Raw genomic sequence first — 57,671 nt, forward strand, 5'->3', positions numbered from 1 at the left:
CGTAGAAATCTGCCGAGACGTTGTGGTCCGAGAGTGCGTCCTTCACGGCTGCTTTGACGATGAGGTCAGACATTCCATCGCGGACTTCTCTTGTCCACCAGATAAAGGTTCGAAGTTCTCACGTAGTCTTCCTGGCCAGTCACGCCGAATTCGCCTCTGAGTACCAGAGAGAACATATGCCACCCCTCAAAAATAGGGAACAGGCAGATGCACGATCTAACTGGGTTCCAGCGGGATATCTTGTACGTAACCACCGGGCTCGAGGAACCACATGGGCTCGCAATCAAGGACGAACTCGACGACTACTACGAGCAGGAGATCAATCATGGCCGCCTCTATCCGAATCTCGACGATCTCGTCAATAAAGGACTGCTGGAGAAGGGTGAACTCGACAAGCGGACGAACGTGTATACGGTCACGCAACGGGGATTACGGGAAATCGAGGCGCGACGTGAGTGGGAAAGTCAGTATTTAGAAGATGTGAACGCACCCACTCCGTCGTAGAATCATTATAAAAACGGGACTGCTTTACCCACTTCCCACGAATCCACAGTAAGATGGCTTGGCTCGTCTTCTATCACCACCCCCAGGCCGAGAATTTCTCACTCAAATATAGCTCGGCATCGGTGGCAGAAATCCTGTCTCAGCGAGAGCAATCCGGCGAGTCGACAAAGCTCATCGGGTACCCCTTCGAAGCTCCAGTCTATGTGCTCTACGAAGGCGATTCAGAGATCGAATCAGCCCAAGATATCGACTTCGATCAGGAATGGCTGAGCGACCGTATTCGTGACCTCCCCCGTGCTGGGCAGGTTGTCGCATTCCGATTAGTAGAGTTGCTCGAAGCCGCGGTCGATGTTCGAGATGAGGATGAGTTCCGGCTCTACAAGGAGTTCGAACCGCAAAAGATCCAGCAGGCACTCGATCACGTCTCCTGGGGAGCACCACTTCCGACCGTCGCTGGAGAGGTGATGGCGAATTTGATCCTCCGACATTCCCTCCCGAATGCGAATCATCGAACTAGCATCGCGATGCTGCAGTTCTGTATTGAGAGTGTGGACCCGGATTTTGAGATGCCACGAACGCACGTCGACGACGATACCTGGCGAGAGTGGGTTGATCCCTATATCGTCGATTCCAAGCGGCTCATCACGGTCCGCCGGAACAATCTCCGTTTCAAGCAGCTCGAAGAGTTGGACGTCGACCTCGTCGAACGGAAAGACGGGATTCAAATCCGATTAGCCGAGTTCGAGCTTGATATGCACTGGCGAGAAGCCCTCTCAGAATACGCTGAGCAGCACGAATCCCACTGTACGGACTTCGCGCAGGCGGTTCTCGAACGAGCAGAACGGGACGATCTGCTCGACCGTCAAGGACCCACGAAACAAGAGTTCATCACGTATCTGGAGGCCGGGCTCGTCGAACGGGACTTCAGAGAAATGTTCTGATCAGTCGCGAAGCTCGGCGACCGACTGTCCGACCTCGCGAACGTGTTCACTTCGCTCGAGGTCGAGTTCCTCGGCGAGGTAGTCAACCGTCTCTTCGAGGCTCATATCGGAATGAAGTCCGTCTAACGGTATAAACCTAGTGCTGGCGCAACAATGTCGCCCATCAGAGGAAGCGTCTGTGTATACCAAACTTCGCACCCCTCGGGATAACTGTGGAATCGGTGACCGCATAGCGATACCCACCGAAATCACGCAGTGTCGCCATTTGCTGTCCATTAACCGAACTCAATTGAAAGAAGCTCCGAAGCGATCGGGAGCGTTTCAGTCTGCAGGTTGTGCGTCAGTCGCTGGTGTCCCGCTTGGAAGCTCGGGGATGGACAGGTCCACGCGGCGGAGCAGCTGAGCGTTGATCGCGACGATTACTGTACTCAACGACATCAGAAGTGCACCCACAGCGGGGGACAGCAGAATCCCAATCGGTGCCAACACGCCTGCTGCGAGCGGAATCGCGAAGACGTTGTAGCCGGCGGCCCAGACGATGTTCTCCTGCATCTTCCGGTAGCTCGCCTTACTGAGCTTCACCAGCCGAACGACGTCCATCGGGTTGTTCTGCACGAGAATAACGTCGGCCGACTGGACCGCGACGTCGGTGCCACTCCCGATCGCAATGCCGACGTCGGCTCGCGTCAGCGCCGGCGCGTCGTTGACGCCGTCGCCGACCATCCCCACGAGTTTGCCCTGGTCCTGGAGTTCCTGGACTTTCTCGTCCTTGTCTTGGGGTAGGACCTCCGCGAACACCGTGTCGATGCCCAGTTCGTCGGCGACAGCGTTGGCGACGTCCTGGGAGTCCCCAGTCAGCATCGCCACCTCGATGCCCAGATCGTGGAGGGCGTCGACGACGCGGAAACTCTCCTCGCGGATCACGTCGGCCATCGCGAAGGCGGCGATCAGCTCTCCGTCACGAACGAGATACACCACAGTCTGGGCGTTCTGACCGGCCTCGTCAGCGAAGTGCTGGAGATGGTCGGGAATTTCGCTATCGAGTTGGGCCAACAGGTTCGGGCCACCGACGTACACCTCGTTTCCGTCGACATTCGCCCGGACACCCTTGCCTTTAATCGCCTCGAAGGCTGTCGCGTCAGGAGTAGTTACATCTCGCTCGTCGGCGGCCTCACGGATCGCTCGGGCGATCATGTGTTCGGAGTCACTCTCGACGGCTGCCGCCAGCCCGAGCGCGTCGTCCTCGTCAACGCCGTCGACGGTCGCCATATCCACGACGCCGTGTTCACCCTCAGTAAGCGTCCCTGTCTTGTCGAAGATGATGGCATCCAAGTTCCGCGCGTCCTCCATCGCAATTCGGTCGCGGACGAGCATCCCGTTGCGCGCTGCAAGTGAGGTGTTGATCGCGACGACCAGCGGGATGGCGAGCCCGAGGGCGTGTGGGCAGGCGATGACGAGCACCGTCACGACTCGCTCGATGACCGTCGCGTCGAACGAGACTGCGACCGTCCACGCAATCGCGGTCACGACTGCCGCCCCGAGCGCGACGTAGAACAGCCAGCCGGCCGCCCGGTCGGCCAACACTTGCGTCTTGGACTTGCTCTGTTGAGCTTCCTCGACGAGGCGCATGATGCCCGCGAGTGTTGTCTCCTCGCCCGTCGCACCGACGCGAACACGGAGACTCCCGTCGCCGTTGATGGTGCCGCCGATGACCTCGTCGCCAGGCTCTTTCGAGACGGGCTTGGACTCGCCGGTGATCATCGACTCGTTGACGTCGGAGTCACCCTCCTCGACGGTGCCGTCAGCAGGGACACTCGCGCCCGGCCGGACGAGCACGAGATCGCCTTCCGAGAGCTCACTGACGGGAACTTCTTCGGTCTCCCCGTCGTCGGTGATACGCTCGGCGGTGTCTGGCATCAGTTTCGCCAGTTCGTCGAGCGCGCTGGAGGCCCGCCGGACCGACCGCATCTCGATCCAGTGGCCCAGCAGCATGATGTCGATCAGCGTGACGAGCTCCCAGAAGAACGCCGACTGTGTGGGGAAAATCACGCTCGCGAGGCTGTAGACAAACGCGACGGTGATCGCCATCGAGATCAACGTCATCATCCCCGGCGACCGGTCTTTCAGCTCCGGGAGTGCCATCTGGAGGAATGGAACGCCACCGTACGCGAAGACGATGACCGCGAAGACGGGGTTGATCCACTCGCTGCCCGGGAATACAGGGACGGAGAAGCCGAGCCACTCCTGTAGCATTTCGCTGTACAGGAGAACGGGAATCGACAGGAGCGTCGAAACGAAGAAACGCCGCCGGAACATCTGCTCGTGGCCCTCGTGCATCCCGCCATGGCCCTCACCGTGTCCCTCGTGGGAACCGTGGCCGTGCCCGTCGCCCTCGTGTCCGGCGTGTTCGTGCTGCTCGTGGGACGCCATCTCACCTGCCGCAGCAGGGTGAGCTTCCTCCTCTAGTAGCTCCTGTTCTACCCCTTCCTCGTCAGATTCCGCGACCGCTTCATCGTGCTCACCGTGTTCGTGCTGGTGACTGGTGGTGTCCGGCTGGTCCTCTCCTCCCGGGGAATTCTCAGTTGTATCTTTGTGGTCGTCCATGAGTCATGTTCTCTATTGAGGTGGTTCCGCCGGCTTCCTGAATCTTCGGCCCTGAAACCGTACAGCAGGACCAGCGTAGACGAGCTCCGAAGACAACAGTTAGTCGTCGTCTCGAAGCGACTTGTGCTATCCGCAGCGCACGATACTCAGGCGTGAGCGGTGTATCCCGCGTCTTCGACGGCCGCCACGAGGGCCGTGACCTCTGCCTCACCGTCGACACTTGCCTGTTCACTCTCCCTGTCGACGGTCACGGAAGTTACGCCAGTGACCTCTTCAAGGGCCTCTTCGACCGTCTGCTCACAGTGACCGCACGACATTCCTTCCACGGTGATGGTCGTCGTCATACAGAGGTACATACGGCTCCCTCTCTTTAGCGGATTTCCCCTTCGATTATACTGGTCTCTTGGGGGTCAAACTTTAGATTCCAAGTGATACGTGCAGCCGCAACGAACCAAATCTCAGATTCAGCAACTGATGATGGCGGGAAGACTCAGGTATCGTTGTGGCGCTCCAGATACGTCTTCGCCGCTAAAAAGACGTATAGTGCGCCGATAGCCCGAATACCTGAGCGGAATCGCTCGTTCCATTCGATCGACTCCGGACGCTCGTACAGGAACGCGGTGGCAAATCTTCGATACAGATCGGGAAACAGGAAGACGATAGCGCCGAACACACCGGTAAGATTCATCAGCCACGCGTATGCTCGCCCATTGAGGAGGGAAATCGCAGCTATCAGAACGCCCTCAGACCGGATAGCTGGGCCGACCCACCCTCTCACCGTTCCCTCGCTTGGATTCGCAATCGCGAGTTTCTCGAAGAGTTTGACGATTTTGTCCGGGAACAGCGCTGAGAGAGCGCCAAGGACACCCACGAGTGTTCGAATCATACGATACTGTACGACCGGTACGGACATAATTCCCGCTGCGACCCTACACTGGCGAGAATAAGGGGAATCCGTACAATAGCGACTTCGAATGAGGAACAACGCCCAGAGGCCGCTTCTCGAATGAACGTCCCGAATCCTCAGGGGTTCGGGGCATACAGGGCGTAGAGGATCGACAGCATCCCGGCGGCGGTGACGAGTGCTGCGACGAATCCCGCTTCGAAAATCGACACTTGGAGGAGTTCGAAGAGGACGCCTTCAAGGAGGCCGCCAAGCCCGACCAATGCGAAGCCGGCGGCGACGTACAGGAGTAACTGCGTGTGATGCCGTTGGTATCCGCGATAGGCCTGGTAGGCGATCACCAGCGCCAGGGCGGTCGTGAACAGCTTGCCGATGACGAATAACGTGTGTTCCATGAGTCAGTCTCCCCGCATTTCCTCGAAGATGGACGTAATCCGGTCGGCGGGGTCCGGCCGAACATCGATCTGCACGTCGAAGCCCTCTGCTTGGAGGAGTACTTCGACACGCTCGAGTCGCGCCTCGTACTCGCTGTAGTGCCGTCCGCCGGGGTCGACGTGCGTGTACTCCTCGAGGAGGCCCTGCTCGACGAGGCGGGTGACACGCCGCGAGACGGTTGGGCGTGACATGTCGCATTCCTCGCTGAGCTCCTTCGCAGACAGGCGGTCGGTCTTCGTCGCCACGAGGATGTCGCGGGCGTACTCGTCGTCGAGTGTCGCGAAGACCTCCGACGGGTCGGCCTCCTCAGTCACACTCCTCTAATCGCCACAGGAGGGTAATATAGCCCGCCGGTTTTCTGACTCAGAACGCCGGCTCGCTATTATATCGTCTCTACCCGCCTACTGATAGTTGAAGGTGCAATAATTATGTCCACATTCGACTCCGGCATGAACCAGCTCGAGAGCAGAGTCGGGGGTCTGACCGTCGGCGGGAAAGTCCACAGCCTCAGCGCGTGGTTCGTGCTGGCGCTCCGCCTTATGATGGGCTACGCGTTTGCGTACTCCGGGTTCACGAAGATCACCGGCGAATTCGCTGCGGGCGGCTACCTGTCGAACGTCGCCGCGACGAACGGCAACCCGCTCGCGGGCCTGTTCGCGTGGATGGGTTCGACGCCGTGGTTCGTCGAGTTCGCGAACGTCGCCGTCCCGTGGGGCGAGCTGTTCATCGGCCTCGGCCTGCTCGTCGGCGCGTTCGTCCGCCTCGCGGCGTTCTTCGGCGCGCTGATGATGCTCATGTTCTACTTCGGCAACTGGGAGGTCGCCCACGGCGTCATCAACGGGGACTTCGCGTACATGCTCGTGTTCCTCGCGGTTGCCGCGTTCGCCGCGGGCCGCATCCTGGGCCTCGACCAGTACATCGAGAACTACGACGTCGGTGGCGAGACGCTCGTCGAGCGCTACCCCGCCCTCGAATACATCCTCGGCTAACCACGCCGAGACCTTTGGGAGTACAACAATGCAAGATCCAATTCAAGCACGCGGAATTCGTTCTCTGGGACTCATCGTCGTCGGAGCGCTGGCTCTGGCCGTCGTCGCCGGAATGGCGCTAACACACGCGACTGTCCCAGATGCAATGATGTGGGGCTGGCACGACGGCATGTGGAACGACGGCCACATGGCCGGATGGGGTAGCTGGGGCTGGGGGATGATGTTGTTCGGTCTCCTGTGGATGGCACTCCTCGTCGCCGTCCCCCTCGGTTTCATCTACTGGTTGGGGACGCGGTCGCAATCGAACGGCCACGCCGATGATAGCGCACTCGCCGTCCTCCAAGAGCGGTACGCCCGTGGCGAGATCGACGACGAGGAGTTCGACCGCCGTCGCGCCCGTCTCACACCAGATGATGGACAGTAGCGGCCGGTCGTTCTCTACTCGCTGACTTCGGTTTTCACGACGGTTGCCGGACGCGTCGTCAGCCGAAGGACACGGTCAGTGACACTTCCGAGCAACGCACGATATTCGTCCGGCCGGCGTTTGGTACCGAGCACGAGGAGATCGGCGTCACAGTTGTCTGCGTGATTCACGATGGTCTCAGCGGGGCGGCCATGTTGCATCGACATCTCGACGTCGACATCGGTCTCTGCGGCTCGATGTCGGAGTTCCGAAAGCGTCTGCTCGCCGTGTTCTTCGAGACCGTGTTCGGGGCCTTCGGCCTCGTCGACGTATTCGTCCCCGCTATACGCAGTCACGACATCCTCGTCAACGACGTAGAGCACGTGAAGGACTGCGTTGTGAGCGGCTGCGAGCTCGAGTGCGTGCGTTTCAGCCTCTTCAGACGCGACAGTTCCTTCGGTCGACAGGAGAATTCGGTCGTACATTCAGTCGGAATTCAAAGGCGGGTATCATAAATTCGGCTTCCAATTCCCTCCGCTCAAGAGTCACGGGAGCATGTTCAGTATGGTCACGTCAGCGGATGTGCCCAAGAACGACCGACGGACTCAATCGATACTGTGAACCCTCGACGAACTGTCCGTTAGTGGTCGTGTCCCTCCATCACCATCGGATGCCCGGTGGCGTATTCGTCGGGGTCCTCCTCGAAGGTCTCCTTACAGGTCTGCGAGCAGAAGTAGTATGTCTCACCGTCGTGGGTCGCCGATGGCTCGCTGTCGTCAGTTCGCATCCCACAGACGGGATCACGGTACTGGCCAGGCGCACCGAGGCCGCGACGATACACGTACAGGAGAAAGCCGGAAAGCGCGAACGCAATGAGGTTGAGGTAGAATGTGTAGTTGAGCTCGAAGTACGTTTGCTCGGTCGCCGTCTCGCCGCCCGCCAGATCAGGGACGATGTTGAGGGCGTCGAACAGCAGCTCCATGAGGAAGCCGGTGAACGCCATCGTCACGAAGAAGACGCCGAGAATGTACAGCATAATCTTCCAGCCGTAGTATTTCCGGTAGACGTTCAGCACGGGAATCGTGATGAGGTCGGCGTAGACGAACGCGATGATCCCGGCGAAGCTGACTCCACCGCCCCACAACGCGACCGCGAACGGGACGTTACCCATACTGCCAACGAAACTGAGGACGGCGATGGTGACACCCATAATCGCGTTTTCGGCGGTCACGAGCAGCCCGTCGCCCTGGATGAACAGGGTGTTCCAGACCCACTGGGGCACGAAGACGATGACGAACCCGGAAATAAGGAAGCCGGCGATGACGTCCTTCCAGATCATCGACCACTCCTTGCGGTACTGGTTCCCAACTTTGTACCAGCCACCCCACGACAGTAACTCGTCACGCCACCCACCGCGGCTCGACATCTCCTGGCGGTAGGTCTCCATACAGCCCTCCGAGCAGAACTTGAGCGTCTCACCGCCGTCAGTCGTAAGCGTGTACTCGTCTTTGCCTTCCATCCCGCAGGTTGGATCCTCGGTGACGCCCGCCTCGTGATCGCGCTCGTTGAGCGTCTCTCGCACCTCATCGAAGAGGTTCTCCGGAAGCGTAAGATGAACGATGACGGCCATCACGGCGATGAGGATGAGGCCGCCAAGTAACTCTGCGACCAGGAACTCCCAGCCGAGCAGAATCAGAATCATCAATCCGAGTTCGACGATGAGGTTCGTCGACGCGAACATGAACGCGAGGAAGTTCACCGCGTGCGCTCCCTTCTTGAACAGGCCCTTCCCGATAGCGACGGCGCCGAAACTACAGCCACTACTGGCCGCGCCGAACGCAGTCGCCTTGGTGAGCCCGCTCAGATCGCCATCGCCGAGGACCTGCGCCATCCGCTCCTTGGAGACGTAGACCTGGACGAGACTCGTGATCGTGAGGCCCATGATGATCGCCCACGCTGCCGTCCAGAGGAAGCCCACTCCGATACGTAGAGCTTCGGAGATGCCATCAATCATCGTCGCTACCATAGGTATCAGTTCGAAGGGATCATCTATTGCAGTTTTCCTTCAGATAGTTCGGGTCAGAGCCGTGGTGAGTAGGTATTCAAAAGAATTGTGGCAGGTGGAACACGTAGGTCAAAGGCACAACCGCATTGAATAGTTAGTGCGTAGTATAATCTGAGAACCCCAACTCACGGAGGGATCACAATATGCCGACAAATTCAGACGATACGCGACTTGTTACGCTCCTCCTCGTTATCATCGGTGCCGTCTTCATCGTCCCGTTGTTCTTCATGGGCTTCGGGATGATGGGGTTCGGTCCGATGATGGGCGGGATGTGGAGCGGTCACATGTGGGGCGACGGGACGATGCCCGGCTGGATGTTCATCGTCGGTATTGTGATGCAGCTGCTGTTCCTCGCTGCCCTCGTCGGTGGTGGGTACCTCATCTATCGCGCAGTCACGGGAGATGCGAGTGACTCGGACCAAGCACTCGAAGAGCTTCGGCTTGCCTACGCTCGCGGGGAGCTGACTGACGAGGAATACGAACAGCGACGCGAAGCACTCGAACGAGATACCTGATTACGACGAGACATCAAAGCTGAAGGATGACCGGCTACCCCGACCACCGTCAACAGTCTCCCCGTCCGCAACTTCCAGCGTGGCTTGACCGATACACGACGGTGGGGTTATACGGGCTCCTCATCGGGACTGGACTCTGTCTGGTCGCGTTCCTCACGAATCCCGTTCCCGATCCCTCGTTCCCGTGGGCGACGCTGCCCGAGTCTCTACGATTACCGATTGCACAGCCCCGGATCGAACACTGGCCGGTGACCTACACTATCGGTATCTGGCTGTGGATTATCGGCTTTCCCGCGCTGTTCCTCGCTGGCTATAGACGATTCGGAGACTGGATGCCGTTCGGAACACCGATGTGGCTTGCTGGACTTCCGGCGCTCGCGATGCTCAGCTGGACGACATACTGCCGGTTTTTCTGGCCGAAGCTTCATCCGCCGACCTGGAACGCTCCCTCCTACACGGTCGTCTGCTGGCTATACTGCTCCTCGTACAACGTGCTCTGGAGTAATCTTGCCTATCTGATTGCGTTCGTCGGCGTCGCCGCGACAGTTCTAGCTGTGCGACGCCGGCACGTAGCCGGATACATCCTACTCGGGTTCGGAGTCTTCGCACTTCCCCTCGGATTGCCAGCTGTGTATGAGGGATATCGCCGGATAACTAAAACACACGGTGAAGTGAGGCCTTGACAGCGGTACAGGGCGCAAGCTCAAGAATCTCGGTGCGCACGAACGAACGCCCGGCGGAGGACAGTTAGGAGCACGTAGGTTTCGTACTTCTGGGTCTGACAGTGCTCACACGGCTGCATATCTGCGACGATCTCCGCTATCGCGTCGTCGTGGTCTTCTGTGAGAGTATCGAGTGAGTCCCTGATCTGGGGTTGAACGGCCTCGATCATCTCCTCAACAGCGTCATCAGCTGACTCTGGCAGCGAGTACGAGAGGACGATCGTATTCGCGTGGTAGTACTTCGTCGTCCCACCGCGCCCTTCCTCGAAGCGGACGACGTCGACGAGACCGGCATCCCGTAACTCGTTGATGTGATGACGAACCGTGTTCTCCGTGCGGTCGACGCCGCGGTCCTCCAAACGGCCGTGGACCTCAGTTGCGGTCAGCGCCTCCTCGGAGAGGATATCGAGGATCATCGCCCGCATCGGTTCGTCGATGGCGTCCGAAACCCGGGTGTCTCGCACCGCGATGTCCTCAAGCCGGTGGTCGGTACCGGAACTACTCATACGAGAACTGAGTATGAGCAGGCGGGAAAAGCTAGCGGGACGCTGCTTTGAACTCAGGTTGCTGGGTTCGTGATACCGAAAGCCCTAGACGACCTGTTTAACTGTTCCAATCACCTATATCCATATTCAAACATATCATCTAAAAAATACTTATTGGGGTACGGGCACTACCTCAAACTGTAATGAGCGACACAACCCAGTTCCGCGTCCTCGACTTCGACTGCCCGACCTGTGCGAGCACCGTCGAACGCGCCCTGTCGAACGTCGACGGTGTCCAGCACGTCGAGGTTCACTACGCGACCGGCCGCGTCGAAATCGAGTACGACGACAGCGTCGCTGACCCCGACGCCTTCGCACAGACCATCGAAAACCAGGGGTACACGCCGCAGCCCGCCTAACACCATGACCAAACAATCGATCACGCAGTACTACCAAAAACACCGGAAGGCAATCGTCACGGCGACGAGCGGCCTGCTGTACGGCAGTGGCTGGAGTCTGGGCTACCTCACGAGTTTCGAGATGGCAAGCGCCGCCATCCTCGTCCTGGCGACAATCGTGGGTGGCTACGACATCGCCAAGACCGCCTACCACGAGGTCACCAGCCGGACGCTCGGTATCAAGACGCTGGTGACGCTGGCCGCTATCGGTGCCATCGTCATCGGCGAGTACTGGGAGGCTGCCGCCGTCGTCTTCCTGTTCAGCCTCGGCAGCTACCTCGAGGGCCGGACCATGCGGAAGACCCGGACGGCCCTCCAGGAGCTGCTGGAGATGACGCCCGACACGGCCACCGTCCGTCGCGACGGGGAACTCCAAGAGGTTCCCGCCCGAGAGGTCGAAGCGGGCGAGGTCGTCGTCGTGAAGCCGGGCGGGAAGATTCCGGTCGATGGCGAGGTCGTCGACGGCGAAAGCGCCGTCAACCAGGCGCCGGTCACAGGCGAGAGCGCGCCCGTCCACAAGGCCGACGGCGACGAAGTCTACGCCGGGACGGTCAACCAGGAGGGCGCGCTAGAAATCCGGACGACGGGTGCGGGCTCGGACACGACTCTCGAACGTATCATCCGTCGCGTCGAGGAGGCCCAAGAGGCCCAGTCGCCCACGGAGAGTCTCATCGACCGGTTCGCGAAGTACTACACGCCGGCCGTCATCGTGCTGGCCATCGGTGCGTATGCAGTCACGCAGAATGCGATCCTGTCGCTGACGCTGTTGGTCATCGGCTGTCCGGGCGCGCTGGTCATCGGGCCACCGGTCAGCATCGTCTCGGCCATCGGCAACGCCGCCCGATCGGGCGTGCTGATGAAGGGCGGCGAACACCTCGAACGCGCCGGCAAAATCGACCTCGTCGCCTTCGACAAGACCGGGACCCTCACGAAAGGCGAAACCACCGTGGCCGATATCGAAGGTTTCGGTATCGCCGCCGACGACGTCCTCACGCTCGCGGCGACCGCCGAGAAGAAGAGCGAACACCACCTCGCCGACGCCATCGTCGACGCAGCCCGCGAGCGCCCGACTGCTGCGACGGACGGTGGGGCGACGGTCGCCCAGGCGGACGAGACGGACGCGGGGAGCAGGTCGATTCCCGGTCCGGACGATTTCGACGTGGTCGCTGGTAAGGGCGTTATCGCCCATACCAAGGGCACCGAAGTTGTTGTCGGCAATCGCGCACTGCTGGAGGACCGCGACATTAACGTCCCCAGTCGGATCGCCGACTACGTCCGCGAGCGTGAGGAGCGCGGCGAAACTGTCGTCCACGTCGTCCGGGACGGGGACATCATCGGCGCAATCGCACTGCGGGACGAGCTCCGGAAGGCAGCTCCTGGGGTCGTCACGGCGCTTCAGGACGTCGGCATCGAGACGGTGATGCTCACCGGCGACAACGAGCGGACGGCCGCCGCCGTCGCCGAGGAGGTCGGCATCGACGAGTACCGCGCCGAACTCCTCCCCGAGGACAAGCAGACAGTCATCGAGGCCTACCAAGCCGACGGCCACGTGGTCGCGATGGTCGGCGACGGCATCAACGACGCGCCGTCGCTGGCGACCGCCGACGTTGGCATCGCGATGGGTGCCGCCGGGACGGACACCGCCATCGAAACGGCAGACATGGCGTTGATGGCCGACGACCTCGACCGCATCCCCTACGCGGTCAAACTCAGCAAGGCGACGCGCTGGAACGTCCTCGAGAACGTCGGGCTCGCAGTGCTGACCGTGACCGTCCTGCTCGCGGGCGTGCTCACCAGCTACGTCACCCTCGCCGCGGGAATGTTGGTCCACGAGGCCAGCGTCCTCGCGGTCATCCTCAACGGGATGCGACTGCTTCGCCACTGACCACTAGATACGATCATCACCACCACTCATGACATCAAACTCGACTGCGACCGCCGAGACCCAGACTAGAACCAATTGGAAGGTAGACTACGACGTCGATCCGATCGAAATTCGCGACCCTGTCGCGGAGGCCCTCGGCGTTCTCGAACCGGGTGACCCGTTCGTCATCACCTATAGAGACGCGGTGAAAGAGGCGGGACATTCCTGTCCGACTGCCTCGGGCGCCTACCGGATCGTCCAGTTGGGGCTCGACGCCCTGTATCCCGACGACTATCCAGTTCGGAGCGAAATCGAGGTGCAGGCGGCCGGCCCGCAGGACGATGCTGCGTATGGCGTGATGAGCCGCATCATCTCGTACGTTACTGGCGCGACCGAAGACGACGGATTCAGCGGGCTCGCCGGCGGCTACGGCGGCCGCCGCGACCTCCTCGTCTTCGACGCGTTCGACCCGGACACGGCAGAGCCGACGTTCCGGTTCCGGCGAACCGACACGGACGAGACCGTCGAAGTGACCTACCACGTCAGCGACGTTCCTGACGGTGGACCCGCAATCGGGAACCTCCAAGGGATTCTCGACGAATCGGCAACTGAACAGCAACGAGAGGCTTTCGCTGACGCCTGGCACCGCCGGATACAGGTCGTCCTCAGTGACGACTCGCTATTCACTGTCAAAGCGGTTTGACGCGACGGTCTACCCCTCTCACTCGAAATAAGTTACTGCGGTACACTATCGATCTCCTCGAGGGCCTCAGTAGCGACATCACCTAACTCACCAGCCTCGATGTGAGAGTACCGCTCTCGAACCATCTCTTCGGAATTATCAAGATATCGAGCCGCAACTGTATACCCGAATGCACGGACGAGGACTTCACCCATCCCTCGGCGACCGCCGTGCGGAGCAAGATAATCGTGTTTCGGATGGTCGATGTCGATCCCTGCGGCCTCCGAGAGCCGTTGAAGAATCGACCGTGCGCCGTCCGTCGTGATCGACGGCGGCCGAATATTCTCATCGAGCGCCAGCAAGAGGTCCCGGGCGCATGCCTCACGTCGCTCGTCGATTCCTTCTGGGCGTTCCCCTCGTTCGGCTAGCTCTTCCCGGACGAGCTCTGCGAGCGTCCGTTGGTCGAACGTCGGAAACACCGGCCAGCGGTCCGTCGGCGGGTCCACCAGCTGACGGTAGCTCCGCAACGGAGAAATCACCGGATCGGGAAGGCTCGCGGCGTCCCACTGCTGTTTCTTCCGGTAGACGTCCATACTCCCGTCGTCGAGGGAAAGGTCCTCCCAGCGAACGCCGCGCCGGCGTGGGTCGTTCGGATCTCGGAGGAGTTCCCCGACACGGACAGCTGTGTACGCGAGGACGAACACCAGCGCCCGGTCACGAGCCGCCTTCAGCGCCGCGTAGCGCGCTCGCTGCTTATCGATGGGGTCAGTATCCTCTGGGAGTGTCCTGTACGCCTCGACGGCGTCGCGGGCCCGTTCGTCGACGTGGCGGGTGAGGGCGTGGCGCTGTTCAGACGTCCAGGCCTGTTGGTCGCCGGGCTTGCGACCGTCGTCCTCCGGTAACGGCGCCATCGCACTCGCCCGCTGCGCGTAATGCGCCTCGAGATACCCTTCGTTGACGCACCAGCCACACCAGGCAGAGATATAGCGGTAATAAGTTTGTACCGTGTTCTGCTTGAGTCCCCGATCTCCACCGAGATGCCGGGCATACTCCCGGAACACGCGTTCGTCGAGATCGTCGAATGTCGGCTCCCGGTCGACGTCGTCGGGGACGATCCCGGTCCAGTCGTCGTCGCCGCGGTCGCCGGCGGCCCACTCGGCGAACCGCTCGAGCTCGCGTGCAGCGTTTCGTCGATAGTTTCCACCATCCCCACCGCGGCCTTTCCCCTTGTCCTGGAGGTAGCGCTCGAAGCTGTCGTCGAGCGGCGTGGAAAGCGCTCGATTAGGCATCCACCGGCCCTCCACCGTCCTGCGGGCCCGGTCTCTGTGCCTCTACCCCGGGGGAAGCGCCGTCGTGAGGCGGTTGCAGCATTCGTGCTTCACCGACGGCGGCGGGGTACTTCAAAGTGGTCGTGATTACGAGCATAATCAGGACCACCGGTGACAGAAGTCTCATAACCATTTTTCCTATGATAGAAGGGCTCTATCCCCCGAAATTCGAGTTTGCCCAACGGTATAAATCATATGCCGCTATACCAAAACCGCGACCGTGGAAGTTGAGACTACACCGGGTTTAGTGGGGCTGTGGTGCGTGGTTTCGACCGAATCCGGTAGCAGAAACTACTTCAGATCGCGTTCTGAACGGGCGTTCTTATTGGATGAGCAACTAATTTGGGGTGTTTCCGAAACCGCGGGTAGTGTAGCCACTCAGACGCCGCGCTACTACCGGCAGAGATTCTCGCTATCCGATTCCGGTTTCCTTCTTCAACAGCGTCAGCGTGTTGTCGGCCGTCACAATCGGCGAATGTTCATATTCACCGGTCAACTCGACCTGTACCAACAAATCGACTGCTCGCCAAATCGAGTACAGCAGACACGCGAACGCGAAGTAGAAGAATCGAAGCCCGAAATTCTTCGACGTGGTGGTGGCCATGAAACGCTTTATCGACCTGTAGCCACTCTCAATTTCCCACCGGTAGCCGTACTCCGTGAGGTGGCCACTGGCCCTATTCGTCATGAACACCGAGTACTGCCGATGATCGTCGTATTTAGATTTCTCTTTCCGGCGGTAGATCAGCGTCGCTTCGTGCCACTCGTTCTTCCCAAGGTGGAGCTTCCGGTCGGTCTCGTACCGAACTTGACCGCGCTGGAGTAACCGCTTGGCCTGGGCTTTCTCGCTGGTCTGCATCCGCTTCGGCACGACATAGGAAAGCCCGCGCTGGCTGATCATCTCCAAGACGTGCTGGCTATCGAATTCTCGGTCCATCAGCACGTTATCGACATGGACGAGCTCTTCAGCCGAATCCAGCAAGTCCTCGACGATCTTTTTTCGTGACTCGCCTTTCCGCACGGGGCGAGCATCAAGGACAAGCGGGACCGCGTTCCCGACCAACTGGACGGTTGCCCACTGGTAAGCGTACTCGTCAGTATTCTCCTTCGTACCGATAATCTCGTCCTCATGGCCCGTCCTATCGCCCGTGAAGGGAGCAGCCTCAGTGATGTCGATGGCAGCTATCCCTGCCCGGAAAAACTCCTCCGTCCCTGCGACCTCGTCGATGAGTTGTCGAATTGACTGTCGATACATCTCTCGAACCTCCGGTATCGAGAGATTGCGAATATGATCGCGGTGGGCGTGACCGAGTGGTGTCCGCTCCCGCGTTGACTCGTAGATGAAGCTCCGAGCACCCTCGTTGGCGGCCAAGTTTTCACGGAGCCCGAGATAGGTCTGCAACCCCCAGTAGGCGTTCTCGTGGATTTCACAGCCTTCGCCACGGTTCAACGAGAACGCTGGGAAAACTATCCTGCTGACGTGGTCAGTAATCGTCTCTACCTGCTTCAAGATCGTCCGGTCGTCTGGATCTTCACTGGCAATACCGTCGTCTTGGTATTGCAGTTTCCGTTCCGGTTCACGCGGAATTTCGACACCCGTGTTCTGCGCTTTGATGAGAATCGTCCGGGCGGCCGTCTCAGTGGTTTCGCGAAGCTCCAGGGTAAAACGCTCGTGCCAGCTACGCCACAGCGTGGACTGGTCTGGAACCGCCCCTAGTCCCAGCTGATCGCAGAGTTCAGGACAGGCACTGAGGTAGTCGACGAGGGCAGTCTCGTGATTCCATTCGTGGCATTCTTGCAGGACGAATACCCGGAAGAGGGTATCCATCTGATAGCGTGTCGAACCCTCATACCGGTCATGGGCGCTGAACCGGAAGTAGGCTAGCGGAAGTGCACAGACGAACTCCTCAACCGAGTCGTGGCTATTGTGTCTGAACCACGTCTTCGAGACTGTTCGGACATCTGATTCCAGTCCGGCAAGCGACGTTCGATCGAACAGCGGTGTCGAATCATACGCCGGCCACTCGGCGTATGATCGTCGGGCGATCCGTCGAAAAACCGTTTGTCGAGAGTCGTGGGTTGGTGGCATTAGTTCAGTCGGAACGCGATCTACTCAAAACACATCTGAACGTCTGCGACAGATAACTGTCATCTGTTTTAAGCGGTCTCTCAATCACTCATGTTCGCATAGTGAATCTACTACTCGGGCGCATTCCGAACCGTCAACATCGGTTGTTCGGCGTTCCGCACGACACTCGTTGCAACACTCCCCATCACGAGCCGGCCGAGACCCCTTCGCTCGTGGGTCCCGAGAACAACGAATCCATTTCTCGCTTGTTCGCCTACTGGACGATCTCACGTTTGGGTATTCCCTCCAGAGTAACGGGAACGAAATCGATGACCGGCGTGTTGTTTATGAATCCCTACGTAGGACCCGTCACACCTATAGTGGCGAGCAGCTGACTATTGAGGCTCTCGCCGGCGAATGCAGAGATCTTCCGGCCGACGATTTGCACGATGCCAGTCTGGCTGATCCCTGCACTTAGGATGAGCATCGCGAGGACGGTAATCGTCGCGAAACTGGAGAATTCGGAGATGCCTTCTGCTGGCCAGATGTCTGTCCAAGGTTTGAAGAGGATGAGCGTGACCATGATGGCTATCGCGATCACGTCGATGGGCAGCTACTCAGTGATGAACAGTACGATTGCCCCGATAATGATGAGGAAGAGTTCGTTTGTCGTCACCAGCGGTTTTCTTTGGCTCGGAAACCCACAGTTGGGTGAGACACAGCACAAAATGCGCTTCTCGCTGGATCCTTGTTTATCGCTGTCGCGCTTGGAAATCTCCTCGTGGGAGTTGCGTATCTGGAGGCGCTACAGTACACAGCATCGGTATTAGAAGACGACGAACTCTTGGAATAACGTGCCATCGGAGGTCTTTGCTGGAGAACACGGTATTCGATTGTCGTAGCGGTCGTTTACGTTATTGGGAGGACGACGAACGAGAGATATGACAGGCCAGTCGCGACCGAGGGGCCAATAATCCAAAACGAGACAAACCGCACCACTGCTGACGGGTCAAACAACTCGCCAGCATCCTGCAGGTCTTCGGCGCTTTCTTCACCGATCTCCGGCACCTCCTTGTCCGTTTCCACCGTTACAGCGTTAACTGAGACACTCCCTTCGATCTCACCGCGTGCGAGGTCAGGTACTGTCGTGGTGCGTGTCGCCCGCCCCCACCCAAGACCGACGATGGTCATGACGGTCGAGAGAGCGAGGCTGATTGGGATACCAAGCCACGAAGCGACCGTCGTGATGGTCGCAGCGACGACCATTACGATCGTTGCAGCCATCAATGGCAGATCAGTGAGCCCGTTCCCAACGGATTCCATCGTTCGTCGAGCGATCGTGAAGGCCCCAATCCCGATCGCGATGGTTCCGAGACCAACTGCCCAGTCAGGACCGAGGAGATCGCCACCGACCAGCGGTGCAACAGCGTTCGCGATGTTGCTCGCGCCTGCGCTGAACGACATATAACAGGCGATGAGAAAGACGAGGGTCGTACTGACGAGTTCACGCGGCGTCGTTCCTGGACCGAGTACGGGCCGTGGAACCATTCCTGACGAGTCGTACGTGATGAGCGGCCCCTCGGTCTGCTGGATCGCGAAGAGGCGATCTAAATGTGGGTAAAGGTAGCGCCCGATCACAGCACCACACCAAAAGCCGATGATTGGTGCAATAATCCACCAAACGACGATCTCGCCCATCACAGCCCAGTTCAACGAGTTCGTCGCGAGCCCAAGTCCCGCAATCGCACCGACCGCTGTCATCGAGGTCGACACAGGGACGCCATAGATATTGGCGAACAACATCCCCAAGCCGATGAATGAGAGGACGACGATACTCGCCTCGATAGAGAACGCGGTTTCAGGAACGATCTCACTCCCGAGCGTATCGATCACGTTGCGACCCACAGTCCACCCACCGAAAAAGACGAAAAAGGTCATCAGGGCCGCAGCAGCGGTCTTGTTGATGACTTTCGCACCGACCGACGGCCCCCACGCGACACCGGTCGACGAGCCACCGATGTTGAAGCCAACGAATACCGCTGCCAACAGGCCAATGAGGAAAAGAACGGAAACCATACTAAAAGTCACTCGTTAAACATATGTATAAGTTGCGAACCCTACTTCGAATATTGAGATAAGTTATCCACAGTATTTATTGGGCGGTCGGCCCTACGTAGTGTATAATTTCACGCATTCTCGTTCCGATAGATGACTCAGAGATGGCTACACGGGCGCTCAGGTACGCCTTAGAGGTCCACCCGAGCGCTGAAGTCACCGTGTTACACGTGGCCGGCGATCCGTCAGGGATGATGGGCAAGGTGGTGGGAATAGCTCTTGAAGACGATATCCAACAGGCAGCTGAGGACGCCGCAGAGGTCGTTCTCGCTCAGGCCCGGGAGATTGCGAAAGAATACGATACAGATATCGAAACCGATGTTGGGTGGGGAAGCCCGGCAAAAGTGATTGTCAAACGGGCGGGAAGCGTCGATGCAGTCGTTCTGGGAAGCCATGCAGGGTCGCTAGCGGATAGATTATTCGTGGGAGATATTGCGAAAAACAGTGTTTCGTCGATCTCCAGTCCCGGTAACCGTCGTCCGATAATCGTATCTGGGCTATTGTTCTTGGAGTGGCATTGAAGATAAGTTTTTGGCGAACAGAGAGAGTCACCGGGTCACAGATAGTTACTCTTCATGAAGGACTACCCGGTGAGGAAAGGCTATGCATTGGACCGACCAGTCTCAACTTCTGCGCGACCGCCGTTCGGACCCGGTTCCGAGAATAATCGCGAGACTGCAAGCAGATGGCTTGCTACACAATCTGCATAATGTACAATGCGCACGAAATCTGAATGATGAGGGAAATCACCCAAATCCAATGTTATTCGTTCGTAGCTTGCTCGCTCAGCATCTCCACAACTTCCTGAACACGTTCCTCATCGGCTTCGATACCACGCTCCCGGAGGATCTGGAGGGCGACCTCATCACCGTGGTCCGCAATTACCCGGAGACACGCATCTTGAAACTCTCTTCCCTCAAATTCGGGAACATCAAACATAGAGCACGCAGCAGTTACCGATGATCGCATCCGGGTGACGCCATTCCACGTGTCCTCCCGGACATAGAAGCCGTGCATATCGGTCTCATCAAAGGAGAAGGCCGGTCCACCGGTGGATTCGTCCACATCCTCCTCATCCTGCTCAGGAATGGACTCAGTCTCCGACTCTGTGTCCTCGGGAATTATCTCTTCATCCGGTTGCGGTTCATCCTGAGTGTCAGTACGTTCGTCGTCATCCGATTCGGCTCCTTCCTCCGTTTGTTTGAGCTGTTCAGCGACGTCCCCGAAACGGTCGTCCTCATTAGGCATGGCTGTGTTCCTCCACGAGGTCCGCTAAGTGGTCGAAATTCGGGATTTGGTCGCAATCTTCGTCGAACTCCGAGACCGGCATTCCTTGCTTGAACGCGCGAGAAATCGCGGTCCGTTCGCGAATCCCTGGCTTCGGAATACTATCGATGGTGCGTCCCGAATCATCGAGGGCATCGAAGATCTCCGGGTCCACACGAGCGTACTCGGGGACGAATGAACCGAACTCCCGGTTGAGATTTTCAACGAGAGTCCGATGCTCGTTGCGTTGTCCCATTGTTTCGCGAATCATATTCGGAGTGACTGCGAGGATATCCAACCCGATATTCTGCCGGATTGGGGAGATCTGGCGTTCAATCATCTTATTGAGGCCGTTGATCGAGCCAGCACGCGGGATTAGCGGGATTATGACGCGCTGGACGGCGATGAGGGCGTTGTCGGAGAGTTTCCCACGGCCGCCTGCGGCATCAATTATCACGTAGTCGTATCCGTTTTGAATGAGCGGATCGACAACGTTCCGTCGAAGCTTCACGTCTGCGAACCGTTCGTCCTTCAGCCTCGTCTCGACGTTCTCGAGCTCGTTACTCGACGGGAGTAGGTGAACGCCGAAGTCCGTCTCGATAAGCAGGTCTTCGGGGTCCTCACCATCGATAAGGGCGTCACCGAGGTTCGCATCTCGGTCGTACGCATCGTCGTATCCCAACTGGGTCGTCATGTGCCCGTCCTTATCCAGATCCAATAGTACCGTCTCATGGCCACGAGCAGCGAGTCGATCAGCGATGTTGAGCGCGATCGTGGATTTCCCTACCCCTCCCTTAAGCAACGAGACAGCTGCTCCGGGGAGCCCTTCAAACTCGTCAGCACTCATAGCTCAGCACCCCCGTGAGAAGCGGATTTTGTACATTTTGTAGGTAATGTACATTGGGTAGATGTTGAAGGTTGCGCAAGTTTTGTCGATAATGTAAGTTTCGCACTGGTCATACGCGGTCAATGAAGCTCGTCCACCTTAATTCTGTGTCAGACAGATTGCGTACGCCATCTACACAATTTACATTTTGTACATTACGTAGATTGTTGGCACAACCTCAATTGTCATAATCACCGTCGACCCTACGCAATCTACATAATTTAGATTATTAGCATTTCATACGTATTCATCACAATCTTTGCCACTCACACGAACCAATTGAAGAAGCCCAATTTGCATTATCTACATTATCCACATTATGTAGATTGGCTATGAGATTTACATTCTTCAGTCATTCAATAGGAGAGTCCTGAGTGATAGAACTCAGACAGGGCCCATGGCTTTCGTAAAATAATTCTTGAGGGCCTGAATCGACCAAATTCGACATTTTATCCATTATGGTATTGGCTGGTCTGACAGGCTCATCCAAAATTTGCGGGGTTCTGAGCCAGCTATTTTCGAAGGGATGACGCGAATGAGATTGTCACCGGTGATGATGAAGTAAGAATTATTGGACATATGATAGATAACACTCTTTATAAGTACTGCCAAGACAGTGACTACCGCTGAATCCGACCATGGACTACAACTATTTGAATTTCTCACCAAAGACGTTCCTAAATCAAATGTAACCAGTTACGTTTCGTCCTCCAAACGCTTGCGACGTTCCTCGAACTCTTCGTCCGAGATCTCACCACGAGCGTATGCAACTCGCAAGTCTTCGATCGCAGTATCTCGATCGATGGACCCGGATCGCTGGACCGCCCTATACAGAAGGTATCCGAGCCCGAGGAATACGAGCAAAGGGATGAGCCCCATCAAGAGCCACATCCAAGCGGCTCCAGTACCGTTCCACATGTGTCCCCAGCCCCACAGCCCCATCATCGGCATCATTATTGCCATCATCAGGATCGGCAACAGGAGGATTGCGGCGGCGACAATCACGACCATCCGAATTAGGGAATCATTGGCTACCATATCTCAAAAGAGGTGTGCGCGAGTGATGAACCAGTGGGACGGATTTCACCACATGGGATCACTATGACGCATTTTCTACCCTGCCACAGTTATCAATCGATCCCCTGTGTAGGCCACTGTCGAACGTCGGATTTAACGAATCCAAGTAATATTCGCCGACGTTTATCCAGATCCTCAAGAGAAGCTTCGAACTCTTCGTCCAACACGGTTGGAATACCCGCTTCACGGAGAGTTCCTAGATCCGGTGCGGGAGGTGAATCGTCAGCAGGTTCGACGAAGGCCTCGTGAAGCGTTTCGAGGTAGTTTTCGATACTATTACGAGCGTTTCGAATAACGATCTCGTTCGGTCGATGCGGTTCCGGGACGCCGAATCGGATGAGCGTCAAGGCCTCGTCGAGTGCAGCGATTTCGACGGCCGGAGATTGCTTTCCCTGAGCACTGTGAAAGTAATGAAGAACTGGGTATGCATTGTGATTCTCTGTAAGGGTCGAAAGCAGCGTTACGAAGGTGTTCAACGGGAGGTCAAGTCCCTCAAACTCCTCGCTGTTCCAAGCAGTCCGAACAATCTCCTCACTTTGCGTTCCAAATCCGCTCACATTGATGGCGAACGCACGCTTCTGGGTGACTGCATCGAGCACTGAAAGCGTATACGTGACGCCCAGCGTCACGAAGAGCAATCCGCTTCCCGTTGCGAGTATCGTGATCAACTGCCAGATTCCTGTCCGTGGAGCAAAATCACCGATACCTAACGTGAAAACCGTGTATCCGACGAAATAGATCCGGTCGGTCCACGACACGGGACCACGATTGAGCGTATCGATGAGAATGTTTTCGGCCCCGGCGAAAATAAGCGTCCACCCGCTCCAGAGCAGCACAATCCATACCGCGAGGGTCAACACGAAGATCAGCGGTCCTGAAAGACTGAGTAGCCGTGAGTTGTGGGCACCAATCCGTCGTAGTGATCGCCACGTCCACACCATCAACCGAGATGTAAGTGGACCAGCGCCGCCTTCGACCCAAAGCGTTGTCCAGAGAAGGTCAAGTACGGTCCCGATGAGAAGAATCACACCAAGAGCGAGATAGACGCGGTTCATTTCGCCTGCTGAGTGGTGTGACGGCTTACTTGATGTCGATAGACATTCATTTTAATCTGCCGGTTGTGCACCTTTAGCTTGTGATACACCCGGCAAACTCGGAATGGAGAGATCGACGCGGCGGAGTAGTTGTGCGTTGATTGCGACGATAACAGTACTGAGTGACATCAGGAGCGCACCGACTGCTGGCGAGAGTAAGATCCCGATCGGCGCAAGAACACCAGCCGCGAGCGGAATGGCGAAGACGTTGTACCCGGCAGCCCAGACGATATTTTCTTGCATCTTCCGGTAACTCGCCTTGCTCAACTTCACGAGACGGGCAACGTCCATCGGGTTGTTCTGCACGAGGATGACGTCTGCAGACTGAACAGCGACGTCCGTCCCGCTTCCAATAGCGATGCCGACGTCCGCCCGAGTCAGCGCGGGCGCGTCGTTGACACCGTCGCCGACCATCGCCACGAGTTTTCCCTGATTCTGTAGCTCCTGGACCTTCTCGTCTTTGTCTTCGGGCAGTACCTCCGCGAACACCGTATCGATCCCCAGTTCGTCGGCCACCGCATCGGCCACGTCCTGCGAGTCTCCGGTTAGCATCGCTACTTCGATATCCAGCTCGTGGAGCGCATCGACGACCCGGTAGCTCTCTTCCCTGATCACGTCCGCCATGGCGAAGGCGGCGATCGGCTCTCCATTTCGAACAACGTACACGACAGTCTGCCCGTTTTCGCCGGCCTGATCGGCGAACCGCTGCAGATCCGACGGAACATTGGTATCAAGGTAGGTTAGGAGGTTCGGACCGCCGACGTAGACCTCATCACCCGTAACCTGTGCGCGAACTCCTCGACCTTTCATCGCTTCGAAATCTTCCGCCTCAGGAACGCTAACACTGCGTTCAGCAGCCGCTTCGCGGATGGCGCGGGCGATCATGTGTTCCGAGTCCCCCTCGACCGCAGCTGCGAGAGCCAGCACCTCTTGTTCGTCGATATTGTCTGCGGTTTCTGTACCGACGACGCCGTGTTCGCCCTCAGTGAGCGTCCCGGTCTTGTCGAAGATGATCGCATCCAAGTTTCGCGCTTCTTCCATGGCGATACGATCTCGCACCAACATCCCGTTTCGGGCGGCCAGCGAGGTGTTGATCGCAACCACGAGCGGAATGGCGAGTCCGAGCGCGTGTGGACACGCGATCACGAGGACGGTGACGACTCGCTCGATGACTGCCGCGTCGAACGACACGGCGATCGTCCACGCGATGGCAGTCACAGCCGCCGCGGCCACGGCGACGTAGAACAGCCAACCGGCGGCTCGATCGGCGAGGACTTGCGTCTGCGACTTGCTCCCTTGCGCTTCTTCGACGAGACGCATGATCCCCGCCAGGGTCGTCTCCTCACCCGTCGCTTCGATGCGGACGCGAAGGCTCCCGTCACCGTTGATGGTCCCGCCGATCACCTCGTCGCCCGGCTCCTTTGAAACCGGCATCGACTCGCCGGTGATCATCGATTCATTCACGTCCGAGTCTCCCTCCTCAACCACACCGTCCGCGGGGACGCTGGCACCCGGACGGACGAGGACAAGATCTCCTTCGGAAAGTTCGCTCACCGGGACTTCTTCGGTTTCACCGTCTTCGGTGATTCGTTCGGCGGTGTCGGGCATGAGCTGCGCCAGCTCGTCGAGCGCACTCTGTGCTCGCCGAACCGATCGCATTTCGATCCAATGGCCCAACAGCATGATGTCGATAAGAGTTACCAGTTCCCAGAAGAACGCTGACTCGGTCGGGAGGACAACACTCGCCAAACTGTAGACGAATGCGACTGAGATTGCCATCGAGATGAGCGTCATCATCCCAGGTGACCGGTCCTGTAGTTCAGGAGCGGCCATCCGGAGGAAGGGGACGCCACCGTAGGCGAAGACGATTACCGCGAAGACCGGATTGATCCACTCGCTTCCGGGAAACGCCGGTACGGAAAACCCCAGCCACTCCTGGAGCATCTCGCTGTAGAGGAGGACCGGGATCGAGAGTATCGTCGAGACGAAAAACCGACGGCGGAACATCTCTTCGTGGCCCTCGTGCATTCCACCGTGGTCTCCATGATCGTGACCGCCTTCGTCATGACCCATTTGATGTCCGTGTTGCTTCTCAATCGCCTGCTCGGCCTCGTCGGCGTCCGTGGCCTCTTCCTCAAGCATCGACTGTTCTACTTGAGGTTCTGATTCCCCCTCGCTACCACCAGTCTCGTTGGTTTCGGTGGGTCGTTGATTGTGGTCAGAGTGACCTTCAGACGTATTTTCACCGTTCGTCGAGTGATTGTGATCGTGATCGTCCATTGGTCTCTTAGTAAATCCAGTAGCTACGGCGATCCGTATGTTGTATTACTATCATTTGTTTCTGTCTTGGCGTCATTGTCGGGGGAGAGAAGGTATTGACCGAGGATTACGCCCATGACCACTGTTATAAATCCAGTGATCAAGGCGAGCGTTCGTCGATGCATCGATATCCAGAGCTGAATACTTCGGTCGTGTGCCCGCTCATCGAACGGCCCGTGTGCACCGTAATCGCCCGCAAGCGGCTCGTGAAGATTGTGTCTTCTATCGGGATCTACTGGTTCGTCGGTTTGCTGGGAATCGTATCCGCTTCGCGCGAGGTAGCGATCGAGCCGACGCGGAATTAGCCGGTTGCCGAGGATCGCCTTTAGCGTCGGCCAGCCGACCCACAGTTCGTCTCGACTGTTATCGACGGCCCAGACGATCGCGCGAGCAGCGACTTCCGGCTGATAGATCGGCGGCACCGGCTGCGGTTGGCGCGGCAATCGGCTCTTCGTCCACTCGAACTGTGGCGTGTTCATCGCGGGCATCTGCACCATCGACAGTTGGACATCGCAGTCCTCGTGGAGGAGTTCCGTCCGAACAGATTCAGTGAATCCTTGAATTGCGTGTTTCGCACCACAGTAAGCCGACTGGAGCGGAATGCCACGATAGGCGAGCGCTGATCCGACCTGGACAATGGTTCCGTCGTCACGGGGCCGCATTCGATCGAGGGCAGTCTGAGTCCCGTGAACGTAGCCCAGATACGTCACTTCGGTGACGCGCTGATAGTCAGCGGCGGTCATCTCTGCCGCAGGTGAGAACACGGACACCATCGCGTTGTTCACCCAGACGTCGATCGGACCAAACTCGTTCTCGACCGCTTCTGCCGCCGCCTCGACTTGGTCGGGATCGGCGACGTCAGTCGGGACGGGTATTGCTTCACCGCCGGCCTGCTCGACATCATCCCGCGCACCTTCGAGTCCGTCTTCACCCCGAGCAAGGAGACCGATCTTTGCGCCGCGTTCAGCGAACAAGCGAGCAGTTGCTCGACCGACACCGGCCGATGCGCCCGTGATAACGACGACTTCGGATTCTTTGGTGACAGACATGGGTTAACTTCCAAGTGGATTCAATTGTTTGATCGATTCGACAGTAGCATAGCGTTCCCAGCCGTCGTAGCGGTCCACAATCGGGCCACGGGGAACACTCAGCAGGATCACGAGAACGCCGGCGACGACGGCGTTTACAGCGGCGATCATCGGGACGCCCGAAAGTAACCACGGGACGGCAATGATCCACCCGGCCAACGGAACGTTGAGGAACCGAACTGCACGAGCGGGTTCACCCGTTGCGATCACAGTGAACGAGACGATTAGCGAACCGACTATGTGACTACTGTCGGCCATGAGGCCCGTCGTACCGAAGATGGTAGGCGAGAGCATGAGCCAGACGCCCAGTACCATCGCACCGAGCAGCGTCCACGGGATTGACACTCCCCAGAACGGCTCGCGGATCGGTGAATCGCCAATCGGCCTTGTCGTCGTCTCGTCAACGCCGGATTCTTCTTCTGAGATCGTCCCACCCATCCAAAAGGCGGTCCAGAGGCTGTCGCCCTGCCTCATCAGTCGAACGACGTACTGGCTCATCGCAACTACCTCGTCAACCGTCAGCGAAATCATCCATAGCATACCAAACGCTGACAGGAGGCAAAGGGTGCACCACGTCCCGACCATAACCGGCTGCATGATGACCAATAGTACCTGGACGAAGCCGAGTGGGATCACGACGACGCCGAAGAACGCGACCATCCACGGCATCGTTCGCCACCGGCGTCGGTCGCCCATAAAGCCCATCAGGGCCTCGACCGAGTAGGCAACCGCCCCAAGTCCCGCGTCGGAGACTGGAAACGCCGCAGACACTTGGGACGTGAGGACCCCCTCCGTTCCAGGGTCGTACAGCGGATCCCAGACATTGCCGATGTAGCCCAGTTGGTAGGCAGCCATGTACCACGATGCGAAAAATCCGAACACTCCGAGCGCGATCAGCGGCGCACGCTGGGCTCCCGTCGAGGGGTTGTACGACCATCCCGGCGGGACCGTCGGCCCTTCCATCTCGGACCGCATCACGATCAGGACCGAGAACGTGATGACCATGATCCCGACGAGCGTATAATTAGCGTATGCCGCGGCTGTCGGTGCCCAAAAAGCGATCGGTGCGAACACCAACCATAGGCCAACGAATCCGTTGGCGTAGTTGGCGTAGCCATTATCCTGATAAATAGTAAGGCCTGCGAGCGCAATAAGGACAAGTCCGCTTACGTAGCTGTTCCACGTCACCAGCGCGCTTTCGTAGCCCAGTGTTGGCGGGCTCACGAATAGCCAGAATCCGAGCGAAATGATGGCGTACTGCGGCCAGATCTCCTTCGTTGGATGAGCGAGCATCATGTCGCCTGGTCGCATCGATGCCCCGTTATCGTCGTTTTCTTCTCCGTCGTCACCGTTGTTCCCGGCTTGAGCGCTCTTGCCGTCGTTTCCGCGTCCGTCCGTTACCGGGTGCTGCGCTTCCTCGTCATTCGTCCCGGTGTTCAGTTCTTCGTCCGAGTCGTGGTTTCTATCGTTGGTCATTGGATATCTGATCCCTCGTTTTCGTCCGATTCGCGGACGATCTTCCCGCCCAGATCACCATCTTTGAGCAAGTCATTGGGCCCGAGTGGATCTGGCGACTCGCCGTTCGAGTCGGTGGCCTTCCCGAGGTAGAGCGCGCTGTTGATGAGCCCGATGTGGCTGTACGCTTGCGGGAAATTCCCGCGCTGTTCGCCGGTCTCCGGATCTACTGCCTCGGCTAACAGACCAAGCGGGCTGGCGCACTTGAGAATCGACTCGAAGTAGTCTATCGCCTCGTCAGTCCGCCCCGATAGCGCGAGTGCGGTAACGAGCCAGAACGAACAGACGATGAACGGGCTTGCTTCGCCTGGAAGCCCGTCATCGTTTTCGTATCGCCGGACTAATCCATCGTCTGTGGCCAATCGGTCGATCGTTTCGTCAATTGTTCCTTGGACGCGTGGATCCTCGGGCGAGAGGAAGCCGACAACCGGAACGAGCAGATTCGCCGCGTCGAGCGTCTCGTCATCGTTAAATGACTGTACGAAACTGCCCGTACGCTCACTGTATCCCCGTTCGAGGATTGCCTCCCGAACGTTCGCACGGCACGCCTGCCAGCGGTCGAGGGGGGCGTTAACGCTGTCGGCCGCATATGCGAGTTTGATCCCGCGGTCAAGCGCTACCCAACACATCACCTTCGAGTAAACGTACTGTCGGGGGTCATCACGGGGCTCCCATATGCTAGCGTCGGGCTCATCCCACCCCTCGCAGACGTAATCGACGAGTTTTCGCATCACCTCCCAGTCGGCGGGCGTTATCGGCTCGCCATAGCGGACGCTCTCGTAAATGGCGAGAATCAGCTCGCCGTAGACGTCGAGCTGGTGCTGGTTCTGGGCTGCGTTACCGATGCGAACGGGTGCCGATCCTCGATATCCCTCAAGGTGACCGAGTACCTGCTCGTCGAGGTCGTTTTCGCCGTGGAGACTGTAGAGAGGTTGGATCTCTGCGGGATCGTGGTCCCGGCAGTGATCCAGACATAACTGGAAGTACGAGCGGGCCTCCGTGAGATGGTTGAGTTCGGATAGCGCTCGGACCGTAAAGGCCGCGTCACGGATCCAGTTAAAACGGTAATCCCAATTTCGTACTCCGCCCACTTCTTCAGGTAACGAGGTCGTCGGGGCTGCACACACCGCGCCCGTCTCTCGGTGGATGAGAAGTTTGAGAACGAGCGACGAGCGAACCACGAGGTCGTGCCATGGACCTGCTACGGGACAGTTTGACTCGTCACAATCGTGAGTCCATTCCTGCCAGTACGTGACGACGTTCTTGAGGGTGGTCTGGTGGCGGGATGGCTCGGGTGGAATCTTCTTGCCGTAGCTCAAAACAAGCCAGCGTGTCTCGCCCGGGCTGAGCGTTACTCTCGCGTTCGCTCCGTGACCGTCGGCAGTTCGGCTGAGTGGCAAGTCGCTTGAGAGGACAACCCGGTCGTTATCGCCGCTTGCGACGATTCCGTCAGCAGTTGATTCAATTTCAGGTACGTCCCGTGCGTAGTCGAAACGCGGCTCGAACTCGATAGATAGCTCGATCGGTCCATCGTCACAGCACAATTTTCGATAAATGGCAGACGATGGATCGTCGAAACTGCTTGCTCCGGAGACTGGCATGAAGTCCGTCACCGTCGCACTCCGACCTGCGGTGGAGAACGTCGTCTCTAGAACATTGGTCCGGTCATAGTACCGCTGAACGGACTCAAATGATTGTGTTGGGCGGACGGCAAAGTAGCCGCCTCGATCGGAATCGAGTAGCGCGGCGAAAACGCTTGGCGACTCTACGTGAGGTAACGGGCACCAGTCGATCGAGCCGTCACGGCCGACTAAAACGACCGTGTTTCCATCGCCGATCGCGGCGTATTCTCCGAGCCTTTTATACGTCATCTTTAGCTGATCTCGGGGTTGTTTCGCGTACGGATTGATTGCCCGCTGTTGATCCGGTGGTTATCGGTGAGTCGAACGCTCTATTCGGTAGCCATCTGGAAAGATGGGGTCTGTCCGATGATTGCCGCGACGTATGCATTGTAGCTCCCGAAGCCCGCTATGATCGTACCCAAAATGACATCGTGCCACAACGGCAGTCCCTCAAGTCTGAGCACGAACGGTTCGACGATGAGCCAGAGACCAAGGACTGTGACGAGTACAGCTCCGGTCGCACTCAAGGGCCGTCGTCTATCCGCCCTGTCGTAGTTGTAGCCGGCAGCGAGAACGACCATGAGACCGACGAGTACAGCGTTCCAACGGCTGACCGTTGGCATTTCGAAGATAAACGAACCCACGATCAGCCAGCATCCGAGTACAACGTTGCTGCCGGTAGTATACTTCGCTATTGGCCCCATCGTCTAGTATTTGTGTGAGGTCGATCGAGAGCTGTTCAATCTTGAAACCACAAATTGCCGCGCTCGGAACCCTAGGCCGATGCCATGTTCCGACAGGTTTCTGCGCACTCGCGGAGGACGTCTGCACAGACCTGACAGTGCTCAGCATCGTGGCGCTCACATTCGTCAGCGCACTCCTCACAAGCGTCAGCAGTGATCGCAGCAATATCCGAACTGAATCCGGAATTGCGGGCCATGAAGCGCGCGTGCATAGTCGTCAGGTCAGCGACGTCCCGACAAAGCCGGAGGCACTCGGCCATCTCCTCCCCATCATCGGCGCACTCGTCAGCGCACCACTCGCATGCCTGAGCGCACTCGAAGCACGCGTCGATACATCGCTGCATCTCATCGTTCTCGCTCACGTGGTCGATTTCGGTTAGTGCCATCGCATTTGCCTGCTTGAGGTGAATCCGTTTTGTTATCCATACCCCACACTCAGTGGACGAAATGGTGAGGTGCACAATCCAGCGAGAGCGGTAGGGTCGTCGTAATCAGTGAGGTTCGGGTTATGCTGGATTACTGCCGCTACGCGCGGTCTGAGCAAGAAGTGACTCCCGTACCAGCGCAAACCACTAGTGCTGGCACGCTCACACATATTTTCTCATAACCAGATCTCAACGTTGATCTCGTAAGTTCTGTAATACAGTATTAGATCGCCTCACTGGCAACACGTTTTTACCGGCGCGATTTCATGGTGCGGTTTGACAGGCAGTGATGACGATGGCTACACTATGGTCCACCCTGTTATCCATTACGCCAGCATTCCCCTCGTAATCATAATTAGTACTGTAGCTGGCGTGTTCGCACTCCTTTCCTGGCGAATATTTCGCAACTCACCGTTCGGAACGGCAATTGCCCTTCTCACCCTGGGGATGGTTGCAATGGCGGCGTATCACGTGATCCTCCTCGCCACTGAAACGGAGCCTTTCGTCCTCCACGTATTCAGAAGCGCCATCAATACGATAATTGCGATATTCATCGGGTTAATGGTGATTCGTCATCGCCAACTTCGGCAGGGTCAAATAACCGGTGATGGTGAATGGGTGGATTAGATACCTTCGTTTGGTACAATCTAGTGATTGGACTTGTCGTCACCATGGAAATTTGTTATTTCCTATATTCAGAGTCATCAGTGGCTGAATATCGACGATTCGTGATGATCACCGTTGGCGGGTTAGCCCTAGTAACGACCGGAGGGCCGATAACCGAGTTGATCGCACCATCGCTGGTCCACGTCGTTCACGGAGTGGCGGCCCTACTAGTTGTTTTTGGACTCTATGATCCTGTGAGAAATGATCTCCGCACTGTAGAATGGTCACAAGTCTTGCTAAGTGATCCGGTTAAACTTAGACATTCGGCCGGGTGGATGACACCAATGGACGACGAGATTCTTGGTATGTTTTACGATACGGATCTGATTTTATCTCCATCAATTATCGCATTTAACACTGGGTACAGCAAAAAAGAGGTGAACCGTCGTTTGATCAAATTAGAGAAACACAGGCTCGTGGAGAGGATAGAACGAGGAAAATATCGACTCACAAAATTTGGTGAAGAATACCTCCTTGGACACCAGCCTGAGGATGTTGGGACCACTGATGATGTTGGTGTTCCTAAATAGCTTCACTAAGTTTAGACTCCACAGTTCTCAGTTCACGAACTCTGAATAGCCGCTAATGATATTTATATGAATGTTGATGGTCCTATAACTCGAATGAATGATGACTGGACTGGTGAAGAGGTAGTCGCTATCTGCTCTAACTGTGAGGCCGTCTATCCGGCCATACGTTTCTCTGACGGAGAAATAAGACGCATGGGGAACCTTCCGTATTGCCGATGTGGATGCGGATCGTTCGTCGAAATTAAAAGCGAATAGTGAGCATTTGCATGTAACAGATAGCTCTGGTCACTTTCGGAATTAGGACGTTGAAATTTGACCTAAATAAAACGCCACCAGTGACACGGTAGTGAGGATCAGCAGCATCAACACCGTTTGTACCGAGAGTCTGTTCGTAAGACCAAGCATCCCAACTACAAATAGAGCCACACCGATCAGCAGGGTCGCAAATTGGTAAAATCGTAGGATAGTCATTGACCCGATTCGGTTCAGGGACTCAATTACCGGGAAGGTAGCGTCGTCGCTGCCGAAGTTTTTCGCGTTCTGATCGCTGGTCATAGTGGCGGTCAAGAACCGCCTCGCTGCAATCCATCCGATCGCTCACGACGTTCTCAGGGACGTCCGATTTGAGAAAATGCGTGATCGCGCCCCGTCGGACTGGATGAGGACTCAATGAGGAAGGACACGCGTGCGAGCGCTCAGTGGGTAACGCATCACAACCATCAAGATCCCTGTTGTGAGGACAGCTATCGCTGTAGACACACGGGCGGGTGTACTGGTAGACGATAGTTCGACCACGAGTTCGACTCAAGCGATCTATTTTCGTCGCAAACAACGGCTCACGGCCGTGCTGATCACGGACTCCGGGATGGTTGACTGAGAGCCAGTCATCCAAGACCTCACAAATTGAATCGCTTAGTGCGACAAGTCGTTCGCTCTTTCGCCCGTTCTTGAGCGAGGAACCTTCTTCGGGCCGGTGGACAAGCATGAGGTACTGCTCGTCGCTGTTGTAGTCATCAATATCAAGTCCAATTGCTGCTCCGATGCGTAGCCCAGTGTGCCAAAGGACTTCCATCAACGCATGTTCCAGCCTCGCGTAGCGATATTGATTAAGGAATTTCAATATCTGCTGGGCTCGTTCAGGATTCAGTAGTTCGGTTCGAGCATCGTCTTCGGTCGTGGTCGGAAGGATGATTTTCTCGTCGAGCCCTGGCTCTACTGCATCGATCGTCGCACAGAAGCGGAGGAACATTCTCAGGGTTGCTAGCTGCCCCTTCATGCTGGCAGTTACGAGCTCGTCTTCGTTTCTACGTTTGACACGGAAGCGGTGGATGTCCCGCCCGCTAAATTCGTTGAGGTTGTCGATACCGTCCTGTTCACACCACTGGACGAACTGCTTGAGACGATACCGATGTGACTGGATTGTCGCGTCCGCGAGTTCGTGACGTCGCTCGTTGAGGTACATCTGCATCGCCTGCGCTGGTGCGAGGGGTTCGAGGTCGTTTGTCATGGTTCTCTCACTGAAGGCCAAAGACAGCGAGTTCTAAACGCCAGCCTAGACGCTTCTCTCGCGTACTAACAGCTGGCTGAGAGCCCCGCAAATTCTGGACGTTCCCCGACAGAGCCGTTCTACCCCGGCCTCTAGTAAGACTTTTAACTGTTACCGGATTATTGGTAACCACCAGATGTATGAGGTGCTCGACGACACGGCGGCACAGACTATCCTCGCCATCGAGAGTGGTGACTCCATCCGCCGTGTCGCCCAACACCTCCACACGCCCTACGAGACAGTGAGACAGGCCGTCAATCGGCTGGAAGACGCAGGCTACGTTTCCTATGACGACGGCCTCACTGTAGTCGACGAGCGCGTACACGACGCAGCGCTCGAGCTCGTCGCTGCCAGCGCCGGCGTCAGTCCACCCTCCATCGAGGAAACGTACGTCATCCCACAGTTCAGTGACTGGCCGTTCGCGTTCACGCGGATCGACGCCGTCTACGTGTGGACTCATGGCGGCTACCAGGTCGGTCGCGAGCCCGACGACTATCCACTGTTCCTTGCTGTTCGTGAGCAGGACGTCGACGCCTGGGAGACATTTTTCGAGTGGTTCGACCTCCCGACCGCATTCGAACGACAGCCCCGAGACGAGTTGGACGGACCGCTGCAGATCGTCCTCGAGCCACACGCGTCACTCGATATCGAGCACGTCGAAGGGTACCCAGTGATCCCGAGAGCAGAGACAATCGAGTACATGCGCGAGAACTACGCCCAGTTCCAGTCGGCGCTCGCGATGCTCGACCGGATGTACGAGGACCTCGACCTCGGCGTCACGTATCGAGAGACCGAACGGGCACAGCCATGAGCTTCAACAACCGAAGTGACGCGCTCATCGAACTGCTCGAGGAGCTCACCCAACAGGGCCACGAGTACGTTCTTGTCGGCGGCTACGCTGTCTCAGCGTTCAATGCTCGCTTCTCCACGGACCTCGATATCGTCGTCGCGCCGGACTCCAAGGCTGACTTCGTCGAGTTCCTCGAACAGCAGGGGTTCGAGGAAACGGACAGTCACGCCAAGAAATGGTTCTACGACACCGAAGTAATCGAGTACGAGAAGCGGCTCACGCCGCAGCAGCCGATCGGCTTCGATCTCCTCGTAAACGGACTCGGGTGTCGCCAGACGGAGGCACAGTGGTCGTTCGACTACCTGTACGACCACAGCCACCAACAGGAGGTGAGCGGGGGCACAGTGACGACGACGGCCAGAGTCATCGATGGGGCCGTCCTCGTGGCGGCAAAGCTCCACAGTGGCCGAGAAGCGGACCTCCGAGACGTCCTGGCAGTGGCTGAAGAAATCGACCTCAACGCTGTCACGCCCCATCTGCGGCGAGGGGACGACAATGCCCTACGGGAGCAACTTGAGCGTGGACTGGATATCTTGGAGAGCGACGAACTCAAGCACGGATTTCGGAGTGACTTCGGGGCCTCAGCTGTCTCAGAAGAAACGGTCACCGCTCTCCACGAGTATCTGTCTGCACAGATTGACCAGCTGAGCTGAATCGGTCGGGACTCCCTTGGCCAGAAGTGAAGATAAGGCCCTTCAGCGGTGCTTGCAGTCAGTCAAAAAATTGGAGGGGGGTTGTCAGTCGATCGTCGCTAACACACGGACATCCGTAGCTGAGTGTCGTTCCCGTTCAGTACGAGCACCGTGCTCGCGGAGGAACTCATCAATACGGTCGGCTAAGGACTCCGCATCCTCCCTATCGACGTGGACGATTAGCGTCGGACGCTCCTTGTCGCTGTTCTCAATCACGAGCGAGACATCCTTGAATTCGTCCGGCTGTCTATACGCCTCGAACTCATCGGCGACCTGGTCAGCCAGGTCGTCAAGCACCTCAATCGGTTCCTTTGTCATAGATTGAATATCGGGGTTGGAAGGTTGTGCCATCGCGAACGGGTGGAGAAAACGTGACGTGACTTTCAGAACCACCTCCATCAGACAAAGACGAACGGAGCCTTCTCACACCGATGGTTTACCGAGAAGCAGATTGATCCACAGAAAGAACAGCAGTTAGAAGGCTCGTGGATCGCTATCGACGATGCTCGCAAACGCGACGTTCTCCTGAACTTGTTCGATTTCGACTGTTGGCTCGTCGCCGGGTTGAGCGCCGGGAACGATCACGACGTAGCCACGTTCGACTTTTGCGATACCATCGCCCTGATCGCCGACTGTCTCGATGGTCACATCACGTACTTCGCCTTCCTCCACGGGAGGTCCTGAGGAAGAATAGCTCGCAGTCTCACGAGAAGGTGCTCTCTGTGAACCCTGTTGTACTGACGACTCCGTCGAGACAGAAGATTCCAGAATAGCTACGCGATACGTTTCGTCATCTGATAACGCTTCATAGTTGATTTCATTCGAAGGGACCTCCACTATGTACGTCCCATCCTGCTCTTTAATTGGAGCACTGAACAGAGAGCTAAGGGAGCTGGGAATTTCGACCATTGAGTTTCTAGTGCTCAGTATCCACGAGACAAGTAATTTAAACACTATGTGTTAGCACTAGCTCTCGAAGATCCGCCTTATCGAGAGGGGTAATATTGTGACGAGTGCCATCATCGGTGTAGAAAATAGACGCAGTGACCGATCGCTCTGGATATTGGTCGGCGACGACATGGTAGTAGATACTGAGCTGTTTCTGGTATTCATCTTCTGCATACGTTGTGAGATCGGTTTTGTAGTCAACGATCTCAACACGGTCAGATGTCACGTGGAGCAAGTCGATGATGCCTCCGATCGTTACCTTCTCGCCGTCGACGGTAAGCGGAAGGAACGCATCGATCTCGGCTCTCGTCTCACCATCGAGTGAGTCAATTAACTCCTTGACGTGCTCCTTGTCAGGATTATCGCCGGTTTCGACTGCGTCACCGAGAACATACCGTTCCGCAAACTCGTGGACGTCTGACCCGAACTCCATTCCCCGGCCGCCGGTATTCCCTTCGAAGACTGCGTCATCGATGAAAGTGTGTGGTGAGTAGCTTGCCGGTCCATCAGGATCCGGAATATCGACCGTGTAGGTCGAATACTCGCCGGGTTCTGGGTCGAACGCAGATAGATCGGGGTCGATATCTTCGACATCAACGGGGAGTGCATCGAGGAACGAATTTGGGTCAGTACCGCCAGTCAAGACGAGGTGGCTCTCAGCGCGCGTGACAGCCACATAGAGAAGCCGACGTTCCTCGTCGTAGTTCTGGGGGAGGCAGCGATTAAGAACGTCAGTCTTCCAATTGTCGTAGACGTGTGGGACGCCGTGTGCGTCCTCTGAGTACACCTTCCGCTGACGGAGGCCAATCGGGTCGGTGTAGGCGATATCGCTTCCGCTGCCACCGGAGGACGGGAATTTGTTAGCGTTCATATTTGCGAGGATGACGATCGGGTATTCGAGCCCTTTCGTCGCGTGGATCGTTTGGACAGTCACCGCGTTCGTCCCAGCCCCGGCGTCGACGTCGTGTGTACTCCCATCAGCAATCGCCTCCTCGATGAATCGGATCAGCTCCCCACGGGTGAACGTCGTCGTCCCGTGAACCGACTGAATAGTGTCGAGAACGACGTCTGCGGTCGGGCCGGAACGGCCGTACTGTTCGAACACGCGTCGGGCGACGCCGCCGAACGTCTCCAAATCCCGTAGATCCTCTCGGAATGCGACCATAGCTTCGGGATATGCCTCACGCTCGATGATCGTCTTCGTCTCGTCAATCGTGTAGCCAGCCTCTTCGAGGACGAGTGCCCACCCGCGTTCAGCGTCACGTTCGAGGATACGCAACCACGCTAACACCAGCTTCGCGGCGTCGGTCCGGAAGACCTCGATCCCACCCTCGTAGGCCATCGGCAGACCGAACTTACTCGCCGTATCGAGCAGATCCCGACCGAAATCGCGGGTTCGCGTCAACACAGCGATGTCGCCGTACTCCGGAGCGCGATACGTGCCGTCTTCGCCTTCGACGGCGTAGTCGTCGTTGTCGACGATTGCGTCGATCTTCGTGAGAATGGCCTCGTGTTCGTCCTCACTCGTGAGCGCCTCGATGTAGCTATCATCTCGATCTGTATCGGCAGTCAGTGGTGTTACCTGCTCGGAGATAGCCTCCGCATCCAGAGATTCGTTCTTTATCGCACGGGCAGTCAGGGCGTGGGTAGAGAAGTCCAAGATGGACTGCGTCGACCGGTAATTCCGCGTCAGCTGCTTATCGTCAATCGGCGTCGTCGGGAACGTGACTCGATTGACGTCCCGATTCAGCTCCGCGGCAAATCGTTCGAGGCGATCGTCGAACTCGCGGATGTTGTCGACGTCCGCGTACTGGAAGCTGTAGATGCTCTGTTTCCAGTCGCCGACCACACAGATGTTGTTCGTGCCGGCGAGCAGCAGCGTGAGTTTGAACTGGATCTCACTGGAGTCTTGGAACTCGTCGACCATCACGTACTCGTACCCCAGCTGCTCTCGGAGGTCGTGATCCTCACATAGAAGCACGAACGCGAACAGCTGAAGGAACCCGAAGTTCAGGTAGTTCCGCCGAAGCGCAAACTCAAGATAGGCGTGATATACGTCGTGGACGAACCGCTTGAGAGCCGTTCGGTCCTCCTCGAAGACACGTTTAGCGAGGTCCGCCGGGACTTGCTTGCCATCGCCGCGGATGTCCCACTTTGCGGGCGCCTTCGGGAGATACGTCTTATCTTCACCATACTGATAGAGCTTCTTTCGAAGCTTCGATTGCTTGCTTCCGCCGTTCCGTGGTTCATTCCGGTCGGTGAACAGCGTCTCGAACGCCTCAAAGTCCCCATCGAGGTGTGACTCGCTGTTCCGGTACCAGCCATCCGCAGTGGGGAACACACCCTTTGCGGAAAGTTCCTTGATCAGATCGAGTAGCTCCGACGTCTCCGACAATGCCGTGAAGAACTCGTCATACTCTGGGTGATTATCGATGAACTGTCCGATGAACTCACGAAACAGTGCCTGTTCAATGATTTCGTCTTCGATAATCCGTGTCGAGCCAGTGATCGTCTCATCAATCCCGAGGGACATCGGTGCGTCGTGTCCGTATTCGTCGAGCAGGTCGTGTGACAGCGAGTGGAACGTTTGGATCGGCGCGTTCGCGAGTTCCCGCATCCCGTACTCGCTGTGACGGACAATCCGCTCTCGCATCTCCTCGGCCGCGTTGTTCGTAAAGGTCACCAACAGCACGTCTTCGGGTTCGACGCCATCTTGGGCGACAATGTTTGCGTATCGCCGGGTAACGGTGAACGTCTTCCCGGTGCCAGCACCCGCGTCGACGAGATAGAGGCCATCAGTCGCCTCGATGAGTTCGCGTTGCTCCCGGTTCGGGTTGACGCCGCTCATTGTTCACCCTCTAAGAGAAGGTCACGATTGTCCACCCGTCGGTAGTTCGGCTCACCGGCGAGCCCCTCGATTGGGAACGCCTCGTCGCCAGTGCGGCGTCGGTTGAGTTCCGCCAGTCGCTCGTCGACAAACGATTCGAACGCATCGAGATCATTCTTGAAGAATGCACCCTTCTGTCGGTCGACGATTGCTCGCATCACCTGCTTGCTCCCTGTTGTCACGTACTTGTACTCGCCAATCTCGGCTTCGAGCCGGTCAATCATCGTCTCTCCGAACTCGGAGTCGATGAGTTCGTCGCTGTCAGTCGTCTCGACAAGCGGCGCAGCATCGAAGAGCGCGGCGTATGTCTGATAGTCGATCTTCGAGAGGATCTTCTGGCATTTCTGTGCCCCCTCCTCACGGAGATACTCGAAGAATTCCTCACGTTGCACGTGCTCGGTGAGCGATTCAGGGTAGTATGTTACAGTCGTCAACGCGTCGTCGATGTCGGCGTCGCCGGCGATCACGTCGTCGACGAGTTCGGTGACGTAGAAGAAGGTGAACGAGAGTTGGTCACCCGGACGTTGTAATCGCCAATAGGTGAGATAAAGTGCTGCCTGAAAGTCAGGCTCGTCTGTCGGCTCGTCAATCGCAGCGTGTTTGACGATTGAGGTGGCGCTGCTCTCGCTGCCACTCTTGTAGTCGAGCAGTTCTTGCTGCGACTGAACGAGGTCGATCATTCCATTGATGCCCAGTTCTTCGTCAGTAAACCGACGTTCAGTCACGGGAGAGTCGACATCCCGACCGAAGTGAGCAGCGACGGCATTATCACCCCCACTGGACGGCGTCAGAAACGCGCCCTCGGTCGGCTGGTTCGCGTCAAGATATGAGACGATCGTTTCGAGGCTCGCACGATATTCAGTGCGCCGGGTCCGTTCGTCGACGGAGCGAACCAGCGGACGGACGTCCTCGAGCATAAGTTCGACGACCTCCGAGAGTGTCTCTTCGTCAATCTCGTCCGGATGGTTGACGTAGAACTCCGCGAAGTCGTGGAGCAGGTTGCCCTCGGTGAGATACGCCTTCTCCGGACCGTCGACTATCCGGCTGAAGTAGTAGTCTCGCGGTGAGTTCACGTAGGTGTTGAGACTCGACTTGCTGATCGTCTCGACCGGGTCGGAAGTCACACCGACAGGTTCGTTCTCGAATCCGTCACCAGCTCGTGCTGCGGTTTCGATCTGATGACTTGTCGAAGGTAGATCGGAGAAGCGGTCGTACTCCGGTTCGAGGAGCTCTTCGAAGTACAGGCACGGCGTAACGGGTGATCCGCCGGTCGCATCTTGGACGAGATAGTGTTGCTGGCTGCCGCTCTGCAACAGCAGCTGGAAGCTCTTAAGATTCCGTGTAAACTGGGCGTCCTGGTCGACCCACGGACGACGTGGGGCCGAGTGGGTCCAGCGGTCGTCAAGCCCTAGGTAGAAGACAACCTCACGACCCACGTACGACGCTGATTTCGCATCGGCGAGCAAGACACCCTCGTTCTCTCGATCGACCGGCACCTCGTAGGTCTGGAGATAGAACGACAAATCGTCGAGGCGCGCTTCCGTGATGGATTCGTCCGCGATGGTGAGTGTCTCCAGTTCCTCCCGGAAGGCATCCATCGTGTCGCCGGCGTGGCGTTCAAACACTGAAAGAGCATCCGAGAACGTGTACTCTTGGACATCGTGGCAGAAGTCGATCAGCCACTTGAGATCTCCATCGTCAAGCTCGTGCAGTCGCTTGTTTGTGTCAGCGTCGACGACGTCACAATCGAAGACCGTCAACAGCGACCGGATCTCGCTTATTCGGGTATCAGTCCCCCGGTGGGCGGTCCGGAGGAGGTGGAGGAACAACCGGTGTTCGCTGCGATCTGTGAATCCCGGCCCGCCGAAAAACGGGATATCGGCCGCTTCGAGCGCGGACTCGATAAGCGGTGAATACTCGCTTTCCTGGTCGAGAACAATCCCGACGTTATCAGCGTTCTCGTCATCGACGGAATCGACGACGGTTTCGACGATCGCAGTCGGCGAATCGTGTATACGGAACGGCGGAAGCTCGAACTCGGTATCAGCGAAGAGGTCGACCGTGTCGTACTCGGCAGGCAGATACGCTCGTTCGAGCTGGGTGAGCATCGCCGGCTCGACGACGACCACGTCGAGATTCGGATCGATGGTCTCGTTTGTGAGCTTCATCGAGGCGGTCTCGAGTTCCGCGATTCGCTCCACAGCTCGTTCGGTGGCATCGTCGACGTAGCCGTCGTACTCGAAGATAGCGTCGTGTGACCCTCGGTGTTCCCAACACTGGAGGATATTCCCAACCGCGTATGCACAGCGCTTCCAGGAGAGGTCCTCGTGATCAAGCATACCGAGGAAAGCGAGACGGTCCTCGGACTCTTGGCGTCGACCAACTGCAAGTCGGCGTGGTGGGATCGCGAACGGACCGAGATGCGAACGATCGAGGTGGCGGTTGAGAGCACTTGCAAGCGGCCCATCCGGAGTGATCACCCGGTCGTACGATTGAACCTCTTCGTAGAGTTGGCCTGGCGATTTGGCGCGGGGAAATGGCACGCTCAGAGACAGTCAGTGATGTCGGTTAAATCTTTGTCAGTTAGATCAGACTTTGGAAAAGTACAGCTTAAGAACGACGGTTGTGATACCTCTACGCCGACGCGTCGTTCTGTATGAATGGAGGACTCAACCCTCACAAACACCGCCGACAATTCACGGCGGGTACTTGAACGTCTCCTCAACCCGGCGATGCAACTTGTGATCTGATGACTCCGACGAGAACCGAAACTCGCTGATGTCCTCCAGCGTCACCCCACCCGTGATTTCTCCCGGCTTCCCCATTACCTGCTCCGCGTACACGTTCTCATTCACGTCCGTGTACAGCACATGCAACTGGAACGAAACGTACCGAATTCCGGCGTCGTACAGTCGCTGCATCGTCTCAAACACGGGCGACTGGACGTACTCCGCTCGCCCCTCCTCACCGTGGAATACCTCCTCGAACTCGACTTGCGTGCTGAACTCAACCCGACCTTCGTTCGGACTTAACACTCCACCTTCCCGTGAATCGTTCTCGAACTGGTCCCCTTCGGTCCGATTCAACGGGAAGTACCGCGGGAGAATCTCGAACCCGTTATCGTCCGAAGTGAGGAAACACGCGTCCTCGATGTCGATAGGCGTCCCCTCCCCGGGGTCCGGGTCGTAGCTAACGACAAGTGTCGGGCGGACATACAGGTTCTGTGCGACGCCTTCACCGAGGTTCTCCAACTGGATTGTGAGAATGTCGAACGTGGTTCCGCGGCCACTCTTCGACTCGATTTCTTTCCGTCGGCTCTTCACGATTGGTTTGCTTTGACGTTCGATACTGTCCTGCAGGTCGTCGGTCTGCACTTCCGTGGTGGTGTTCGACTCCCAGAATACGAGTTTCTCAGTGAGCGTGACTTGTAACGCTGTTAGGCTGATTTGAGGGATATAGTCGCGTAGACGGTCGAACATACTGGTTAACGCTCACTCGTTGATAATAAATGGGTGGTCGTGGTACTCGATGGTAAGGAATGGAGGATATCCCGCAACCAGCGTCGGACCCGTACGACCCGGGCGACTCTGTCCGCGTGCACCTCGGCCCAGATGACCCGGACAGTCGCTTCCACGGCGTCCGCTGCGAGGTTGTAGACCGTTTCTCCGATAACTTAGACCGAGAGACCGGGCGTGACTCGGACCGGTTCACATACCGTGTGCGGAGCGTAGACGGTGACGTGCTCCCCGTCGAATTCCGACACGCGGATCTCGTCCCCAAAGAGTAGCCGCGTCTCGTCTAATCGTCCGCTTCGGCCGCTTCCGCGGCGTCCACGTTCAACGTCACGTCCTGCTTCCGTTCCGGTGCCGGTGGCTTCCCATCCGGGTACAGCTCCTGCATCTTCTTGTGATACGCACCGAGCCCCATCTGCGAGTTGATGTACACGAGTTTCCCCGGATCCAGGCCGTACAACTCCATTAGCAACCGGTCGATCTTCCAATCCGTAGTGTCACCTAACTCGCCGTCATCGAACATCGTATCGACGCAATCAGCAATCTCTTCTGCCCTCTCACGCCCGTCTTCTTCGGAGAGTTTCGCCACCGGGACCGGGAGTTCCCTGATGTCCGTCTGCCGCATATTAGCGAACGCCTCTGCGGCGTCAATCTCCCCGCTACGCTTGAACATGTAGTAATGCAGCACACGGGAGTTCATCAACCCGAGTAGGAACTTGTGGTACGTCGTCGTGTCGAGACCGCTCGGGACGTTCTCCGGGTCGGTCCATTTCCCCTCGTACTCCTCGTCCTCGTTGTCAAGATCGACGTCCACGTACCAGTCCAGCATGTCACCCTGGTCGGAGCGGATCTTATACACGTACACCGACCGCGGACAGTACACCGTGTCGTCGTGGAACGCGACCGACAACCCTACGCCGGCTTCCCGGATGAACAGCTTATCCCCGTCGTACACGGACTGGTCTTTGTAATTGACGCCATCGTACCCTAAGTCGAGACCCTTCAACTCTAGTTCGTCGTACCGTGCATCGAACGAATCACCGTCCATGTACGGCACGTCACCGTCGTCCGGGTCGTCGCTAATCAGGTACTCCTCGGCTGTTCGGTCCTGATACTCGAACACGACGTCACAGTAGTTGCACGTCTTCTCCGTGTCCGGGTCTCGACCGCGCGGCGGGGCAATCCACTTCCCGCACGCCGGGCACTTGATGACGTGCCCAGCCTTATTCAACTCGACGCCACGGTGCGACTCACAGAACGCACCGACCGGTATCGAATTGTCTTCCATCGTTTCGAGGAGCTCGTCGTCCTCAACGTACCGAAACGGCTCGATCTCCCCGGACTCGATGCATCGGCTCTGCGGGATGTCGAACGCGTACGCTGACTCCAGCTGCGATAGGCTCAACTCACCTTCAATCGCTTTCCGACGGTCTTCATCGACGAGAGTCATCGACCGGAACGTGTTGTCGTCGCTCGGCTCGGTGTTCTTGAGCTGCATCGTCACCGTGGACATGCGGATATCACTTCCGAACCAGTCCGCGCCCATGATGTGGAATCGTTCGAATTCGTAGTTATCGAGCAGGTGCTGCCGGATTTCAGCCTTCTCGGACCGGAGCAGGGTTTTCGGGAGAACGTACGCTAACCGGCCACCGTCGTCTAGGTACTTGCACGCGGTGAGGATGAACAACTCGTACGTGTCCATGTTCTCGACGTCGAACTCGTCACCGAACTCATCGTCAACCCATTCGGCCGCTTCGGGGCTTACTTGCCCGCCCCACGGCGGATTCCCGATTATCAGGTCGAACTCGCCGAACCCGGCCGTTTCATCGATGTCTTCGAATTGGATTTCCCCGGCGAGCGCGTCCTGTGACGCGAAATTCCCGGTGAGCATACCGAGTGACGTGTTCTTCCGCGCTGAGCGTAGCCACACGGAGAGTTTCGAGATTTCAATCGCTTCCTGTAGTAGGTCGTTCCCGTGCAGGCACTTGTCCAGAATCTCGATTTCCCGCTTTTCGAACGATTCAAGCGGCACCTGTACCGGTCCGTCCGAACCGGCTGCTGCTACCTTCGCGGATCGGAGCTTCTCGTGCACTCGACGCGCCTCACGGCTCAAGTGGTTGAAACAGGACACCAGGAACGCACCGGACCCGCACGCTATGTCCGCGATTCGGATGTTGACAATTTCCTTCAGGTAGGCTTCAAGGAATTCCTTGTCGGGGTTCTCCATCTCCATCTCCCCGTTCTCAAGGTCTAACTCGTCCCGAATCTTCGCGCGCTTGTCCTGTAGAAGGTCCTGTATCGCGTGCTCGGCGACGTACTCGGTGAGACCCTCCCGCGTGAAGTACAGGCCATAGTCCCCTCGGTCACCGCTGAACGGGTTCGATTCGCCTTCTGCGAGGTTCGCTCGCACCTGCTCGATATCACCCACGCTCTCCTCGAAGATACGGCCGAGAACGTGCTCATTCAGGTCTTGGTGGAAGTCGTACTCGTAGAACCCGTACACGCCGTTAATCGTCGTATCCCCGATCTCGTATTCCCGAGTGAACAACTCGTCCGGGAGGATCACTGACTGCAGCACTTCGTCCTCCTCGAACAACCCGCCGTCGTACCCGAAGATATCGTACGGGTACTCGTCCGGGCTCCCAGTGTCGATGACTCTGAACATATCCTGAATGAGCGGGTAGATTTTCCGGTCGTCCAGCGTCGGGAGTGTCGCGCCGGTGCTGACGACGTCCTCAAGCAGGTCGTCCGGGAGTAGTCCGGACGGGTGGTCTGAGAAGAAGCAAATTACGAGACCGCGGTGTATCAGGGTTTGAGCGGCTTGAATCGCGGCAAGTTGCCCGTCGCTGGATTCGCCGAGTTCCGGGGCTTCGTTGATAATTTCCTCGTACACGTCCTCCACAGCTTCCCGGTAGAATTGGTAGAAGTCCTCGGTGAGTTCCAACCGTTCGGACAGGTTCTGCGCCATGAGGTCCTCGATGTCCGAATCGGCATCCTCACCGATTAGGAACCGTCGGTGCATAATGAAGTAGAATTCCCAGAACGTCTCGGTCAACTCACCGTCGGCGTCAAGGAACTCGTCGATCTCCCACTCCTCGTAATGGTCGATACTGCCGTGGTGGTACAACCTGACTACTTCCATGTTCGACGCGACAACCCACCGAACGGACAGACCGTTCGTGATCGCGTACTCGAATGCCTGCTCCACCGGTGATTTGAGGCGCGATGGATCGACTTTATCGAGGTCCGTCCCCGGGTCTTTCAGCTCACCGACGACTTTCCTGACGTCTTCAGTGAGATCCCCGTCGTCCTGTTCGAAGTGACCGAGTAGAACGTCGGGGAACCCGTCACCGCCTTCGGAGAGTGATTCAGGGAGGAGTTGGAATTCACCGGCGCTGCCGCGCGGTCGAGTGTATCCAAGTACATCGCTGAAAATGTCACTTACGAACGATTGCTGCAGGTTGCGCTCAGTGAGTGACGTGCTCGTTCCCGTCCAGCCTTCCACGGCATCAACAATGTCGTCGGTGTCGACTGGGCGTTCGACTTCCTGTTGCTGTAAGTACTCATCCACTAGGTCCGCGTCGAAGAGAGAGAGTGCTGATTAGTCGGCAAGGATATTGGGTTCTTTCTTATACAGGATACTTTGTTCTATCCCTTAACCAGTCACGGCGCCATTGTCCATCCCCTTGGCCGCTATTAAAAAATTTGTCGTGTTGGGTAAATTACTGGAATTTGAGGTGGGGTATTGAGACACCTCTGACATGACCGTGTCGCTCTCGACAATGAAACAATTTTGGCCGCCCCTGAACCGTAGTTCAACCGACCGGAACACTGAATTCCCGTTGCTATCGTATCGGACACGTCTCCCCCGTCGTCCTGTCCCCGGACGGAGAGTACGATTTTGAATGGACTCGACATACAAAGCCGAAGCACAGCTACTGTATGATGTCGTGGACTGGTTTGCTGAAAAGTTGCTCTGTTGCAGCGTCGAATAGCACCAGTTTCAGCCTTGTTCTCGGCTGATTTCCGTGAGGCTTGTGGGGAATTGGACGCCGTCTTGCGATATGAGGTCGAAACGGCCGATCATACGGCAGTGTAAGAATCTTGCCAAACAGCACGTGGATAACCCTGACGAACCCGCTGCGCCGGACGGCGCCAGCGGGTTCGCCGAGTGGACTCAGATCGCGTTTATCCTCTTGCATGCGGAACTCGACAAAGATTTCCGAGAGACTGAAGCATGGTTCAATGACTCCAGAGCCATCCGTGAAGAGCTTAACATCGACAAATCGCCGGATCACACCACGCTCTGTCGATGGGAGCAACAGGTCGACATGCGTGAACTCCGCAGCCTGCTCCGCCGCAGTGCGGAGCAGGCTGGCTGGTCGGGAACAGCAGCAATCGACGCCAGTGGCTTCCAGCGAGATCAAACCAGCTATCATTACCGGAATCGTGCTGGCTTCTCGTTTCACAAGCTGAAGACAACGATTTTGGTCGATACAGAGTCACTGGCGATCAAAGACGTTCATTTCACGACGAAGCGCAAGTGGGACGGACACATCGGCTTGCAGGTCTATCGGCGCAACGCCGAAGACCTGCAAGAGTTCCTTGCAGATGCGAACTATTCGTGGTCAGATCTCAGAGAGGAGTGTCGCGCTGGCGCGACACGACCGCTAATCAAACACAGGGAGCACAATGCGCTGAAGAAAGCGCATAACGCTCGGATGGACGAAGATCTGTACCATCAGCGGACACTGAGTGAGACTGCGTTCTCACTGCTGAAGGATGACGGTGAGAAGTTACGCTCTCGGAGCTGGCACGGCCAGTTCCGAGAGCTCACGCGCAAGTGTATCGTGCATAACCTATCGCAGGCGGCGAGTTAGGGCTCGCCGCCTGCTCTCTTTCTCTGGACGTATCCGCCAGAGACATCGCCGTCATCCACGTACGGGTTCTCACAAAGTGACCTAATTCTGATGGTTGCAGAATCAACGAACTGTACTCCTCCCACATCATCCAGATCTCAAAACCATCAGTACAGGAGTTCTAACGCCACCTGCCTGAATGTCAAAGTTTCAATACTGCCGCCGTCTTGCGTTCAACAGAGCATGAAAAGTACAATTTCGGCAACCAGATGCTCGTCACGTACAAGATAGCGACTATGATATCGCGGTTTTTTGAAGCACTAGGGTATGATTGACGTGGCATTGCCTTGCCAAACGCCACATTACGTTCGACCTCAGGTGTTTCCGGAAATGCTTGGTTTCCTCAAAACGAACCGCATCACAGCGTGGTCAAACTTGGATTGAACTGAGATTGAATAGTACTTTCCGGAAACACCCCGGTCACGTTTTTAGTACTAGCCAGAAAACCAGTCTATCAATCAAAGATGATCCGCGATGCTCGCGTTCTCCGCGCCGGGTTCGTCCCTCGGGAAGTTGAGCATCGCGACGCCGAAGTCAACCACCTCTCCAGCGTCCTCGAGCCCATCACGAACGGAGAGCCTGCAGACACGGCCATCGTCACTGGACCCAGTGGCGCCGGCAAGACCTGCATCTCGCAATTCGTCACGGAACGGCTCCGCGAAGAGGTCCTCGACGTCGAGACTACCTACGTCAACTGCTGGCGCAACTACACCCGGTTCCGCACGCTCTACCAGATCCTCGACGACTTCGGCGCGACCATCGACATCCACCGGCAGTCGACGCCGCATGACGAACTCGTCGACCGCCTCCAGCAGCATGACGGCCCGCGGACCGTCGTCATTCTCGACGAGGTCGACCAACTGGAGGACCCCAGCGTCATTTACGACCTCCACAGCCTCCCGCAGTTCGCGATCATCTGTATCGCGAACAAGGAAGAGGAGCTGTTCAGCCGCGTCGACGACCGCCTCGTGAGCCGGCTGCGCTCCAGCGAACACGTCCGGATGGACAAGTACCACGACGAGCAGCTGTACGACATCCTGAGTGCGCGGGCGAAGTGGGGACTCGATGAGGACGTCATCACCGACGACCAGCTCTACCGGATCGCCGACGCGGCCGCCGGCGACGCCCGCCTCGCAATCGGCATCCTTCGAACGGCCGCCGGCAAGGCCGATCGCGAGAACCACGAGCGCATCACCGACGACATTCTCCTGGACGCCGCCGAGGATGCTCGAGCCCAGATCAAGCAGAAGAGCCTCGACTCACTCACCCCCCATCAGCGGGTTGTCTACGACATCGTTCGCGAGCACGGCCCGGTCGGGCCGAGCGAGATTCACGAGCGCTATACCGAGGACGTCGATGATCCACGGACGAAGCGGACTATCCGCACGTACCTCTCGAAGATGGAGCAGTACAACCTCCTCGAGGCGGAAGGGACGAGTCGGGATCGAGAGTACTCGCTCGTCGATTCAGCAGCTGCGTCGCCGATGCAGTAACGGTGACCCCGTCAGCTATCAGGAACTGAACTCGCCGAGGCCCGATTGCTCGTGGTCTAGCGGCTCGATGACCTGAGGATCGTCGTTGCCAGGGTTGTTGACCCGCGTCGAGATCTCGTAGGCGTCCAGATCGTCCTTCGGATACGGCTGGCACAGTTCCTTGCGGGTGTCCGGGTCTGCGGCGAGCCAGTCAGATTCCGCGTCCTGCGGGAGGACGACCGGCATCCGGTCGTGGATTGAGTTCATCAGGTCGTTCGGCTCCGTCGTGAGAATCGTGACGCACGAGATCGTCTCGTCGTCGCCCTCCCAGACATCCCAGAGCCCGGCCATCGCGAATGCGGGGTCGTCCTCCCGGTAAATCCGATAGGGCTGTTTCGACCCGCCGTTCGGCGATTTCCATTCGTAGAACCCTGACGAGGGGACGAGGCAGGGACGTGATTCCCACGCCCGCTCGAAGACGCGTTTCTCGTCGGCAGTCTCGGAGCGAGCGTTGATGATGCCCTCCTCGGGTTCGTCCGCCCAGAACGGAATCAGCCCCCAGTGGTAGGCGTCGATCTCGTCGGAAGCCTCGTTCGTGATGATGTGGAGGTCGTCGCCAGGCGCGATGTTGTATCGGGGTGCGTACCCGCCGTCCGCGACGACCTCGGCATCGAAGCGGGCCTCGAGGTCAGCCTGGTCGATGAAGAGCGAGTTTCGGCCACACATACATCCGGGTCCGACCGGGAGAGTCTTCAACGTATTTGAAAATGTGAAGGGCTGGTTCTGAGGCCCCTTCGTTTGATGGTAGATTTGGGATGATTGGCAAGTACAAAGGTTCTATACAACAGAGGAGGCTTCTATGGAAAACAGATAAACGGCACTTCTCTACTGACAACCTACAAAACTATTTCACCATTACATCCGATTGATGTAAGCATGAAACGGGTGTTCTTCGACAAGATAGATTCTGTGGGTACATTCCCAGATAACAGAATCAAGATGGATATCATCTTCCAGGATAGTAACGGGAATGAGTATGTCTGGACGCCGAAGTGGGAGGAGGTGATGAGTATATACGCTGAGTCAGAGAGAGTAGAGGAAATGAATCTGGCAGGCGGAGAGTGGTTGGAGGAGTTGAAGGAAAAGAAGCAGTTCAGTGACGAGGTGCTGGATGAACTGGCGGAGGTTATCGCTGACGGACGTAGTACGGATGAGATAGCTGATTTCTTCGAGATAGTTGGATTTGACGCGGATGAAATGAGGTACAATTTAAGCCATGATGATCCGTTGCGGAGTAAGGCTGAGGGCCATAGTAATCGCGTTTATATTGCTAAAGAGAAGTTGCAAGAGCTGAACAGCGAGGATTACCGATATGTTGTGCAGATTGTTCAGAAGGCCGCGGATCCTAAGCAGTATATCGGCGAGCAGGAGAAGCATCAAGAAGTGGTAGAGAAGTTGAATACGGCTTTAGAGTTTGAAAATCTCCGCGTTACGGAGGATGGGCGGGTTCTTCCGATAGAAAAGGACGGTTGAATCCTTTCCCTTCGTGTGTGTAAGACTCGCAAGCTTACGTACCGGCTGTTGGTATGTGGCCAAGAGCATTTCTACAGAGCCGAAAAGCCTCTGAATCGTGCGATTAGAGCTCGGTCGGTGGCAGAAGATCACAGAGAACAGGTGCTTGGCCAAGAAGTGCGTCGAAGAGCCGTTCAGTCGGTCGATACAGTGCGTGGTGTTCATCAACAGAATAAGGCGTTTTCTCATCATCTGTGTGTGAGAGAAATCCGCTTTCCAGGAATGGAGCAAGGGTAGTATCCAGCGCAGTTCCGGAACGGCCAGATTCGACTTCGAGTGTGTGTCGAGAGAATTCAGAAAGGAACCGTGTACAGCAACTCAGGACGTGAGCACGTCGATCAGCGAATAGTTCGTTGAGCGCAGTACGATGGGTGCGTGTCCAATACTCGTCGAGTTTGACGTATGTACGAACGACAGGGGAAAGCTCGTTCAAGGAACCATTAGCATGGACGATGCCAAGGTCGTTGAGCGCATGTTGGTCTTTGGTGTCCAGAGACTCGCCGAGGGGATGGAGAACAGTTTGAAGCGCCTCGTGGTACCGCGAAGTGAGAAATTCCCCGGCAACAACGTGGGCGTTCACGATATTTCGAGCTGGGTGCATTGACTCGTGGTGGTCGGGGTTTCGGTGGTCGACGTGGGTTCGTGGATAGCTCATAGAGCACCTCTTCCAACGTGGCTTTGAGCATTAACATTCCGAGCAGTCAGGCTCGAGACTGCAGCTGTGAAGGTTTAACCAACACGCCGGCGTCAATACGGGCAGATGTTGGTTAACACGGAGAACACTGGATTCAGGAACTATTCTCGGAAACAGGATCCAAACAGAGACTACTCGGGACCGTACCGGGATTGGAGGGGATCAAGTCGAGTTCCCTGAAACGTGGAAGCGACACGCCGCGGCTTATCGGGAACGTAGACAACTAATCGAATATGGGAGAACACTCAACGTCGAACCGATTGGCGGTGGACCAGCCGACACGGGGCGCTGACCGCAATCGGTCCCTTGCTGACCAAGCCGATCCGGCTACGGACGAGATGTTGTTGCCGTCACTCGGCGACGGCATCACGCTGCTCGACGTCGAGGGAGGCCGCGGCGTCCCGATCCTGCAGTCGCTCGTGCTCGACCATCTCCTCCTGCACGACGGGCCCGCCTTCTGGGTCGACGCAAACGGACACGCGACGACGACGACACTCGCTCAGATCGCGCCCAGTCAACGGTTGCTCAACCGAATCCACGTGGCACGCGGATTTACCGCCTACCAGCACTACGGCGCCGTCTGTAATCTCCCGACGGCAGTGAACAAGTCGATCCAGATGTCTACCACTGACGCCGGGAGGGCCGGTCGAGGGGAACCGAGTCGTGACGAGGACACGTCGCCCCACACACCTGCCCTCATCGTCGCGCCGGCCGTCGACGTCCAGTACCGTGCCGACGATACCCTCGGCGAGACCCACGCGAGAACCCTTCAGGCTCGAACTCTCGCCCGGTTGGCGACCTACGTCGATGGGTACGACATCCCGGTGCTCGTTACGCGAAACGAACGAAACGAATTCACCGAGCCAGTCGCGACGGTCGCCGACCATCACCTCGAGTGCGAGCAGACGCGGATGGGCCCACGGGTCGTCGGCGAGGGCTTCGAGACGCTCGTCTACCCCGTCGACGACGGCGCGTACTACCAGACGACGTTCGCGTACTGGCAGCAGCTGCTCGCAGCACGCGCCACGCAGGTCGGCGTGGAACCGACGACGCCGGCGCCGTCGACGCCGACTCCGGAGGGTGTCGGAACGGGCGTCACCGCTGACGGTGAGACGGTGGCGGCCACCGCGGATCCCTTGCTCGATGCGTGGACGGCGAGCGGTACAGGAGGCCGATAGCGATGGGGCGCACGAACCCGACGTACCGGGATGCGCTCCGGGCCATCGAAGAACGCTGGGCGGAGTTCCGCCGGGCACTGCGGCGTCGCGACCAGCCGCGCTTCGACCGGCTGTTCGAGTACGCCCGCGAGCACGCCGACGCGAGCGGGCTGTTGAACCACCAGAATCCGCTGCTGCCGGCGCTGTTCAGCATCGATCTCGAACAGGAGGCCCGCCTCGACGACCACGAGGAACGCCTCAAGGAGGTCGAAGCCGCGGTCGCAGCGAGCGATAACCAGGAGGCTGCCCCACCGGACTCGAACCCGTGACGATGCCATTCAGTATCGACTTCCTGGACGACGGCCGCGTTCTGGAGTGGGAGGCAACCGCCGACGGCGCCGTCGCGACCGAACGCAATGATTACACCCCACGCTTCTACGTCGCCGCTCGCGACCCAGAGACCGACCTCGACCTCACGACACTCCAATCGGTGTACGACCAGCACCCCGGATGTCGTCGCGACCGAGATGGTTGCGCGACGCCCCGGCTTTCGACGGGACGAGGAGGCCGTTCTCGCGGTTGATGTCGCCCACATCGACCGCGTCACCCCACTCGCCCGGCAGGCACGCCAGCTGTCGGACTATCCAGTCGGGGATCTCGCCTGTTTCAACGTCGACTTCTCGCGGGAGTTCCGGTACTGTCTGGAGACCGGTGTCGATCCGACGCCGGCGAGCGAGCTGTCGACGCTCCGGCTCAGCGTCCCGGTGACCGAAACGAGCAACGACGTCTACGGCGAGCTGACCGTCGCCGGCGATACTGTTACCGGTTCGCCGACGGATCTCCTGACCGCCGTCCAGAGGGCGCTCGACGCGCACGATCCGGACGTCCTGGTCTGCTCGGCGAGCGAGATCGTCCCGACCCTGTACGAGATGGCGACGGACGCCGGCGTCGACGACTTCTCGCTGAGTCGGTGGCCGGACGTCGACTACCAGCAGCTCGCGAGCCGGTCGACGTACTCGAGCTACGGTCGCGTCGGCCACTCGCCGGCACGGTACAACGTGCCCGGCCGGGCGATCATCGACGAATCGAACACGTTCTTCTACGGGGAGACGAACCTCGAGGGCGTCCTCGACCTCGTGTCGCGCTCGAAAAAGCCCGTCCAGGAGCTCGCGTGGGCGTCAATCGGGAACGTCCTCACGGCGATCCAAATCTGTGAGGCCAACGACCGCGGCGTCCTCGTCCCGTGGAACTCCTGGCGCCACGAGTTCTACAAGTCGATGGGGACGCTCCACGATGCCGACCGCGGCGGCTTCATCCTCGCACCCGAGGTCGGCCTCCACGAGAACGTCCACGAACTCGACTTCTCCTCGTTGTATCCGAACATCATCTGTACCCGGAACGTCTCGCCGGACGTCATCCGATGTAGCTGCCACAGCGACCGCGACGACGTCCCCGGCCTCGGATACTCGATCTGCGACGACCGGGGCTACCTCGTCGACGTGCTACAGCCGATCATCGACGCGCGCGACGAGATCAAGGCGGCCATCCGTCGCGAGAAGGAACGGGACGACCCCGACGAGGACCGGCTGGCGGAACTCGAGGGACGGTCGGGAGCGCTGAAGTGGATCCTCGTTGCCTGCTTCGGCTATCAAGGGTTTAGCAACGCGAAATTCGGCCGCATCGAGTGCCACGAAGCAATCAACGCGTTCGCTCGCGAGATTCTGCTGACGGCGAAACAGCGGCTGGAAGCCGGCGGCTGGCGCGTCGTCCACGGTATCGTCGACTCCATCTGGGTGACGCCGGACCCTGACGTCGACGACGAGGACCGCGAGGACCTCGGGACGCTCGCGACGGAAATTACGGAACGCGTCGAGATTCGGCTCGAACACGAGGCCCACTACGACTGGGTGGCGTTCGTCCCGCAGCGCGAGAGCGACGCCGGCGCGCTAACGAAGTACTTCGGGAAGGTCGCCGGCGACGACGACTTCAAGATCAGGGGCATCGAAGCCCGACAGCGTTCGACTCCGCCGTTCATCGAGAACGTCCAGCGGGACTGTCTTGACCGGCTCGATGCCATGCGGTCACCGGACGCGGTGCTCGGACGGCTCGAACGAGCAATCGACGAACTGCAGGCGGGCAACGTGGCAGTGGAGCGGCTCGTCGAGCGGAACCGTGTCTCGAAGCCCCTGGAAGGCTACTCACAGAATACCCAGAATGTGGCCGCCTTGAAGCGAGCCCGCGAGCAGGAACTTGCAGTCCACCCGGGCCAGGATATCGAGTACGTGGTCGTCGACGACGACAAATCCTCGCGAGACCGGGTCGCCCTCGCCCACGAGGAGATCGAGACCTACGACGCCTCGTACTACGAGACGCAGCTGGTCAGAGCGATCGAGAGCGTGCTTTCACCGCTCGGATGGGACCGCTCCGACATTCGCCGGGAGCTCTCCGGTGAGAGGGACGCCGTTTTGACCTCGTTCGGAGCCACCAACGAACTGTCGTAGTGGACCCCACCCCTGGTTTCCGTCGTTTCGAACCAACCCCACGTTTCCGACGTAATTTTCGACCCCCCTCGTTTCCGTCGTTTCCTCACGCCCCACCCCGGATTTCCGTCGTCCGCACCCACTCAGTAGTAGGGGGTCACTACTTGCGAGTCCAATCCTGCATCCGGCTGTCCTCGAGGATCGTTTCGCGGACGACCTGGGGATCTTCGATGAGTCGGTTCTGGAGATGGATGCCGCCCGCACTCCCCTTGTTGATCTTCTCGATTTCGACAACCCCGAGGAAGGCTTGCTCTTTCAGGATGTCGCGGAACCGGCGGACGGAGAGGATATCCATATCGAGATGGTTGCAGATGCGTTCGTACTGGTCGTACACCCGGCTCGTGAGGAACGCATCGTCATTGCTGTTGACACTCAGTTCCGTGAGCGCCAGCAACGCCGCCTTCGCCTGCGTGGGTGCGCCGTTCACGAGTTCTCTGAACCGGTCCTTTTCGGCGTGCTGCTGTGCCTGGCGGACGTGTTCCTCCGTCACCTGCTCTGCTCCGGCCTCGTAGGCGACCTCCCCGGCGTGGCGAAGAATGTCGATCGCCTTCCGAGCGTCGCCGTGTTCCTGCGCGGCGAAGGCCGCCGAGAGCGGAATCACGTCCTCAGAAAGGACGTCGTCCTGGAAGGCGTCCTCGCGGTTGAACATAATCTCCCGGAGCTGGTTGGCGTCGTATGGCTTGAAGAACAGCTCCTTGTGCTGGAAGCTACTTTTCACGCGCTCGTTCACGTTGTCGACGTACTGAATCTTGTTGCTGATCGCGATGACGCCGACGCTACAGTCGATTTTCCCCGCCTCCTCAGCGCGCGAGAGCTTCATCAACACGCTGTCGTCGTTCATCAGATCGATCTCGTCGAGGATGATGATCACAGAATCGAATTGAGCGTCGAGCGTCTTCCAGAGGAGTTTGTAGTATTTCGACGTACTGAGGCCGGTATGTGGGACGGAGATTCCAGTCGAAGATTCATCGTTCAGCTTCGCGGCAAGTGAGGAAATCGCCTGAGTCTCCGTGTTGTCTTCAGCACAGTCGATATACGCTGTTCCAATCTCGACGCCATCCTGAGCGGCATTTTGAGCTCGCTGGCAGACGTGTTTTGAAACGAGAGATTTCCCGGTCCCCGTTTTCCCGTAGATCATCACGTTCTCCGGGGAATACCCGTGGACAGCACCGTTGAGACGTTTCGCGAGCTTCGAGATTTCCTCGTCGCGACCGACGATCCGGTCAGCCTCCGGAACGTGGCCGATTTTCAGGAGATCCTTGTTCGCGAAGATTCGATGCCCGGATTCAAAGAGTGGATCGTCGACAGAACTGGGTGAAGAGTCGGGCGTCATTGAATATCACACGGTGTGAGCGGGGGGAGTATAAATCTAGTGGAGAACGCCACCCCACGTTTCCGACGTTCCTTGTCCGATATCAGCCGGAAAATGCCGTCATTCGGTGGAATTGGATTGCTGACAATATAGCCGCGTTTCCGACGTGAGAGAGGAAACCCGTAGACGGAAGCATCGCCTCGATGTCGAATCCCGAACCCACACACCCCACGTTTCCGTCGTAATCACCGAACAGGAGGGGAGGGGACTCGAAGAAGACATCCACGACGGGATACCAAAGACGAGAGCGGCCTATACGTCCAATACTGGCCGTCTACAGAGTCAGCTGGAAAGGATCGTTTCATCTGAGGGGGCGAAGTACTTCGCTCCCTCCTTGGTCGAAGTACACTTAGTGAGCGTTTCTCAGCTATACCACTTTAATCTATGTGTTGCAGAAGTTAGTTCATCTCTAGATTGGTTCTAGGTCAACAGAATTAGTGGCTGTATAGCACTATCGTAGCCTCTCCCTACGCCGTCGTGGAGAAACGACGGAAACGCGGGGGGTGTGGTCCCTTCGAAATCAGCGTCACCCCCTCCACCAACATCCAGTTACGACGGAAACGTGGGGTGGGTGTCCTCCATCATCGAGTTTTACTCGGCCGGGTTGACCGGACCCTTGTACTGAGAACGAATCTTCTCTCCCTCCCGCCACTGCCAGTAGTAGTAGCGATTGTCGTTGATTTCCTTGATCGTGATCGTTGCTTTGGCCGGGACGTCGTCCGGAAGATCGTCTGGTCGTTCTTCGACCTCTTCTTGATCTGCCGACTCCTCGAGACGGGCCTCTCGTTCCTTGTGCTCGGCGAGCGCTTCAGTGTACGTCGCAACATCTCGGAGCTGCTCCGGATCCGACTCGTTGAGCGTGCTGACGATCTCCGTCGGGAGGTTCGCCGGTGGGGTCGGGGGTTCGTAGGACATCGGCTACTCTCGTGTTAACCAACACGACCCACGAGTCCATAGTTTTGTTGGTTAAGACGGTGGGGACGGTTCTCGCGATTGCTGTCTGTAACACTACTCGAAACTTCTTTATATACAAGTTTCGTACTATGTTACACCGTGCTCCGGCGCATCGAACTCGAGGTCCTCGCCATGGTCGACCGCGGCGACACGATCTCCGAACTCGCGACGAAGCTCGACCACAGCGAGAGCTACCTCTCTCGGGCCGTCAGCGACCTCGTCGAGAAGGGGCTCGTCTACACG

The 57,671-nt window shown here is 57.7% G+C and carries 52 protein-coding genes and 4 pseudogenes (2 of these 56 running past the window's edge); 22 read left to right on the forward strand and 34 right to left on the reverse strand.

Annotation, left to right across the window (positions count from 1 at the left end; genetic code table 11):
* Positions 1-73: the start of a DNA-binding protein gene (locus NATPE_RS20010; protein ID WP_004048632.1), read on the reverse strand. Its footprint begins 95 nt before the window's first position; 73 of the gene's 168 nt are visible here — the first part of the coding sequence; the start codon lies at positions 71-73; its stop codon lies off the left edge, out of view.
* Between the two features lie 134 nt (positions 74-207).
* Between NATPE_RS20010 and NATPE_RS20015 the strand changes: the two genes are divergently transcribed.
* Both NATPE_RS20015 and NATPE_RS20020 read left to right on the forward strand, forming a co-directional pair.
* Complete coding sequence (locus tag NATPE_RS20015; RefSeq protein WP_006183479.1) at positions 208-504, forward strand: PadR family transcriptional regulator; 297 nt, start codon at positions 208-210, stop codon at positions 502-504.
* Between the two features lie 53 nt (positions 505-557).
* Entirely contained in the window at positions 558-1,445 is an 888-nt protein-coding gene (locus tag NATPE_RS20020) for a hypothetical protein (RefSeq protein WP_006183480.1), read from the forward strand.
* A 321-nt stretch (positions 1,446-1,766) separates the two neighbouring features.
* Here the strand turns inward: NATPE_RS20020 and NATPE_RS20025 are convergent, their stop codons facing one another.
* From NATPE_RS20025 to NATPE_RS20045, 5 genes are all read right to left on the reverse strand, one after another.
* The gene (locus NATPE_RS20025) at positions 1,767-4,049 is read right to left on the reverse strand and encodes a copper-translocating P-type ATPase (RefSeq protein WP_015299301.1); all 2,283 of its coding nucleotides are present in this window, start codon (positions 4,047-4,049) and stop codon (positions 1,767-1,769) included.
* A 146-nt stretch (positions 4,050-4,195) separates the two neighbouring features.
* Positions 4,196-4,393: a heavy-metal-associated domain-containing protein gene (locus tag NATPE_RS20030; protein ID WP_006183483.1), complete on the reverse strand. Its 198-nt coding sequence runs from the start codon at positions 4,391-4,393 to the stop codon at positions 4,196-4,198.
* 146 nt (positions 4,394-4,539) lie between these two features.
* Positions 4,540-4,935 carry a hypothetical protein gene (locus tag NATPE_RS20035; protein ID WP_006183484.1) on the reverse strand — a complete coding sequence of 132 codons (396 nt, stop codon included), beginning with the start codon at positions 4,933-4,935 and terminating at the stop codon, positions 4,540-4,542.
* 137 nt (positions 4,936-5,072) lie between these two features.
* Positions 5,073-5,348, reverse strand: a complete 276-nt coding sequence (locus NATPE_RS20040; protein WP_004515576.1) for a DUF7521 family protein — start codon at positions 5,346-5,348, stop codon at positions 5,073-5,075.
* Between the two features lie 3 nt (positions 5,349-5,351).
* Positions 5,352-5,702, reverse strand: coding sequence for an ArsR/SmtB family transcription factor (locus tag NATPE_RS20045; protein WP_006183485.1), 351 nt, complete (start codon positions 5,700-5,702; stop codon positions 5,352-5,354).
* 114 nt (positions 5,703-5,816) lie between these two features.
* On the opposite strand from NATPE_RS20045, the gene NATPE_RS20050 reads away from it, so the two are divergent.
* Both NATPE_RS20050 and NATPE_RS20055 read left to right on the forward strand, forming a co-directional pair.
* On the forward strand, positions 5,817-6,377 hold the full coding sequence (locus NATPE_RS20050; RefSeq protein WP_015299304.1) for a DoxX family protein: 561 nt from the start codon (positions 5,817-5,819) through the stop codon (positions 6,375-6,377).
* Positions 6,378-6,405: 28 nt separating this feature from the next.
* Positions 6,406-6,801: an SHOCT domain-containing protein gene (locus NATPE_RS20055; RefSeq protein WP_015299305.1), complete on the forward strand. Its 396-nt coding sequence runs from the start codon at positions 6,406-6,408 to the stop codon at positions 6,799-6,801.
* 14 nt (positions 6,802-6,815) lie between these two features.
* On the opposite strand, the gene NATPE_RS20060 is transcribed toward NATPE_RS20055, so the two are convergent.
* Together NATPE_RS20060 and NATPE_RS20065 are read right to left on the reverse strand one after the other, a co-directional pair.
* Entirely contained in the window at positions 6,816-7,265 is a 450-nt protein-coding gene (locus NATPE_RS20060) for a universal stress protein (RefSeq protein WP_006183488.1), read from the reverse strand.
* Between the two features lie 155 nt (positions 7,266-7,420).
* The gene (locus tag NATPE_RS20065) at positions 7,421-8,806 is read right to left on the reverse strand and encodes a permease (protein ID WP_015299306.1); all 1,386 of its coding nucleotides are present in this window, start codon (positions 8,804-8,806) and stop codon (positions 7,421-7,423) included.
* A gap of 182 nt (positions 8,807-8,988) precedes the next feature.
* On the opposite strand from NATPE_RS20065, the gene NATPE_RS20070 reads away from it, so the two are divergent.
* Both NATPE_RS20070 and NATPE_RS21825 read left to right on the forward strand, forming a co-directional pair.
* The gene (locus NATPE_RS20070; protein WP_006183490.1) at positions 8,989-9,360 is read left to right on the forward strand and encodes an SHOCT domain-containing protein; all 372 of its coding nucleotides are present in this window, start codon (positions 8,989-8,991) and stop codon (positions 9,358-9,360) included.
* A gap of 26 nt (positions 9,361-9,386) precedes the next feature.
* Positions 9,387-10,043 (forward strand): hypothetical protein, encoded by a 657-nt coding sequence (locus tag NATPE_RS21825; protein WP_015299307.1) that lies wholly within the window; start codon positions 9,387-9,389, stop codon positions 10,041-10,043.
* Between the two features lie 20 nt (positions 10,044-10,063).
* Here NATPE_RS21825 and NATPE_RS20075 read toward each other — a convergent pair whose 3' ends face one another.
* A complete protein-coding gene (locus NATPE_RS20075) occupies positions 10,064-10,588 on the reverse strand; it encodes an ArsR/SmtB family transcription factor (protein ID WP_006183491.1) in 525 nt (174 codons plus the stop codon).
* A gap of 182 nt (positions 10,589-10,770) precedes the next feature.
* On the opposite strand from NATPE_RS20075, the gene NATPE_RS20080 reads away from it, so the two are divergent.
* The 3 genes from NATPE_RS20080 to NATPE_RS20090 are packed head-to-tail and all read left to right on the forward strand — an operon-like array spanning position 10,771 to position 13,592.
* Positions 10,771-10,986, forward strand: coding sequence for a heavy-metal-associated domain-containing protein (locus NATPE_RS20080; RefSeq protein WP_006183492.1), 216 nt, complete (start codon positions 10,771-10,773; stop codon positions 10,984-10,986).
* Positions 10,987-10,990: 4 nt separating this feature from the next.
* On the forward strand, positions 10,991-12,910 hold the full coding sequence (locus tag NATPE_RS20085; RefSeq protein WP_006183493.1) for a heavy metal translocating P-type ATPase: 1,920 nt from the start codon (positions 10,991-10,993) through the stop codon (positions 12,908-12,910).
* A 28-nt stretch (positions 12,911-12,938) separates the two neighbouring features.
* Positions 12,939-13,592 (forward strand): hypothetical protein, encoded by a 654-nt coding sequence (locus NATPE_RS20090; protein ID WP_006183494.1) that lies wholly within the window; start codon positions 12,939-12,941, stop codon positions 13,590-13,592.
* Positions 13,593-13,624: 32 nt separating this feature from the next.
* Here NATPE_RS20090 and NATPE_RS20095 read toward each other — a convergent pair whose 3' ends face one another.
* The 5 genes and pseudogenes from NATPE_RS20095 to NATPE_RS20110 all read right to left on the reverse strand — a co-directional run bounded on the left by NATPE_RS20095 (position 13,625) and on the right by NATPE_RS20110 (position 19,043).
* Positions 13,625-14,860 (reverse strand): tyrosine-type recombinase/integrase, encoded by a 1,236-nt coding sequence (locus NATPE_RS20095; protein ID WP_006183495.1) that lies wholly within the window; start codon positions 14,858-14,860, stop codon positions 13,625-13,627.
* Positions 14,861-15,311: 451 nt separating this feature from the next.
* Positions 15,312-16,988, reverse strand: coding sequence for a transposase (locus NATPE_RS20100; protein WP_015299309.1), 1,677 nt, complete (start codon positions 16,986-16,988; stop codon positions 15,312-15,314).
* 110 nt (positions 16,989-17,098) lie between these two features.
* Positions 17,099-17,206 (reverse strand): annotated as a pseudogene (locus tag NATPE_RS22495) (universal stress protein); the annotation flags it as partial.
* Positions 17,207-17,325: 119 nt separating this feature from the next.
* Positions 17,326-17,580 (reverse strand): annotated as a pseudogene (locus NATPE_RS21840) (SLC13 family permease); the annotation flags it as partial.
* Between the two features lie 296 nt (positions 17,581-17,876).
* Positions 17,877-19,043 (reverse strand): inorganic phosphate transporter, encoded by a 1,167-nt coding sequence (locus NATPE_RS20110; protein ID WP_006183499.1) that lies wholly within the window; start codon positions 19,041-19,043, stop codon positions 17,877-17,879.
* A 104-nt stretch (positions 19,044-19,147) separates the two neighbouring features.
* On the opposite strand from NATPE_RS20110, the pseudogene NATPE_RS20115 reads away from it, so the two are divergent.
* A pseudogene (locus NATPE_RS20115) lies at positions 19,148-19,568 on the forward strand (universal stress protein).
* Positions 19,569-19,844: 276 nt separating this feature from the next.
* Here the strand turns inward: NATPE_RS20115 and NATPE_RS20120 are convergent.
* The 10 genes from NATPE_RS20120 to NATPE_RS23150 all read right to left on the reverse strand — a co-directional run bounded on the left by NATPE_RS20120 (position 19,845) and on the right by NATPE_RS23150 (position 31,078).
* Positions 19,845-20,330, reverse strand: a complete 486-nt coding sequence (locus NATPE_RS20120; protein WP_006183501.1) for a hypothetical protein — start codon at positions 20,328-20,330, stop codon at positions 19,845-19,847.
* Positions 20,323-21,195 carry a ParA family protein gene (locus tag NATPE_RS20125; RefSeq protein ID WP_004594451.1) on the reverse strand — a complete coding sequence of 291 codons (873 nt, stop codon included), beginning with the start codon at positions 21,193-21,195 and terminating at the stop codon, positions 20,323-20,325. The genes NATPE_RS20120 and NATPE_RS20125 overlap by 8 nt, the downstream gene beginning before the upstream one ends.
* 735 nt (positions 21,196-21,930) lie before the next feature.
* Complete coding sequence (locus tag NATPE_RS20130; RefSeq protein ID WP_006183502.1) at positions 21,931-22,272, reverse strand: SHOCT domain-containing protein; 342 nt, start codon at positions 22,270-22,272, stop codon at positions 21,931-21,933.
* Between the two features lie 92 nt (positions 22,273-22,364).
* A complete protein-coding gene (locus NATPE_RS20135) occupies positions 22,365-23,366 on the reverse strand; it encodes a potassium channel family protein (RefSeq protein ID WP_015299310.1) in 1,002 nt (333 codons plus the stop codon).
* 51 nt (positions 23,367-23,417) lie between these two features.
* Positions 23,418-25,433, reverse strand: coding sequence for a heavy metal translocating P-type ATPase (locus tag NATPE_RS20140; RefSeq protein ID WP_006183504.1), 2,016 nt, complete (start codon positions 25,431-25,433; stop codon positions 23,418-23,420).
* A 275-nt stretch (positions 25,434-25,708) separates the two neighbouring features.
* Entirely contained in the window at positions 25,709-26,773 is a 1,065-nt protein-coding gene (locus NATPE_RS20145; protein WP_006183505.1) for an SDR family oxidoreductase, read from the reverse strand.
* Positions 26,774-26,776: 3 nt separating this feature from the next.
* Positions 26,777-28,288 carry a vitamin K epoxide reductase family protein gene (locus NATPE_RS20150; RefSeq protein WP_006183506.1) on the reverse strand — a complete coding sequence of 504 codons (1,512 nt, stop codon included), beginning with the start codon at positions 28,286-28,288 and terminating at the stop codon, positions 26,777-26,779.
* A complete protein-coding gene (locus tag NATPE_RS20155) occupies positions 28,285-30,198 on the reverse strand; it encodes a glycoside hydrolase family 15 protein (RefSeq protein ID WP_006183507.1) in 1,914 nt (637 codons plus the stop codon). The genes NATPE_RS20150 and NATPE_RS20155 overlap by 4 nt, the downstream gene beginning before the upstream one ends.
* 80 nt (positions 30,199-30,278) lie before the next feature.
* A complete protein-coding gene (locus NATPE_RS20160) occupies positions 30,279-30,653 on the reverse strand; it encodes an SPW repeat domain-containing protein (protein ID WP_006183508.1) in 375 nt (124 codons plus the stop codon).
* Positions 30,654-30,724: 71 nt separating this feature from the next.
* Positions 30,725-31,078, reverse strand: a complete 354-nt coding sequence (locus NATPE_RS23150; protein WP_006183509.1) for a four-helix bundle copper-binding protein — start codon at positions 31,076-31,078, stop codon at positions 30,725-30,727.
* Positions 31,079-31,393: 315 nt separating this feature from the next.
* Here NATPE_RS23150 and NATPE_RS20170 point away from each other — a divergent pair, with 315 nt between their 5' ends.
* Both NATPE_RS20170 and NATPE_RS21845 read left to right on the forward strand, forming a co-directional pair.
* Positions 31,394-31,744: a hypothetical protein gene (locus NATPE_RS20170; protein ID WP_241432800.1), complete on the forward strand. Its 351-nt coding sequence runs from the start codon at positions 31,394-31,396 to the stop codon at positions 31,742-31,744.
* Between the two features lie 104 nt (positions 31,745-31,848).
* Complete coding sequence (locus NATPE_RS21845; protein WP_241432801.1) at positions 31,849-32,313, forward strand: ArsR family transcriptional regulator; 465 nt, start codon at positions 31,849-31,851, stop codon at positions 32,311-32,313.
* A 493-nt stretch (positions 32,314-32,806) separates the two neighbouring features.
* Here NATPE_RS21845 and NATPE_RS20175 read toward each other — a convergent pair whose 3' ends face one another.
* The gene (locus NATPE_RS20175) at positions 32,807-33,820 is read right to left on the reverse strand and encodes a tyrosine-type recombinase/integrase (protein WP_015299314.1); all 1,014 of its coding nucleotides are present in this window, start codon (positions 33,818-33,820) and stop codon (positions 32,807-32,809) included.
* A 175-nt stretch (positions 33,821-33,995) separates the two neighbouring features.
* Between NATPE_RS20175 and NATPE_RS20180 the strand changes: the two genes are divergently transcribed.
* The gene (locus tag NATPE_RS20180; RefSeq protein WP_006183513.1) at positions 33,996-34,670 is read left to right on the forward strand and encodes a helix-turn-helix domain-containing protein; all 675 of its coding nucleotides are present in this window, start codon (positions 33,996-33,998) and stop codon (positions 34,668-34,670) included.
* A complete protein-coding gene (locus NATPE_RS20185) occupies positions 34,667-35,362 on the forward strand; it encodes a nucleotidyltransferase domain-containing protein (RefSeq protein ID WP_006183514.1) in 696 nt (231 codons plus the stop codon). Before NATPE_RS20180 ends, NATPE_RS20185 begins: the two co-directional genes overlap by 4 nt.
* Positions 35,363-35,446: 84 nt before the next feature.
* Here NATPE_RS20185 and NATPE_RS20190 read toward each other — a convergent pair whose 3' ends face one another.
* The 6 genes from NATPE_RS20190 to NATPE_RS20220 all read right to left on the reverse strand — a co-directional run bounded on the left by NATPE_RS20190 (position 35,447) and on the right by NATPE_RS20220 (position 46,319).
* Positions 35,447-35,800 (reverse strand): hypothetical protein, encoded by a 354-nt coding sequence (locus tag NATPE_RS20190; protein WP_006183515.1) that lies wholly within the window; start codon positions 35,798-35,800, stop codon positions 35,447-35,449.
* 75 nt (positions 35,801-35,875) lie between these two features.
* Positions 35,876-36,310: a TRAM domain-containing protein gene (locus tag NATPE_RS20195; RefSeq protein WP_015299315.1), complete on the reverse strand. Its 435-nt coding sequence runs from the start codon at positions 36,308-36,310 to the stop codon at positions 35,876-35,878.
* Between the two features lie 37 nt (positions 36,311-36,347).
* Positions 36,348-39,197 (reverse strand): UvrD-helicase domain-containing protein, encoded by a 2,850-nt coding sequence (locus NATPE_RS20200; protein ID WP_006183517.1) that lies wholly within the window; start codon positions 39,195-39,197, stop codon positions 36,348-36,350.
* The gene (locus NATPE_RS20205; RefSeq protein ID WP_015299316.1) at positions 39,194-41,779 is read right to left on the reverse strand and encodes a PD-(D/E)XK nuclease family protein; all 2,586 of its coding nucleotides are present in this window, start codon (positions 41,777-41,779) and stop codon (positions 39,194-39,196) included. The genes NATPE_RS20200 and NATPE_RS20205 overlap by 4 nt, the downstream gene beginning before the upstream one ends.
* Before the next feature lie 153 nt (positions 41,780-41,932).
* The gene (locus NATPE_RS20210) at positions 41,933-42,715 is read right to left on the reverse strand and encodes a hypothetical protein (RefSeq protein WP_006183519.1); all 783 of its coding nucleotides are present in this window, start codon (positions 42,713-42,715) and stop codon (positions 41,933-41,935) included.
* Between the two features lie 319 nt (positions 42,716-43,034).
* Positions 43,035-46,319: an Eco57I restriction-modification methylase domain-containing protein gene (locus tag NATPE_RS20220; protein WP_006183521.1), complete on the reverse strand. Its 3,285-nt coding sequence runs from the start codon at positions 46,317-46,319 to the stop codon at positions 43,035-43,037.
* A 493-nt stretch (positions 46,320-46,812) separates the two neighbouring features.
* Between NATPE_RS20220 and NATPE_RS20225 the strand changes: the two genes are divergently transcribed.
* Both NATPE_RS20225 and NATPE_RS20230 read left to right on the forward strand, forming a co-directional pair.
* On the forward strand, positions 46,813-47,628 hold the full coding sequence (locus NATPE_RS20225) for an IS5-like element ISNpe14 family transposase (protein WP_015298633.1): 816 nt from the start codon (positions 46,813-46,815) through the stop codon (positions 47,626-47,628).
* Between the two features lie 503 nt (positions 47,629-48,131).
* Positions 48,132-49,160 carry a Cdc6/Cdc18 family protein gene (locus NATPE_RS20230; protein WP_006183527.1) on the forward strand — a complete coding sequence of 343 codons (1,029 nt, stop codon included), beginning with the start codon at positions 48,132-48,134 and terminating at the stop codon, positions 49,158-49,160.
* Between the two features lie 18 nt (positions 49,161-49,178).
* Here NATPE_RS20230 and NATPE_RS20235 read toward each other — a convergent pair whose 3' ends face one another.
* Positions 49,179-49,865 (reverse strand): SOS response-associated peptidase, encoded by a 687-nt coding sequence (locus NATPE_RS20235; protein WP_015299318.1) that lies wholly within the window; start codon positions 49,863-49,865, stop codon positions 49,179-49,181.
* A gap of 210 nt (positions 49,866-50,075) precedes the next feature.
* On the opposite strand from NATPE_RS20235, the gene NATPE_RS20240 reads away from it, so the two are divergent.
* From NATPE_RS20240 to NATPE_RS20260, 5 genes and pseudogenes are all read left to right on the forward strand, one after another.
* A complete protein-coding gene (locus NATPE_RS20240; protein WP_006183525.1) occupies positions 50,076-50,672 on the forward strand; it encodes a hypothetical protein in 597 nt (198 codons plus the stop codon).
* Positions 50,673-51,078: 406 nt separating this feature from the next.
* The gene (locus tag NATPE_RS20245; protein ID WP_006183524.1) at positions 51,079-51,315 is read left to right on the forward strand and encodes a hypothetical protein; all 237 of its coding nucleotides are present in this window, start codon (positions 51,079-51,081) and stop codon (positions 51,313-51,315) included.
* Positions 51,316-51,638: 323 nt separating this feature from the next.
* A complete protein-coding gene (locus NATPE_RS20250; protein ID WP_015299320.1) occupies positions 51,639-52,583 on the forward strand; it encodes a hypothetical protein in 945 nt (314 codons plus the stop codon).
* A 2-nt stretch (positions 52,584-52,585) separates the two neighbouring features.
* Positions 52,586-52,891 carry a hypothetical protein gene (locus tag NATPE_RS20255; RefSeq protein ID WP_015299321.1) on the forward strand — a complete coding sequence of 102 codons (306 nt, stop codon included), beginning with the start codon at positions 52,586-52,588 and terminating at the stop codon, positions 52,889-52,891.
* A 2-nt stretch (positions 52,892-52,893) separates the two neighbouring features.
* Positions 52,894-55,063: pseudogene (locus NATPE_RS20260) on the forward strand (type B DNA-directed DNA polymerase).
* A 139-nt stretch (positions 55,064-55,202) separates the two neighbouring features.
* Here the strand turns inward: NATPE_RS20260 and orc4 are convergent.
* Entirely contained in the window at positions 55,203-56,435 is a 1,233-nt protein-coding gene (orc4, locus tag NATPE_RS20265) for a DNA replication protein Orc4 (protein ID WP_006183330.1), read from the reverse strand.
* Between the two features lie 630 nt (positions 56,436-57,065).
* Complete coding sequence (locus NATPE_RS20270; RefSeq protein WP_006183331.1) at positions 57,066-57,389, reverse strand: hypothetical protein; 324 nt, start codon at positions 57,387-57,389, stop codon at positions 57,066-57,068.
* Positions 57,390-57,527: 138 nt separating this feature from the next.
* On the opposite strand from NATPE_RS20270, the gene NATPE_RS20275 reads away from it, so the two are divergent.
* Positions 57,528-57,671, forward strand: the 5' portion of a protein-coding gene (locus NATPE_RS20275; RefSeq protein ID WP_006183332.1) for a helix-turn-helix transcriptional regulator. It continues 780 nt past the right edge of the window; only the first 144 of its 924 coding nucleotides appear in the window; the start codon lies at positions 57,528-57,530; the stop codon falls past the right edge of the window.

It is taken from the genome of Natrinema pellirubrum DSM 15624, from assembly GCF_000230735.2.
Classification (GTDB): Archaea; Halobacteriota; Halobacteria; order Halobacteriales; family Natrialbaceae; genus Natrinema; species Natrinema pellirubrum.

Bases quoted from the DNA above. Each gene is read 5' to 3' on its own strand.
- NATPE_RS20210 (WP_006183519.1), bottom strand. From the start codon at position 42,715: ATGTTCGACCGTCTACGCGACTATATCCCTCAAATCAGCCTAACAGCG.
- NATPE_RS20250 (WP_015299320.1), top strand. From the start codon at position 51,639: ATGGGAGAACACTCAACGTCGAACCGATTGGCGGTGGACCAGCCGACA.
- NATPE_RS20085 (WP_006183493.1), top strand. From the start codon at position 10,991: ATGACCAAACAATCGATCACGCAGTACTACCAAAAACACCGGAAGGCA.
- orc4 (WP_006183330.1), bottom strand. From the start codon at position 56,435: ATGACGCCCGACTCTTCACCCAGTTCTGTCGACGATCCACTCTTTGAA.
- NATPE_RS20175 (WP_015299314.1), bottom strand. From the start codon at position 33,820: ATGACAAACGACCTCGAACCCCTCGCACCAGCGCAGGCGATGCAGATG.
- NATPE_RS20035 (WP_006183484.1), bottom strand. From the start codon at position 4,935: ATGATTCGAACACTCGTGGGTGTCCTTGGCGCTCTCTCAGCGCTGTTC.
- NATPE_RS21845 (WP_241432801.1), top strand. From the start codon at position 31,849: ATGATCACCGTTGGCGGGTTAGCCCTAGTAACGACCGGAGGGCCGATA.
- NATPE_RS20075 (WP_006183491.1), bottom strand. From the start codon at position 10,588: ATGAGTAGTTCCGGTACCGACCACCGGCTTGAGGACATCGCGGTGCGA.
- NATPE_RS20240 (WP_006183525.1), top strand. From the start codon at position 50,076: ATGAAACGGGTGTTCTTCGACAAGATAGATTCTGTGGGTACATTCCCA.
- NATPE_RS21825 (WP_015299307.1), top strand. From the start codon at position 9,387: ATGACCGGCTACCCCGACCACCGTCAACAGTCTCCCCGTCCGCAACTT.
- NATPE_RS20145 (WP_006183505.1), bottom strand. From the start codon at position 26,773: ATGTCTGTCACCAAAGAATCCGAAGTCGTCGTTATCACGGGCGCATCG.
- NATPE_RS20040 (WP_004515576.1), bottom strand. From the start codon at position 5,348: ATGGAACACACGTTATTCGTCATCGGCAAGCTGTTCACGACCGCCCTG.
- NATPE_RS20270 (WP_006183331.1), bottom strand. From the start codon at position 57,389: ATGTCCTACGAACCCCCGACCCCACCGGCGAACCTCCCGACGGAGATC.
- NATPE_RS23150 (WP_006183509.1), bottom strand. From the start codon at position 31,078: ATGGCACTAACCGAAATCGACCACGTGAGCGAGAACGATGAGATGCAG.
- NATPE_RS20110 (WP_006183499.1), bottom strand. From the start codon at position 19,043: ATGGTTTCCGTTCTTTTCCTCATTGGCCTGTTGGCAGCGGTATTCGTT.
- NATPE_RS20200 (WP_006183517.1), bottom strand. From the start codon at position 39,197: ATGAGCGGCGTCAACCCGAACCGGGAGCAACGCGAACTCATCGAGGCG.
- NATPE_RS20095 (WP_006183495.1), bottom strand. From the start codon at position 14,860: ATGCCTAATCGAGCGCTTTCCACGCCGCTCGACGACAGCTTCGAGCGC.
- NATPE_RS20065 (WP_015299306.1), bottom strand. From the start codon at position 8,806: ATGGTAGCGACGATGATTGATGGCATCTCCGAAGCTCTACGTATCGGA.
- NATPE_RS20140 (WP_006183504.1), bottom strand. From the start codon at position 25,433: ATGCACGAGGGCCACGAAGAGATGTTCCGCCGTCGGTTTTTCGTCTCG.
- NATPE_RS20180 (WP_006183513.1), top strand. From the start codon at position 33,996: ATGTATGAGGTGCTCGACGACACGGCGGCACAGACTATCCTCGCCATC.
- NATPE_RS20155 (WP_006183507.1), bottom strand. From the start codon at position 30,198: ATGACGTATAAAAGGCTCGGAGAATACGCCGCGATCGGCGATGGAAAC.
- NATPE_RS20080 (WP_006183492.1), top strand. From the start codon at position 10,771: ATGAGCGACACAACCCAGTTCCGCGTCCTCGACTTCGACTGCCCGACC.
- NATPE_RS20030 (WP_006183483.1), bottom strand. From the start codon at position 4,393: ATGACGACGACCATCACCGTGGAAGGAATGTCGTGCGGTCACTGTGAG.
- NATPE_RS20130 (WP_006183502.1), bottom strand. From the start codon at position 22,272: ATGGTAGCCAATGATTCCCTAATTCGGATGGTCGTGATTGTCGCCGCC.
- NATPE_RS20120 (WP_006183501.1), bottom strand. From the start codon at position 20,330: ATGCCTAATGAGGACGACCGTTTCGGGGACGTCGCTGAACAGCTCAAA.
- NATPE_RS20135 (WP_015299310.1), bottom strand. From the start codon at position 23,366: ATGAACCGCGTCTATCTCGCTCTTGGTGTGATTCTTCTCATCGGGACC.
- NATPE_RS20255 (WP_015299321.1), top strand. From the start codon at position 52,586: ATGGGGCGCACGAACCCGACGTACCGGGATGCGCTCCGGGCCATCGAA.
- NATPE_RS20060 (WP_006183488.1), bottom strand. From the start codon at position 7,265: ATGTACGACCGAATTCTCCTGTCGACCGAAGGAACTGTCGCGTCTGAA.
- NATPE_RS20245 (WP_006183524.1), top strand. From the start codon at position 51,079: ATGGGTGCGTGTCCAATACTCGTCGAGTTTGACGTATGTACGAACGAC.
- NATPE_RS20020 (WP_006183480.1), top strand. From the start codon at position 558: ATGGCTTGGCTCGTCTTCTATCACCACCCCCAGGCCGAGAATTTCTCA.
- NATPE_RS20025 (WP_015299301.1), bottom strand. From the start codon at position 4,049: ATGGACGACCACAAAGATACAACTGAGAATTCCCCGGGAGGAGAGGAC.
- NATPE_RS20225 (WP_015298633.1), top strand. From the start codon at position 46,813: ATGAGGTCGAAACGGCCGATCATACGGCAGTGTAAGAATCTTGCCAAA.
- NATPE_RS20015 (WP_006183479.1), top strand. From the start codon at position 208: ATGCACGATCTAACTGGGTTCCAGCGGGATATCTTGTACGTAACCACC.
- NATPE_RS20185 (WP_006183514.1), top strand. From the start codon at position 34,667: ATGAGCTTCAACAACCGAAGTGACGCGCTCATCGAACTGCTCGAGGAG.
- NATPE_RS20100 (WP_015299309.1), bottom strand. From the start codon at position 16,988: ATGCCACCAACCCACGACTCTCGACAAACGGTTTTTCGACGGATCGCC.
- NATPE_RS20055 (WP_015299305.1), top strand. From the start codon at position 6,406: ATGCAAGATCCAATTCAAGCACGCGGAATTCGTTCTCTGGGACTCATC.
- NATPE_RS20235 (WP_015299318.1), bottom strand. From the start codon at position 49,865: ATGTGTGGCCGAAACTCGCTCTTCATCGACCAGGCTGACCTCGAGGCC.
- NATPE_RS20150 (WP_006183506.1), bottom strand. From the start codon at position 28,288: ATGACCAACGATAGAAACCACGACTCGGACGAAGAACTGAACACCGGG.
- NATPE_RS20050 (WP_015299304.1), top strand. From the start codon at position 5,817: ATGTCCACATTCGACTCCGGCATGAACCAGCTCGAGAGCAGAGTCGGG.
- NATPE_RS20230 (WP_006183527.1), top strand. From the start codon at position 48,132: ATGATCCGCGATGCTCGCGTTCTCCGCGCCGGGTTCGTCCCTCGGGAA.
- NATPE_RS20125 (WP_004594451.1), bottom strand. From the start codon at position 21,195: ATGAGTGCTGACGAGTTTGAAGGGCTCCCCGGAGCAGCTGTCTCGTTG.
- NATPE_RS20190 (WP_006183515.1), bottom strand. From the start codon at position 35,800: ATGGAGGTGGTTCTGAAAGTCACGTCACGTTTTCTCCACCCGTTCGCG.
- NATPE_RS20090 (WP_006183494.1), top strand. From the start codon at position 12,939: ATGACATCAAACTCGACTGCGACCGCCGAGACCCAGACTAGAACCAAT.
- NATPE_RS20195 (WP_015299315.1), bottom strand. From the start codon at position 36,310: ATGGTCGAAATTCCCAGCTCCCTTAGCTCTCTGTTCAGTGCTCCAATT.
- NATPE_RS20160 (WP_006183508.1), bottom strand. From the start codon at position 30,653: ATGGGGCCAATAGCGAAGTATACTACCGGCAGCAACGTTGTACTCGGA.
- NATPE_RS20070 (WP_006183490.1), top strand. From the start codon at position 8,989: ATGCCGACAAATTCAGACGATACGCGACTTGTTACGCTCCTCCTCGTT.